The organism is Streptomyces sp. NPDC104307 (assembly GCF_055584045.1).
Genome location: NZ_JBVJMU010000001.1, coordinates 1,329,582 through 1,386,271, shown reverse-complemented (window position 1 = coordinate 1,386,271; position 56,690 = coordinate 1,329,582). Strand labels below are relative to the sequence as shown.

Annotated in this window: 47 protein-coding genes and 4 pseudogenes (2 of these 51 cut by a window edge); 33 read left to right on the top strand and 18 right to left on the bottom strand. The window is 71.5% G+C overall.

The window, feature by feature from the left end; all coding sequences use genetic code 11:
* Nucleotides 1-1,234, bottom strand: a pseudogene (locus ACZ601_RS05695) (IS701 family transposase); it reaches 99 nt to the left of the window's first position.
* A 115-nt stretch (nucleotides 1,235-1,349) separates the two neighbouring features.
* Complete coding sequence (locus tag ACZ601_RS05690; protein WP_469533325.1) at nucleotides 1,350-2,138, bottom strand: class I SAM-dependent methyltransferase; 789 nt, start codon at nucleotides 2,136-2,138, stop codon at nucleotides 1,350-1,352.
* A gap of 220 nt (nucleotides 2,139-2,358) precedes the next feature.
* On the opposite strand from ACZ601_RS05690, the gene ACZ601_RS05685 reads away from it, so the two are divergent.
* Complete coding sequence (locus tag ACZ601_RS05685) at nucleotides 2,359-3,465, top strand: hypothetical protein (protein ID WP_469533322.1); 1,107 nt, start codon at nucleotides 2,359-2,361, stop codon at nucleotides 3,463-3,465.
* A gap of 38 nt (nucleotides 3,466-3,503) precedes the next feature.
* Here ACZ601_RS05685 and ACZ601_RS05680 read toward each other — a convergent pair.
* A pseudogene (locus tag ACZ601_RS05680) lies at nucleotides 3,504-3,731 on the bottom strand (IS5/IS1182 family transposase); the annotation flags it as partial.
* A 37-nt stretch (nucleotides 3,732-3,768) separates the two neighbouring features.
* Here ACZ601_RS05680 and ACZ601_RS05675 point away from each other — a divergent pair.
* Nucleotides 3,769-4,353, top strand: coding sequence for a S1 RNA-binding domain-containing protein (locus tag ACZ601_RS05675; protein WP_469533319.1), 585 nt, complete (start codon nucleotides 3,769-3,771; stop codon nucleotides 4,351-4,353).
* On the opposite strand, the pseudogene ACZ601_RS05670 reads toward ACZ601_RS05675, so the two are convergent.
* A pseudogene (locus ACZ601_RS05670) lies at nucleotides 4,353-4,633 on the bottom strand (IS1380 family transposase); the annotation flags it as partial. The gene ACZ601_RS05675 and the pseudogene ACZ601_RS05670 sit on opposite strands and share 1 nt — an antisense overlap.
* A gap of 252 nt (nucleotides 4,634-4,885) precedes the next feature.
* On the opposite strand from ACZ601_RS05670, the gene ACZ601_RS05665 reads away from it, so the two are divergent.
* Both ACZ601_RS05665 and ACZ601_RS05660 read left to right on the top strand, forming a co-directional pair.
* Nucleotides 4,886-5,557 (top strand): GntR family transcriptional regulator, encoded by a 672-nt coding sequence (locus tag ACZ601_RS05665; RefSeq protein WP_469533316.1) that lies wholly within the window; start codon nucleotides 4,886-4,888, stop codon nucleotides 5,555-5,557.
* Between the two features lie 317 nt (nucleotides 5,558-5,874).
* Nucleotides 5,875-8,274 (top strand): M9 family metallopeptidase, encoded by a 2,400-nt coding sequence (locus tag ACZ601_RS05660; RefSeq protein WP_469533315.1) that lies wholly within the window; start codon nucleotides 5,875-5,877, stop codon nucleotides 8,272-8,274.
* Nucleotides 8,275-8,379: 105 nt separating this feature from the next.
* Here the strand turns inward: ACZ601_RS05660 and ACZ601_RS05655 are convergent, their stop codons facing one another.
* Nucleotides 8,380-8,772: a guanyl-specific ribonuclease gene (locus ACZ601_RS05655; protein WP_469533312.1), complete on the bottom strand. Its 393-nt coding sequence runs from the start codon at nucleotides 8,770-8,772 to the stop codon at nucleotides 8,380-8,382.
* 248 nt (nucleotides 8,773-9,020) lie between these two features.
* Between ACZ601_RS05655 and ACZ601_RS05650 the strand changes: the two genes are divergently transcribed.
* Nucleotides 9,021-9,404, top strand: coding sequence for an ATP-binding protein (locus tag ACZ601_RS05650; protein ID WP_469533887.1), 384 nt, complete (start codon nucleotides 9,021-9,023; stop codon nucleotides 9,402-9,404).
* Nucleotides 9,405-9,542: 138 nt separating this feature from the next.
* Here the strand turns inward: ACZ601_RS05650 and ACZ601_RS05645 are convergent, their stop codons facing one another.
* Nucleotides 9,543-10,631 (bottom strand): DUF2637 domain-containing protein, encoded by a 1,089-nt coding sequence (locus ACZ601_RS05645; RefSeq protein WP_469533310.1) that lies wholly within the window; start codon nucleotides 10,629-10,631, stop codon nucleotides 9,543-9,545.
* Between the two features lie 191 nt (nucleotides 10,632-10,822).
* Entirely contained in the window at nucleotides 10,823-11,683 is an 861-nt protein-coding gene (locus tag ACZ601_RS05640) for a (2Fe-2S)-binding protein (protein ID WP_469533308.1), read from the bottom strand.
* A 144-nt stretch (nucleotides 11,684-11,827) separates the two neighbouring features.
* Between ACZ601_RS05640 and ACZ601_RS05635 the strand changes: the two genes are divergently transcribed.
* Nucleotides 11,828-12,589: a GntR family transcriptional regulator gene (locus ACZ601_RS05635; RefSeq protein ID WP_469533306.1), complete on the top strand. Its 762-nt coding sequence runs from the start codon at nucleotides 11,828-11,830 to the stop codon at nucleotides 12,587-12,589.
* A gap of 36 nt (nucleotides 12,590-12,625) precedes the next feature.
* Here the strand turns inward: ACZ601_RS05635 and ACZ601_RS05630 are convergent, their stop codons facing one another.
* Together ACZ601_RS05630 and ACZ601_RS05625 are read right to left on the bottom strand one after the other, a co-directional pair.
* A complete protein-coding gene (locus ACZ601_RS05630; protein WP_440573683.1) occupies nucleotides 12,626-13,411 on the bottom strand; it encodes a hypothetical protein in 786 nt (261 codons plus the stop codon).
* A 221-nt stretch (nucleotides 13,412-13,632) separates the two neighbouring features.
* Nucleotides 13,633-15,366, bottom strand: coding sequence for a PucR family transcriptional regulator (locus ACZ601_RS05625; protein WP_469533303.1), 1,734 nt, complete (start codon nucleotides 15,364-15,366; stop codon nucleotides 13,633-13,635).
* A 254-nt stretch (nucleotides 15,367-15,620) separates the two neighbouring features.
* Between ACZ601_RS05625 and ACZ601_RS05620 the strand changes: the two genes are divergently transcribed.
* The 12 genes and pseudogenes from ACZ601_RS05620 to ACZ601_RS05565 form a co-directional block, all read left to right on the top strand.
* Nucleotides 15,621-16,511, top strand: coding sequence for an FAD binding domain-containing protein (locus ACZ601_RS05620; protein WP_469533300.1), 891 nt, complete (start codon nucleotides 15,621-15,623; stop codon nucleotides 16,509-16,511).
* Nucleotides 16,512-16,513: 2 nt separating this feature from the next.
* A complete protein-coding gene (locus tag ACZ601_RS05615) occupies nucleotides 16,514-17,107 on the top strand; it encodes a (2Fe-2S)-binding protein (RefSeq protein ID WP_326656953.1) in 594 nt (197 codons plus the stop codon).
* A 2-nt stretch (nucleotides 17,108-17,109) separates the two neighbouring features.
* Nucleotides 17,110-19,494, top strand: coding sequence for a xanthine dehydrogenase family protein molybdopterin-binding subunit (locus ACZ601_RS05610; RefSeq protein ID WP_469533296.1), 2,385 nt, complete (start codon nucleotides 17,110-17,112; stop codon nucleotides 19,492-19,494).
* A 267-nt stretch (nucleotides 19,495-19,761) separates the two neighbouring features.
* Complete coding sequence (locus ACZ601_RS05605) at nucleotides 19,762-21,219, top strand: NCS2 family permease (RefSeq protein ID WP_469533294.1); 1,458 nt, start codon at nucleotides 19,762-19,764, stop codon at nucleotides 21,217-21,219.
* Between the two features lie 35 nt (nucleotides 21,220-21,254).
* Nucleotides 21,255-22,433, top strand: a complete 1,179-nt coding sequence (locus tag ACZ601_RS05600) for an XdhC family protein (protein ID WP_469533292.1) — start codon at nucleotides 21,255-21,257, stop codon at nucleotides 22,431-22,433.
* 107 nt (nucleotides 22,434-22,540) lie between these two features.
* Complete coding sequence (locus ACZ601_RS05595) at nucleotides 22,541-26,278, top strand: S8 family serine peptidase (protein ID WP_469533289.1); 3,738 nt, start codon at nucleotides 22,541-22,543, stop codon at nucleotides 26,276-26,278.
* Between the two features lie 265 nt (nucleotides 26,279-26,543).
* A complete protein-coding gene (locus tag ACZ601_RS05590) occupies nucleotides 26,544-26,846 on the top strand; it encodes an urease subunit gamma (RefSeq protein ID WP_440573689.1) in 303 nt (100 codons plus the stop codon).
* On the top strand, nucleotides 26,843-27,181 hold the full coding sequence (locus ACZ601_RS05585) for an urease subunit beta (RefSeq protein ID WP_469533286.1): 339 nt from the start codon (nucleotides 26,843-26,845) through the stop codon (nucleotides 27,179-27,181). The genes ACZ601_RS05590 and ACZ601_RS05585 overlap by 4 nt, the downstream gene beginning before the upstream one ends.
* A gap of 1 nt (nucleotide 27,182) precedes the next feature.
* Nucleotides 27,183-28,886, top strand: a complete 1,704-nt coding sequence (locus ACZ601_RS05580) for an urease subunit alpha (RefSeq protein WP_469533283.1) — start codon at nucleotides 27,183-27,185, stop codon at nucleotides 28,884-28,886.
* 10 nt (nucleotides 28,887-28,896) lie between these two features.
* Entirely contained in the window at nucleotides 28,897-29,562 is a 666-nt protein-coding gene (locus ACZ601_RS05575) for an urease accessory protein UreF (protein ID WP_469533281.1), read from the top strand.
* Between the two features lie 49 nt (nucleotides 29,563-29,611).
* Nucleotides 29,612-30,280 (top strand): urease accessory protein UreG, encoded by a 669-nt coding sequence (gene ureG / locus ACZ601_RS05570; protein WP_469533884.1) that lies wholly within the window; start codon nucleotides 29,612-29,614, stop codon nucleotides 30,278-30,280.
* An 8-nt stretch (nucleotides 30,281-30,288) separates the two neighbouring features.
* Nucleotides 30,289-30,993, top strand: a pseudogene (locus ACZ601_RS05565) (urease accessory protein UreD); the annotation flags it as partial.
* A 3-nt stretch (nucleotides 30,994-30,996) separates the two neighbouring features.
* Here the strand turns inward: ACZ601_RS05565 and ACZ601_RS05560 are convergent.
* A complete protein-coding gene (locus ACZ601_RS05560) occupies nucleotides 30,997-32,244 on the bottom strand; it encodes an MFS transporter (protein ID WP_469533279.1) in 1,248 nt (415 codons plus the stop codon).
* Nucleotides 32,245-32,378: 134 nt separating this feature from the next.
* Nucleotides 32,379-33,455, bottom strand: coding sequence for a hypothetical protein (locus ACZ601_RS05555; RefSeq protein ID WP_469533882.1), 1,077 nt, complete (start codon nucleotides 33,453-33,455; stop codon nucleotides 32,379-32,381).
* A gap of 371 nt (nucleotides 33,456-33,826) precedes the next feature.
* Here ACZ601_RS05555 and ACZ601_RS05550 point away from each other — a divergent pair, with 371 nt between their 5' ends.
* The gene (locus ACZ601_RS05550; RefSeq protein ID WP_469533276.1) at nucleotides 33,827-34,405 is read left to right on the top strand and encodes a dihydrofolate reductase family protein; all 579 of its coding nucleotides are present in this window, start codon (nucleotides 33,827-33,829) and stop codon (nucleotides 34,403-34,405) included.
* 73 nt (nucleotides 34,406-34,478) lie between these two features.
* On the opposite strand, the gene ACZ601_RS05545 is transcribed toward ACZ601_RS05550, so the two are convergent.
* Nucleotides 34,479-35,087 (bottom strand): TetR/AcrR family transcriptional regulator, encoded by a 609-nt coding sequence (locus tag ACZ601_RS05545; protein ID WP_469533274.1) that lies wholly within the window; start codon nucleotides 35,085-35,087, stop codon nucleotides 34,479-34,481.
* 96 nt (nucleotides 35,088-35,183) lie between these two features.
* On the opposite strand from ACZ601_RS05545, the gene ACZ601_RS05540 reads away from it, so the two are divergent.
* Both ACZ601_RS05540 and ACZ601_RS05535 read left to right on the top strand, forming a co-directional pair.
* Entirely contained in the window at nucleotides 35,184-36,005 is an 822-nt protein-coding gene (locus ACZ601_RS05540; protein ID WP_469533271.1) for an SDR family oxidoreductase, read from the top strand.
* Nucleotides 36,006-36,036: 31 nt separating this feature from the next.
* Nucleotides 36,037-36,900, top strand: a complete 864-nt coding sequence (locus ACZ601_RS05535; protein ID WP_469533268.1) for a haloalkane dehalogenase — start codon at nucleotides 36,037-36,039, stop codon at nucleotides 36,898-36,900.
* A 92-nt stretch (nucleotides 36,901-36,992) separates the two neighbouring features.
* Here ACZ601_RS05535 and ACZ601_RS05530 read toward each other — a convergent pair whose 3' ends face one another.
* Nucleotides 36,993-38,546 (bottom strand): peptidoglycan-binding protein, encoded by a 1,554-nt coding sequence (locus ACZ601_RS05530; protein ID WP_469533265.1) that lies wholly within the window; start codon nucleotides 38,544-38,546, stop codon nucleotides 36,993-36,995.
* Between the two features lie 380 nt (nucleotides 38,547-38,926).
* Between ACZ601_RS05530 and ACZ601_RS05525 the strand changes: the two genes are divergently transcribed.
* Genes ACZ601_RS05525 through ACZ601_RS05515 form a run of 3 tightly spaced genes read left to right on the top strand, consistent with a single transcriptional unit; the run spans nucleotide 38,927 to nucleotide 41,356 of the window.
* The gene (locus tag ACZ601_RS05525; RefSeq protein WP_073735036.1) at nucleotides 38,927-39,160 is read left to right on the top strand and encodes an acyl carrier protein; all 234 of its coding nucleotides are present in this window, start codon (nucleotides 38,927-38,929) and stop codon (nucleotides 39,158-39,160) included.
* Nucleotides 39,157-40,404: a beta-ketoacyl-[acyl-carrier-protein] synthase family protein gene (locus tag ACZ601_RS05520; protein ID WP_469533262.1), complete on the top strand. Its 1,248-nt coding sequence runs from the start codon at nucleotides 39,157-39,159 to the stop codon at nucleotides 40,402-40,404. The genes ACZ601_RS05525 and ACZ601_RS05520 overlap by 4 nt, the downstream gene beginning before the upstream one ends.
* Before the next feature lie 28 nt (nucleotides 40,405-40,432).
* Nucleotides 40,433-41,356 carry an alpha/beta fold hydrolase gene (locus ACZ601_RS05515; RefSeq protein WP_469533260.1) on the top strand — a complete coding sequence of 308 codons (924 nt, stop codon included), beginning with the start codon at nucleotides 40,433-40,435 and terminating at the stop codon, nucleotides 41,354-41,356.
* Nucleotides 41,357-41,394: 38 nt separating this feature from the next.
* Here the strand turns inward: ACZ601_RS05515 and ACZ601_RS05510 are convergent, their stop codons facing one another.
* Nucleotides 41,395-43,845: an endonuclease/exonuclease/phosphatase family protein gene (locus ACZ601_RS05510; RefSeq protein ID WP_469533258.1), complete on the bottom strand. Its 2,451-nt coding sequence runs from the start codon at nucleotides 43,843-43,845 to the stop codon at nucleotides 41,395-41,397.
* A 549-nt stretch (nucleotides 43,846-44,394) separates the two neighbouring features.
* Here ACZ601_RS05510 and ACZ601_RS05505 point away from each other — a divergent pair.
* The 6 genes from ACZ601_RS05505 to ACZ601_RS05480 all read left to right on the top strand — a co-directional run bounded on the left by ACZ601_RS05505 (nucleotide 44,395) and on the right by ACZ601_RS05480 (nucleotide 51,130).
* Nucleotides 44,395-45,669, top strand: a complete 1,275-nt coding sequence (locus tag ACZ601_RS05505; protein ID WP_469533255.1) for an ROK family protein — start codon at nucleotides 44,395-44,397, stop codon at nucleotides 45,667-45,669.
* Nucleotides 45,670-46,140: 471 nt separating this feature from the next.
* On the top strand, nucleotides 46,141-46,707 hold the full coding sequence (locus ACZ601_RS05500; protein WP_469533251.1) for a flavin reductase family protein: 567 nt from the start codon (nucleotides 46,141-46,143) through the stop codon (nucleotides 46,705-46,707).
* A gap of 13 nt (nucleotides 46,708-46,720) precedes the next feature.
* Nucleotides 46,721-47,788: an ABC transporter substrate-binding protein gene (locus ACZ601_RS05495; protein ID WP_469533249.1), complete on the top strand. Its 1,068-nt coding sequence runs from the start codon at nucleotides 46,721-46,723 to the stop codon at nucleotides 47,786-47,788.
* Nucleotides 47,785-48,741 carry an ABC transporter permease gene (locus ACZ601_RS05490; protein WP_469533246.1) on the top strand — a complete coding sequence of 319 codons (957 nt, stop codon included), beginning with the start codon at nucleotides 47,785-47,787 and terminating at the stop codon, nucleotides 48,739-48,741. Before ACZ601_RS05495 ends, ACZ601_RS05490 begins: the two co-directional genes overlap by 4 nt.
* Complete coding sequence (locus tag ACZ601_RS05485; protein ID WP_469533243.1) at nucleotides 48,717-49,478, top strand: ABC transporter ATP-binding protein; 762 nt, start codon at nucleotides 48,717-48,719, stop codon at nucleotides 49,476-49,478. The genes ACZ601_RS05490 and ACZ601_RS05485 overlap by 25 nt, the downstream gene beginning before the upstream one ends.
* A 266-nt stretch (nucleotides 49,479-49,744) precedes the next feature.
* Nucleotides 49,745-51,130, top strand: coding sequence for an LLM class flavin-dependent oxidoreductase (locus ACZ601_RS05480; RefSeq protein ID WP_469533241.1), 1,386 nt, complete (start codon nucleotides 49,745-49,747; stop codon nucleotides 51,128-51,130).
* Between the two features lie 42 nt (nucleotides 51,131-51,172).
* On the opposite strand, the gene ACZ601_RS05475 is transcribed toward ACZ601_RS05480, so the two are convergent.
* Nucleotides 51,173-51,538, bottom strand: a complete 366-nt coding sequence (locus ACZ601_RS05475) for a nuclear transport factor 2 family protein (RefSeq protein WP_469533239.1) — start codon at nucleotides 51,536-51,538, stop codon at nucleotides 51,173-51,175.
* Between the two features lie 139 nt (nucleotides 51,539-51,677).
* Complete coding sequence (locus ACZ601_RS05470) at nucleotides 51,678-52,130, bottom strand: DUF5709 domain-containing protein (protein WP_469533881.1); 453 nt, start codon at nucleotides 52,128-52,130, stop codon at nucleotides 51,678-51,680.
* Between the two features lie 272 nt (nucleotides 52,131-52,402).
* Here ACZ601_RS05470 and ACZ601_RS05465 point away from each other — a divergent pair, with 272 nt between their 5' ends.
* Together ACZ601_RS05465 and ACZ601_RS05460 are read left to right on the top strand one after the other, a co-directional pair.
* Nucleotides 52,403-52,633, top strand: a complete 231-nt coding sequence (locus ACZ601_RS05465; RefSeq protein WP_440575494.1) for a DUF6296 family protein — start codon at nucleotides 52,403-52,405, stop codon at nucleotides 52,631-52,633.
* Between the two features lie 220 nt (nucleotides 52,634-52,853).
* The gene (locus ACZ601_RS05460) at nucleotides 52,854-53,438 is read left to right on the top strand and encodes a TerD family protein (protein ID WP_371775396.1); all 585 of its coding nucleotides are present in this window, start codon (nucleotides 52,854-52,856) and stop codon (nucleotides 53,436-53,438) included.
* 141 nt (nucleotides 53,439-53,579) lie between these two features.
* Here the strand turns inward: ACZ601_RS05460 and ACZ601_RS05455 are convergent, their stop codons facing one another.
* The gene (locus tag ACZ601_RS05455; protein WP_469533233.1) at nucleotides 53,580-54,461 is read right to left on the bottom strand and encodes a DMT family transporter; all 882 of its coding nucleotides are present in this window, start codon (nucleotides 54,459-54,461) and stop codon (nucleotides 53,580-53,582) included.
* Nucleotides 54,462-54,593: 132 nt separating this feature from the next.
* Between ACZ601_RS05455 and ACZ601_RS05450 the strand changes: the two genes are divergently transcribed.
* On the top strand, nucleotides 54,594-55,748 hold the full coding sequence (locus ACZ601_RS05450) for a winged helix DNA-binding domain-containing protein (RefSeq protein ID WP_469533878.1): 1,155 nt from the start codon (nucleotides 54,594-54,596) through the stop codon (nucleotides 55,746-55,748).
* Nucleotides 55,749-55,848: 100 nt separating this feature from the next.
* Here ACZ601_RS05450 and ACZ601_RS05445 read toward each other — a convergent pair whose 3' ends face one another.
* Nucleotides 55,849-56,690, bottom strand: partial view of a helix-turn-helix transcriptional regulator gene (locus ACZ601_RS05445; protein WP_469533231.1) — the 3' portion only. Its footprint extends 1 nt past the window's final position; the window shows 842 of its 843 coding nt (coding positions 2-843); only part of the start codon is in view: it crosses the right edge, with 2 bases visible at nucleotides 56,689-56,690; it ends in the stop codon at nucleotides 55,849-55,851.

Below are 56,690 nucleotides of genomic sequence, written 5' to 3'. Positions count from 1 at the left end.
CAGATGGACCAGTGCAGCAGCCTGGCTGCGGTCGCGGCTGGCGGGGCGAAGACCGCGGTGAGCAGATGGCGGATCTCGGGGACGGTCAGGGAGATCGGGTCGCTGTCCTGAGTCGGGAAGTTCCGGCCGGCGGGTCGGCCGGGGGCCACGTCGGCGGCGACGGCGGTCAGGAAGGCCAGGGCGAGCATGGCGAGCATGATGTGCCGGTGCCACGATGTCCAGTGCCTGACCTGATAGTGGTCGAGGTCTGGAAAAACTCTTCGATGCTCCAGCGGACTCCGGCGACGCGGACGAGTTCGGCCAGTGTCGCGGTGGTGGGTGACCAGCACAGGTAGAAGGCGAGTTCGCCGGTGGTCCGGTTGCGGCGGATCAGCAGGTGGCGGTGGCTTCCGGTGCCGATGTGGATCCAGGCCCAGTCGTAGTGGCGGTACCCTTTCGCGCCTCTTCCGGCGCTGTGTCGTTGCCAGCCGTGGCGGGCAGGCACCCGGCGACGGTGTCCGCGCGGACTGTGGTGCGGCCATGGTTGATCCTCACCCGGGCCGAACAGGCGACGGCCAGCACGTAGCCGGTGCCGCGTGCTTCCAGAACGGTCCGCAGGTGGGGGGGCCTGGCCGTAGGCTTCGTCGCCGGTCACCCATGAGGCGGCGATCCCGGCTTCCAGCGCGGCGGTGATCATCTCCCCGGCCAGGCGGGGCTTGGTCGTGAACTCCACCGTCTCGGGTATTCCTGCCTCACGGCGGCGCTTGGGATCGGTGCTCCAGGAATGCTCGGGCAGGTAGAGCGTGCGGTCGATCAGGGCCCGGCCCCGGGTGGTGGCCAGGGAGAGGAACACGCCGACCTGGGCGTTCTCGATGCGTCCGGCAGTGCCCGTGTACTGCCTCTGCACTCCCGCCGAGGACCGGCCCTTCTTCAGGAAACCGGTCTCGTCGACGACGAGAACAGCATCGTCGGTGCCGAGGTGTTCGGCGGCGTAGGAACGCAGATCGTCGCGGACCGCATCAGCGTCCCATCGGGCATACCTCAGCAGACGCTGCAGGGGCCCGGGCCGCTTATGCCCCGCTCGTTCGGCCAGCTGCCAGCAGTTCCTCCGCTCGACGCCCGTCAGTAGCCCGAGCAGGTAAGAACGGGCCACCCCCCGGGGCTCAACGCGCCCGAACCTGCCCGCGATCCGGGCCGTGACCTGGTCGAACATTGCCCGCCATCGGTCAGGGTCTACGCCATGGCCTGCGGCCACCGCACGATCTTCGGGAGTCCACACAACCCTGATCATCTTGCGGCGGCCGCCCGCGTCAGGCGCTGCCGTACTGACCGTCGTCGCCTGGGCCATGGCGAGACTGCACACCGGAGTACTAATCCGCTTGCAGTACGAAGAACAGGAAGCACAGGAAGCGCGGCTCGGCCGCGATGGCCTCGGGGAACAGCTCGCGGGCGGCGGGATCAGGCTCCGGCTCGCTGATGACCGTAATCCGGAAACCGGCCCCGGTGAAAGCCTCGATCATCGTGTGCAGCGGCCTGTTCCAGCGACTCACCAGGGTGGTCTGGCCGCCCACGGTCCACTCTACGGTCCACTTGGTGGTGTCGAAGTAGTCGCACTCGGCCTCGCGACCGGCCTCACGGTGGATGAGGTTGACGGCAAAGGGATGGTCGACAGACGCGATCAGCCGACCGCCGGGCCTGAGTACGCGTCGCAGCTCGGCCAGCGCCGGCCCCCAGTCCTCCAGGTAGTGCAGCACCAGCGACGCCACTACATCGTCGAACGTGTCATCAGGGTAGGGAAGCGGGCTGCCCAGATCCGCCACCTGCAGATCCGCACCGTCGCCGAGCCGCTGCCGAGCCAGCCCCAGCATCCCGGCACTCGAGTCGAAGCCACTCACAATGGCGCCGCGGTCACGCAGCGCGGCAAACAAGGCCCCCGAGCCACAGCCCGCGTCGAGGATCCGCCGGCCAGCCACGTCTCCAGCGAGGGCCAGCATCGCGGGACGCTCGTAGTAGGCATTGACCAGGTTGGTTTCGTTCGCAGCCGTGTACGCCTCGGCGAAGCTGTTGTAGTCGTTGGTCTTCGACGGATCCACACTCACCGAGGACGGTGAAACCAGCCTGGTGGAAAACGTGTGCTCTTGGTGCTCGCCTGAGGTCATGGTGCGGGAGACGTGTGCTGCAGTAGATCGGTTCCTGGCCCGACCATCAATATGCGTGCCCACAGAGCCCGCCTGCAACTGCGCCTCGACGCAACGAATATCGGGCAGGCCCGGGCGCAGTCGACCCGCACGTGATTACGAACCCACACTGGAGTACTAGGGCGTGTATCGAGTCGTGATCAATCTATCCTGTCCGCCCCCCCCTGGATAGGATGACCACATGAAGCAAACGCTGCCGCCCTTGATCACCGAGGCGGCGGCACTGTCTGTCGCCGGAGCCGGGCGCCATCGGTACGAGATGGGCCCGGCACTGATCGGGGCAGGGGCGGATGCAACCGTCGTCATCGTCGAATCCGGGGACCGCCCAGGGGTGAGCGGCGTCCAGGACTCCACCAAGGTGCTCCTTCATGGGGACATGGTTCCTGCGCTGCACCCACGGTTCGACTTCCGGGCCGCCGTGCCCATTCACCTCTTCGCCCGACTGGACCGGGGGTGCCTTCCCCTCGGTACGGCGCTCTGCAGGGGGCGGTCGTCGGCACCTGCCGACTTCAACCACGCCGCATTGGAGCTCGACCAGCCGCTGAGCCGCGAGATTCTGAACGCGGCCCGACCGGTCCCAGCACCCGGGCCGGTGCCAGGGGTGGAGTGGGTCAATCACGTGGAAACGGATCCGATCCGGGCCCTGGAGTCGTTCGTCCTCGGCTGGTTTCCCGCTGAGGAGACGGAGTCGGCCGGGGACGAGAGCGCGGCGGGCGAACTGGGCGACCTGCCGGAGGCGTTGGCCGCCTTCCGCCGCTTGGCTCGCCTCCGCCCGGCAATCCATAGATTCCACGACCCGGTGCTGAGGCAGCCCACACGTGCTGGCGGACCGCTCGGCGATCGGTTGATCTTCGCGGTGTGGAATGGGGCCGGCATGGACTGGTCCATCCCATGGCCACCACAGGGGCCGGGCGATGCCGATCCCTCTGTGTGGCTCACCGAAGACCCTTGTGCGGAGGCTCCGGAGACGATCCTCGAAAAAGAACCCCTGAGCCGCTTCCTCCTGCAGTTCACCCTGTACGAAGGCATGAATGCCGCCCCCTACCACGCACGGACCTCTTGCATGGAAACCCAGCGCCTTGAGCCGTTGTGGAGCATGCTGCGCCCTGTACCTCTGAGTCCGTTCCTGCCCACCTATGAGGCCGACAAGTTCTTTGTGGCCCCGGGATTGCTTGCGACGGTCAGCAGCGACGAGAACGAGGCGGTCGTGACCTTTGCCGCGCTCCACCGGGGGACCCTGACGCCGCTGCTCGAACACGGGTTCCACTGGTTTTGCTTCGATGGGTGAGACACGAGGTCCGGGCGAGGGCGCATATCCGGTCGCGATCAAGGACTGCTCCGGTTGAGGTCATTGATCCAGATCATCGAGGCGCGAAGGTAGAGGCCGGCGAGGTAGCTGTCTGGTGTCTTGTCCTAGCATGTGGCGATGACTCGCCAGGCCTTGAGCTTGTTGATCAGGCGTTCGACGGTGTTCCGCTCCTTGTAGAGGTCGGAGTCGAGGCAGAGGGGTCGGCCGCCCCTGCTGCACTTCTCCTCCTCGGTGGCGGCCTCCTCCAAGGCGCGGAGGACGCCGTATGCCAGGGTTGCGGACATGGATTGGCAGACTGAGAGCCCGGAACTCTGGTCGTTCCTGGAGTCCTTGCGTCGCGGCGACATCCTGTCCGGCACCGTCGCGGCGATCGAACGGTTCGGGGTCTTCGTGGCCCTGGACGACGGGCCTGAGCACCCCACCCTGCCCGGTGTCGGTTTCCTGGGTATCCCCGAACTGTCCTGGCGGCGCTTCGATGATCCCACCGATGTTGTTCAGGTGGGGCAGCATGTCTCGTGCGAGTTCATTGGGCACGATACCCACAACGCTGAGGCCAGACTGTCTTTGAAGGTACTGGAGCCCGACCCCCTGCAGGTTTTCGCCGACCGGACAGTGGTGGGCCAGGAATTCCGTGGGACGGTTGACAGGGCGGTTCCTATCGGCGTCTTTGTCGACCTCGGGGATGGGATTTTCGGGCTGGTTCCCTTCAGAGAGATCGACGGCCGTCCTGCGGCGAGTCCGGCAGAAGTCTTCGAGGCCGGAGAGGAGATTGTCGTAGTCGTCACGGAAATCGAGGTGTCGACGCGCCGGGTGTTCCTCTCCAGGCCAGACAGTGGTCAGTACGCGGGTGTCGTGCTGCCCACGTGACGCCGGTACTTCTTCGGGATCTGGGCCAGAGCGAGTTGGGTGATGGTGACGTGGTCGGCGGCGGTGTTGCTTCCCGCGTTTCTGGACCGTAGTAGACCTGCGACCGGTTCGCCGTTGCCGGTGTCGCTGCTTTTGTGATCGTCGAAGGTCATCTGGATCGCGGTGGCGTTCTGCTTCCCGGAGTGGGCCAGCACGAGCACCCCGTCCAGGTCCGCGGTCACCTGCCCTGCGACGTCTGGGGCCGCGTCCTGGCCAGCTTCCAGTCTCGTTCGCGGGCTTCGGCCCACAACCGCCCGACCGCCGCCCTCGATGCGGACGCGTGGAGAGGAACCGATACGCATCTTCACCTGAGAAGTGCCTCCGACGGTGGCAGGAAGAAGGACCTCGGCAATCCTCATTCTTGCTGCTCAGAGGCGTTTCCGCTTACCGGACCAGCCCTCGGGCAACCCGCTTCATGAAAGCGCGAGGCTAGGCGGTGCCATGACAACGTCACATTGTATTCTGGGTCTCCGCACGGTGCTGGAGGACAGACATGGCCCGCCTCACGTCGCTCAACGCGATCTCGGCGCAGGAACATCTGCGCGACCAGGTGGCGCACGCGCTGCGGGCGGCCCTGATCGCCGGTGAGTTGAGGCCGGGCACGATCTACTCGGCTCCGGCGCTCGCCTCCGAGTTCGGCGTCTCCGCCACGCCCGTCCGTGAGGCGATGCTCGATCTGGCCCGGGAGGGGCTCGTCGAGGCCGTCCGCAACAAGGGCTTCCGGATCACCGAACTGACCGATCAGGATCTCGACGACTTCACCGAACTCCGGGCCATGATCGAGGTCCCCACCGTCGGCAGGATCGCGCGGATGGGGCTGACGGTGGAGCTGGAGGCGCTGCGCCCCGTCGCGAAGGAGATCGTCGAGGCCGCGCGACGGCACGACATCCTGGGCTACCTGGAGGCGGACCGCCGCTTCCACCTCGCCCTGCTCGGGCTGGCCGGGAACCGCCGGCTGGTCGAGGAGGTCGGTGAACTGCGCAAGCGCTCCCGCCTGTACGGGCTCAACAGGCTTTCCGAGTCAGGTCAGTTGACCGCCTCCGCAGAGGAGCACGTGCAGCTGCTGGATCTGGTCATCGCCGGGGACGCCCCTGGCGCCGAGGCCTGCATGCTCGCCCATATGTCGCACGTCCGGTCCCTGTGGGCCGACGGCACGAAGGCCTGACACCGCCGAACCCCCACCGCTCCCCGGCGAGCGCCTGACCCGGACGCGACGCGTCGTCCGGGTCCGTCGCCATGTCCGGCTCCGTATGCGTGATCCGCCGCAAGTCTCGCTCCAATAGCCGGAGTTGGCGTGCAGACGAATTCGGGCCCAACCGCTTCCTAAGGACATGTGACATGTGCCATTGTACAGGCGGTCGCGATTGAGGTCGTGTTCATGCCAGACGTTCATCCCTGCCCGGTCTCCCCCGACCTCGACCGCGCACCATCCCCCACGGCCGCGCAACGTCGCGCGGCCACCACTCCGCTGGGAGGCGGCACGTGAAGAACCGATCGGTTCGTCAGAGATTCACCGGACTGTCCACCGTGGCCCTGGCGGCCTGCCTTGGCGTCGGCATGCTCGCGGCACCGAGCCGGGCGGCGGAGGTCCGCCCCTCCGTCGCCGCGACCGCGAGCGTGCGGGCCGCCGCACACAAGGCCGCAGACCAGGCCCCGGACCCGGCCACGTCGGCAACGGGCGGCCCCGCCGCACAGGCCCTCACCGCGCCCGTCCAGGACGCCGGCCACATAGCCGACAAGGCGCTCAAGCCTGCGGACAGACCGCCCACGACCGCTTCCAAGGACGCGCTGCGGCGCGACTACGACGCCCCGGACACCGCCGCGCCGAGCCACCCCGCCCCCTCGATGAAGGCGAAGGCCCGCGCCGCCGCCAGGTCGGCCGGCACCGGCGCGGCAGCCGCCTGCTCCGTCGCGGACTTCACCAGCCGGACCGGCAGCGCGCTGGTGCAGCAGATCAAGTCATCGACGACCGACTGCGTCAACACCCTGTTCAACGTCAAGGGTAACGACGGCTACCTCGCCTTCCGCGAGGTCCAGATGGTCAGCGTCGCGAACGCGATGCGCGACGGATCGGCCGCCTACCCCGGGGACAGCAGCACGGGCATGCCGCAGCTGGTCCTCTTCCTGCGGGCCGGCTACTACGTCCAGTACTACGACCCCGGCACCGTCGGCAGCTACGGCGCCCCGCTGCGCACCGCGATCCAGGGCGCGCTGGACGGCTTCTTCGCCTCCGGGCACGCGGGTGATGTCACGGACGCCAACGGCGAGACCCTGGCGGAGGCCGTCACCCTCATAGACAGCGCCGAGCAGAACGCCCGCTACCTGTATGTCGTCAAGCGCCTGCTCGCCGACTACAACTCCTCCTACGACAGCTCCTGGTACATGCTCAACGCGGTCAACAACGTCTACACCGTGACCTTCCGCGGCCACCAGGTGCCCGAGTTCGTCAGCGCCGTGGAGGCGGACCCGAGCCTGCTCGACTCGCTCGCCGGATTCGCCCGTGACCATCTGAACCTGCTCGGCACGGACAAGTCGTACCTGACCTCCAACGCCGGTCGCGAGCTGGCGCGCTTCCTCCAGGAGGAGTCGCTGCGGCCCAAGGCCCGCCCGCTCGTCACCGACCTGCTCGGCCGCACCTCGATGACCGGCACCACCGCGCCGCTCTGGGTCGGGCTGGCGGAGATGACCGACTACTACGACGCGGCCAACTGTTCCGCCTACGGCACCTGCGACCTCTCGGCACGCCTCAAGAGCGCCGTCCTCCCGGTCAACTACACGTGCAGCGACAGCATTCGCATCCTGGCCCAGCAGATGTCCTCCGGCGATCTCGCGACCGCCTGCACCAGCCTGCGCAACCAGGACGCCTACTTCCACGAGGTGGTGCGCGACAAGGGACCCGTCGCCAACGACCGGAACAGCACCATCGAGGTGGTCGTCTTCGATTCGAGCGCCGACTACCAGACGTACGCCGGGGCCATCTACGGCATCGACACCAACAACGGCGGCATGTACCTCGAAGGCGACCCGGCCGCGGCCGGCAACCAGCCGAGGTTCATCGCCTACGAGGCCGAGTGGGTCCGGCCCGAGTTCCAGATCTGGAACCTCAACCACGAGTACACGCACTACCTCGACGGCCGGTTCGACATGGCCGGTGACTTCGAGGCGGGCATCACGACACCGACCATCTGGTGGGTCGAGGGCTTCGCGGAGTACATCTCCTACAGCTACCGCGACGTCACCTACGACGACGCCCTCACCCAGGCCGCCGCGCACACCTACACCCTGCGCACCCTGTTCGACACGACGTACGAGAACGCCGACCAGACCCGCGTCTACAACTGGGGCTACCTGGCCGTCCGGTACATGCTCCAGTCGCACCGCGCCGACGTGGACAAGCTGCTGGGCCTCTACCGGACCGGTGACTGGAACGGCGCCCGCACTCTCCTCACCTCCACCATCGGCAGCCGCTACGACGCCGACTGGAACAGCTGGCTGACGTCCTGCGCGGCGGGCAGCTGCGGCACCACCACCAACCCGCCCACGGAGCCGGGCACCGAGTGCGCCGCCGCCGACAGCCGTGAACTCGGCCAGAACTGCGCTCGCAGCGGGCAGCAGGCCACCAAGGGCAACTACTCCTACCTCTACCTCTACGTGCCCGCCGGTACCGCCCGGCTGACGATCACCACGAGCGGTGGCACGGGGGACGCCGACCTCTACTACAACGCCGCAGGCTGGGCCACCAAGGACGCCTACACCACCCGGGCGACCGGCAGCGGGAACGCCCACACCCTGACCGTCGAGCATCCGGCCGAGGGCGCCCACTACATCAGCCTGTACGCCGTGCGGGACTTCGGCGGAGTGAAGGTCTCCGCACAGTACTGACCGGTCTCCGCACGGTACTGACCGGTCCGCGCGCGGTACTGAGCCGGACGAAGTGATCCGCGCCGCAGGTGGGGGACTGCGGCGCGGATCCGACCGGGAGGTGGTTCAGCAGCCGAAGTCGACCAGGTCGAACGTCTCGTAGTGGTCGGAGGTGTAGTAGTCCTCCTGGGTCTCCTCGCCGGTCACGATCCGGCGTGCTCCACGGGTGGGGGCGCCAGGGGTGATGACGGTGTACTCGTGGTAGTACCCGGTGCTCTGTCCGGGCAGGACGCCTTCGCGGTTCTGGAAGACGACACCGTCCTGGTCGTAGGGGAACGGGCCACCCTCGTCGATGAGATCGAGGGTGTCGTGCGCCTGGGAGGGAAGGGCGGAGTAACAGATGTCACCGACCGAGGCGGGGGCCGCGGTGGCGGTCGCGGCGACAGGGCCGCCGACGAAGAGGACGGACAGGAGGGCGGCGACGCCGCCGAGCGTGGTGATCCGTGGGGGGATTCGCATACCCACCATGATGACGCGCGTAGATGCTGTCCCGTCAACGCCAACTGCTGTGAATTTTTCGCAAGTTAACCTGAACGGCGGAAGATCCACCCCGCGCCACCGGTTCCTCCCGGACTCCGTGGTTCCGCACTCATTGACGTCCGGGAAAGCGTGACGGCCCGTGGGCGGGGCATGCATTGCGTGAAACGCATTCGACGAGAAGGGGGCGATTCACTGTGCGGGCGGGGGAGACGATGGAGCGTCAGGAAATGGGCCGGCTGCATCGCAGACTGTGCGGAGCCGATCTGGCAGCGGTATCCGAAGTGCGGTGTGCCGTACGGGAATTACTGAGATACCGCTGGAAGGAGGAGCCCGCCCAGGTGGCCGAGCTGCTGCTCAGCGAACTGGTGACCAACGCACTGGTCCACACGGACGAGGGCGCGGTCGTCGCCGTCAGCGTCGCGCCGCAGAAGCTCCGGGTGGAGGTGAGGGACTTTGTACCGGGGATGCCCGTGTCGCACGTACCGAACGCCGACGACGGTACGCACGGCAGGGGGCTGATCCTGGTGGAGAGCCTCGCGGACGCCTGGGGGATCAGTCCGAAGGCACTCGGCAAGGTGGTCTGGTTCGAGCTGGACGGCGAACGGCCCTGACCATCGGTCGGATGGTCAGGGCCGTTCATCGCCAACTGTGCTGAGCCGCTGTGCTGAGCCGCTGTTCTGAGCCGTCGGCCGAAGCGGCGCCGGCCTCGCGGCCGTGACCGTGCCGGCCTGCCGGCCGACCCCCGGGGGTCAGCCGAACTGCTGCTCCAGGTCCTTCAGTTTCTGCTCCAGCGTATCGAGCCGGGGCAGGGCCTGGGTGTCGTCGTCCTCCACGCTGAGGTCGACCGCTCTCGGATCAGTCGTGCTCGGATCCGGGGCGTTCTTGGAGCTGGAGCCGGTGACGGCTTGCAGGGATGGCCGGGGTCGCAGGGGCAGCTGACCCGGCTCGGATATGGCGGGCTCCGCGACGGACTGTGCGGAGCCCGTCGAGGCGGTGAGGGCCTGGACGTCCACCTGGGCGCTGCCCCGGCCCACCCGGCCCCAGGCCCGGTTCTGCCGGTTCAGGGCCTTGATCTGGGCCCGGTCCAGTTTCTCCTGATCCTTTCTGCGGAGACGGTTCTGCTCGTGTTCCCTGCGGTCCTCGCGTACCTCGTCGACCGCCTCGTCCAGGGTGCGGACGCCCTCCAGGAGCATCAGCGACCAGGCGCCGAAGGTCTCCCGGGGCGCGCGCAGCCACCGCACGATCCGGATCTGCGGCAGCGGACGGGGCACCAGGCCCTGCTCGCGCAGCGCGGCGACCCGGGTCTGCTTCAGCGCCCGGTCGAAGAGCACGGCCGCCGAGAGCGACATCCCGGCGAAGAAGTGCGGGGCGCCCGCGTGGCTCAGGCCGCGCGGTGCGTGCACCCAGTTGAACCAGGCGGCGGCGCCCGCGAAGGTCCACACCAGCAGCCGGGAGCCGAGCGCCGCGTCGCCGTGGCTGGCCTCCCGTACGGCGAGCACGGAGCAGAACATCGCTGCCCCGTCGAGGCCGAAGGGGACCAGGTACTCCCAGCCCCCGGCGAGGCCGAGGTTCTGCCGGCCGAAGCCGACGAGCCCGTGGAAGGAGAGCGCGGCGGCGACCGCCGCGCAGCAGAACAGCAGAACGTACGAAGCCGTGGCGTACAGCGCTTCCTTGCGTCTGCGGCGGTCCTCGCTGCGTTCCCAGGTGTCGTCGGCCGCAGATGTCTCGGCGGCGCGCTTGCCGCGTGCGACCAGCGCCACCGCCACCGCCGCCATGACTCCCGCGAGCAGCACGGCGCCCGGAAGCAGCCAGTCGAGCGATATGTCGGTCAGTCTCATGCGCGGTCCCTTGCGTCACGTAGGGCGTTTCGGGCGCCATCGTGGCGGAGATTCGCTCAAGTCCTGGCCGTTTCGGGGCAAGTGAACGCCAATGGGGTGGCTGAGCCGGTGGATTTCCGCGATCTGGTCGAACGCCCCTCGGTGGCGGGGCAGTTGTGTTCGATTCACGTCACCCTTGCGGGAGGTGTGGATCAGGGAGCGGGTGTCAGCTTCTGGATGCGGTCGGCATCGCAGGTGCGCGGGCAGGTGACACAGGTGTCCTCCGGCCGCAGCGTGTAGAAGAGGCAGCAGCTCGCCCGGTCCCTGGTGGGCAGTGACTCGCCGTCCGGGCCGGTCAGTTCGCGGAAGCCCGCCGTGCCGACGTACGGCTTCGTGGTGCCGGGCAGGAGGGCCTCCAGCTCGGCCATGGCGCGCCGCTCCTCGCCCAGGAGGTGGGCGATGTACCAGAGGCCCTCGACGACCTCGTCGGTCGCCATCCCCCACAGGGCCCGCTTTCCGCGCCGCATCCTCGGCCCGAACCCGTCGAGCACCGGCCCGAGGTGTTCGGCCACGGAGGCGAGGACCTCAGCGCGCAGCGCGGACTCGTCCGCCACCACTCGGGCGCCCGGCAGCGCCGCCGCCGGATCGTCGGGCAGGCAGGCGAACTCCCTTACCCGGAGGGTGAGATGGCCCGATGCCCGCTGGAAGGCGACATCCTCGACCGGGATCCTCGGCACCCGCCGGTGCAGGAACCACGGCACGGTCACCAGCAGACAGGCGGGCCAGGCATAGCGGTGCAGTCCGAAGCTGGCGACCACGTCGGGCCGGGCCTGCTGTCCGTAGTCCCGCAGGACCTGCGCGTTGTCCCAGGCGAGGAAGGTGTCCAGCGCGGCGCCACCGGCAGCCAGCTCGTGCGCGCCGACCCAGCCGACGCCGTCCGGGGCGGACTCGCCGTCCGTGAGCACCTCTGCGCGGAGCCCCGGGAAGACCTCGGCCAGACGCGCGTACGCCCCGGTCACGGCCGAGGACGCCGCTGCGGGGAGCGGGGCGGGGAGCAGGGCGGGGAGGGGCATGCGCGGACCACCGTATCGCGATCGTTTAGAGGTAAGCCTTACCTTACCCGACCTGATCGATGTTTGAACTGCGGCCTCCTCCGCCTATCGTGCACAAAGGACACGGCGCGGGCGAGCTGTGCCCGCAGGTCAGAGGAGGCAGCCGTGGAGCAGGGCAGAGGGTGTGAGGAGGTGCGGCCGTCGTACGCGTCCGTCGCCTCCGTGACCGCCCACTCCTCCGTCCGGGTCCCCGAACAGGCCCGCGGCGAGCACACCCACGGCGAGCCGTCCCCGCCCCGGCCCGTGGTGCGGCGGCACTCCGTGCGCGGCCAGATCCTGGACGCCCTGCGCGCCGCCCTCGTCGACGGCGAGCTGATCCCCGGGCAGGTCTACTCCGCCCCCGCCCTCGGCGCCCGCTTCGGCGTCTCCGCGACCCCGGTCCGCGAGGCGATGCAGCAGCTGGCCGGCGAAGGGGCCGTAGAGGTGGTGCCGAACCGGGGCTTCCGGGTCTCCGAGCGCGGCCCGCACGAGCTGGCCGAGCTCGCGGAGGTACGGGCGCTGATCGAGGTCCCCGTCATGCTCCGGCTCGCCCGCAGCGTGGAGCCCGCGGGCTGGTGCGCCCTGCGCCCGCTGGCCGACGCCACCGTGGCGGCGGCGGCCGTCGGTGACCGCGCCAGTTACGCGGAGGCCGACCGGGCCTTCCACGGAGCGGTGCTCGCCCTCTCCGGCAACACCCAGCTCGTCGCGGTGGCCGACGAGCTGCACCGCCGCTCCCAGTGGCCCCTGGAGACCAATCCGCCCGCCCGCCGCGCAGACCTGCTGGCGGACGCCTCCGAGCACACCGCGCTCCTGGACGCGCTGATCGCCCAGGACGTGGTGGTCGTGCAGTCGCTGGTACGGGAGCACTTCGCCGGTTCCGGGGGCTGATTCCGGCAGCTGCGGCCGGGCCCCCCGGGCACGGCCTCAGTTCGCCTCCGCGGTCTCCGGTCCCGGCGGGTCGATGTGCGGGGCCAGCCAGGTCGGTACGCCGCCGAGCAGCCGGAAGAGCCTGCCCGCCTCGGCGCGCAGCCGGGTCGCCGCCTCCGGTTCGGGTTCGGCGTCCGCCATGGCGATGAGCGCCGGGGCCGTACCGACGAGATAGCCCAGCTCCTCCCTTATCCGCAGGGACTCCGCGAAGCCGTGCCTGGCCTCCGCCAGCTCGCCCTCGCGCAGCGCGATCAGGGCGAGATGGCGCCAGGTCGAGGAGAGGAGCAGTTCGTCGCCCTGTGCGGTGGCACCGGCATGCGCCCTGCGGTACGCGGCGCGCGCGGCCTGCGGCGAATCCGCGATGTTCTGCGCGATCAGGCCCCGCCGGAAGTCCAGCAGCGGACGGCCCGGTGCGGCCGGGGACAGCAGCGCCGCGGCCCGGCTCAGCGCCACCCGGGCCTCGTCGGCCCGGTCCCGCACGCCGAGCAGCGTCGAGGCGTACGCGAGGTGCCCGCGCTCGCAGGCGGCGGCCCCGCGCTCGGCGTCGTCGTGGGCCAGGGCCTCCGCGGTGCGCAGTGCGTCCTCGGCCTCGGTCCAGCCCTGTCCCGCGTACAGGCACCGCTCGGTCAGCAGGGCCGTCCGCTGGAGCGCCACGGCCGGATCGGTGGCGGCATCGTGTTCGAGCAGCGCGGCGGCATCCGTCCAACAGGCGCGGGACCGCAACCGCCATACGGCTGTCTGGAGCGGCGGATCGTCATCTGCTGTCGTTCCGGAACCAGACATGGCGGTATACGCCACATTGCCCTCCCCGAGCGCACCATTGAGCTGTGGAGAGTGTCCGTCCACCAGGCGGTGCACCCGCGACGGCCGGACGCTCTGAGTCTGGCCGCATCACAGCACGGAAAGGCACGCCGGGCCAAGAGGTCGAGGCAATGTCAGGTGAAACTTTTCACAATCGGCCGAAGCCCATGGAAGCAGCCGGGGAGCGCGGGAGCCCCCGGGAATCAGCTCATACGCAGGGCGAGGAAGAAATCGAGCTTGTCCTCCAGGCGCGAGAGATCACGCCCCGTCAACTGCTCGATTCGCCCGATCCGGTAGCGCAGCGTGTTGACGTGCAGATGCAGCCGGGCCGCGCAGCGGGTCCACGAACCGTCGCAGTCCAGGAAGGACTCCAGGGTCGGGATCAGCTCCGCGCGGTGCCGCCGGTCGTAGTCCCGCAAGGGGTCGAGCAGCCGTGCGGTGAACGCGCGGCGCACGTCGTCCGGGACGAACGGCAGCAGCAGCACGTGCGAAGCCAGCTCGTGGTGGCCGGCCGCGCAGACCCGCCCCGGACGGGCCGCCGCCACCCGGCGGGCGTGCCTGGCCTCCTCCAGCGCGCCGCGCAGCCCCTCGGGCGAGTGCACGGAGGCGCTGACGCCCAGGGTCAGCCGGCCGTCGTCGGCCAGCCCCGCGGCGAGCGGTGCGCCGACGGCGGCGAGCAGGACGTCGGCGTGGAGCGCGGGGTCCTCGCCGGAAGGCTCCTGGCCCTCCGGGTCCGCGGCGTCGTCCGCTTCCCCGTCCGGCAGCGCGACGGCGGGCAGCGGCACCAGCGCGACGGCCTCGTCGCCGGAGTGCGCGACCGCGATCCGGTCCGCGGAGTCGGGCCCGGTCACGGCCGGGTCGACGAGGATCTCCTCCAGCAGGGCCTGGGCGACCGGGCCGCCCGCCACTCCGGACCCGGGGGAGCCGGGCGCGTCCTGCTCGTCCCAGTCGACCCGGGCCACCACCACCTGCCAGTGCGGCGCGGAGCCGAGGCCGGGCAGCAGGACCGGAGCGGCCACCCGCAGCCTGGCCGCGATCTCGGCGGGCGGGGCACCGGCCTGGACCAGTTCGAGGACCTCCTGGGCGAGCCGGCGGCGTACCGTACGGGCCGCGTCCCGCCGGTCCCGCTCGACGGCGATCAGCTGGGTGACGCCCTGGAGCAGATCGAGCCGGGCGGCCGGCCAGTCGCTCGCGTCGGCCTCGACGGCGAGCAGCCAGTCGGAGAGCACCGTTTCGCGCACATCGCGGGAGGCCGGCCCGGCGCTCCTGCTGTTGTTCCGGATCGGGAAGAGCGAATACGCCACCCCGCCGATCGCCGCCCGGTAGGGGGCGCGGCGGCCGGTGCGGACCGAGGCCAGGTGCACACCGGCCAGCTCCGCGGCGGCCGGACCGGGCAGCGGCGCGCCCGCGCCCGCGATCTGCCGGCCGGTGGGCGAGAGCACCCAGGCCTGGAGATCGAGGTCGGAGCCGAGCAGGTCGAGGACCACCTCGGGGCCGCCGCCCGCCGGTCCCGAGGTCATCAGCCGGCGGTGCCGGTCGACGACCGCCGCCAGGTCCCCGGCGCGCTCGCCCGACACCTGGCGGACCACGTACTCGGTGATCGTTGCGAACGCGACGGTCTCGTTGACGGCGAAGAGCGGCAGCCGGTGCCGCGCGCACGCCTCGACCAGATCGTCCGGGATGTCGCCGAGCTCCGCCTCACCCGCCGCGAGCCCGGCGACCCCGGCGCCCGCCAGGATCCGCACGAACGGCTCCGAGTCCGCCGCGCCCCGGTGCCAGGCCAGGCCCGTCAGCACCAGCTCGCCACCGGTCAGATAGCGGCTGGGATCCCGCAGATCGGTGGTCATCACGCCCCGGACCGAACGGTCCAGCTCGTCGTCGCCGCCGAGCAGCCGCAGGCCCAGCGCGTCGGTGTCCAGCAGTGCGCGCAGCCGCATCTCGTCGCCGCCGATCTCATTCGTTGGTACGGGGGAAAACTGGGTGTTGCGGTGAGGTCACAGAGACCCGTCATTCGTTCGAATCTACAAGACGAGGACGAGGACCAGCCAACTCCTTCATGGTTTCGGTGACTGCACCAGGTGGAGCAGGGCTTGTGTACTGGGCCACACACCGCGTTAACAAGACATGAACAAGTCGAGGGCCGGCCGTCCCCAGCCCAGCGAACGACCGAATGAGAAGAAGAGAGCCACTCATGGACTTCCTTCGCCCCGCCAGCTGGGAGGAGGCGCTCGCCGCCAAGGCCGAGCACCCCACGGCTGTGCCCATCGCGGGCGGCACCGATGTGATGGTCGAGATCAACTTCGACCACCGGCGGCCCGAGTACCTCCTGGACCTGAACCGCATCGGTGAGCTGTCCGAGTGGGAGGTGGGCCAGGAGAACGTACGGCTCGGTGCCTCGGTCCCGTACAGCGCCATCATGGAGCACCTGCGGGCCGAGCTGCCGGGACTGGCGCTCGCCTCGCACACCGTCGCCTCGCCGCAGATCCGCAACCGGGGCGGCGTCGGCGGCAACCTGGGCACAGCCTCGCCCGCAGGGGACGCGCACCCGGCGCTGCTCGCCGCGGGCGCGGAGGTGGAGGCCGAGTCCGTACGCGGCACCCGGCTGATCCCCATCGACGCCTTCTACACGGGCGTCAAGCGCAACGCGCTCGAACCGGACGAGCTGATCCGGGCCGTGCACATCAAGAAGGCCGACGGGCCCCAGCAGTACTCCAAGGTCGGCACCCGCAACGCGATGGTCATCGCCGTCTGCGCCTTCGGACTGGCCCTGCACCCCGAGACCCGCACGGTCCGTACCGGCATCGGCTCCGCCGCCCCGACACCCGTACGGGCCAAGGAGGCCGAGGAATTCCTGAACGCCGCCCTGGAGGAGGGCGGGTTCTGGGAGAGCCGCACGATCATCACTCCGTCCGTCGCCAAGCAGTTCGCCACGCTCGCCGCGGCCGCCTGCAACCCGATCGACGACGTGCGCGGCACCGCGAGCTATCGCAGGCACGCGGTCGGGATCATGGCCCGCCGGACACTCGGCTGGACCTGGGAGTCGTACCGCGGCAACGGCCGCAGCACCGAAGGAGCCGCCTGATCATGCGCGTCAATTTCACGGTCAACGGCCGCCGTCACGAGGCCGACGACGTCTGGGAGGGCGAGTCCCTCCTCTACGTGCTGCGTGAGCGGATGGGCCTGCCCGGCTCCAAGAACGCCTGCGAGCAGGGCGAGTGCGGCTCCTGCACCGTCCGCCTCGACGGCGTCCCGGTCTGCTCCTGCCTGGTCGCCGCCGGCCAGGTCGAGGGCCGCGAGGTCGTCACCGTAGAGGGCCTCGCAGACTTCGCCGCCCACCGCTCCGAGGCCCACCCCGGCACCGGCTGCGCCTCGGGCGCCTGCGGCACCACGGTCGACCAGGCACAGCGCTGGAAGGCCAAGCCGACCGGCGAGGAGACCCGGGACACCGGTGAACTCTCCCCGATCCAGCAGGCGTTCATCGACGCCGGAGCCGTCCAGTGCGGCTTCTGCACCCCCGGTCTGCTGGTCGCCGCCGACGAACTGCTGGAGCGCACCCCGGAGCCCTCCGACGCGGACATCCGCGAGGCGCTCTCCGGCAACCTCTGCCGCTGCACCGGCTACGAGAAGATCCTCGACGCGGTCCGCCTCGCGGCCGCCCGCGCGGAAGAGACGGTCTAGCCATGGGCGTTACCGGTTCCCCCACCAACATCAACCAGGGCACCCGCACCAAGGGCGGCATCGGCGAGTCCACGCTGCGCCCCGACGGCATCCTGAAGGTCACCGGCGAGTTCGCGTACTCCTCCGACATGTGGCACGAGGACATGCTCTGGGGCCACACGCTGCGCTCCACCGTCGCGCACGCCGAGATCGTCTCGATCGACATCTCGGAGGCGCTCGCCACCTCCGGCGTCTACTCCGTGCTCACCTACGACGACCTGCCGACCGAGGTGAAGAACTACGGCCTGGAGATCCAGGACACCCCCGTCCTCGCCCACGGCCGGGTCCGCCACCACGGCGAGCCCGTCGCGCTCGTCGCCGCCGACCACCCGGAGACGGCCCGCCGCGCCGCCGCCAAGATCAAGATCGACTACCGCGAGCTGCCCGTCGTCACCGACGAGGCCTCCGCGACCGCCGAGGGCGCGCCGCTCCTCCACGAGGGCCGCGACGACCACCACATCGGGCACGTACCGCACCCCAACATCGTCCACCGCCAGCCGATCGTCCGGGGCGACGCGGAGGCGGCCAAGGCGCGGGCCGACGTGATCGTCACCGGTGACTACTACTTCGGCATGCAGGACCAGGCGTTCCTCGGCCCCGAGTCCGGTCTCGCCGTGCCGTCGGAGGACGGCGGCGTCGACCTGTACGTGGCCACCCAGTGGCTGCACTCCGACCTCCGCCAGATCGCGCCCGTGCTCGGACTGCCGGAGGACAAGGTCCGCATGACGCTCTCCGGCGTCGGCGGCGCCTTCGGCGGCCGCGAGGACCTGTCGATGCAGATCCACGCCTGCCTGCTGGCGCTGCGCACCGGCAAGCCCGTCAAGATCGTCTACAACCGCTTCGAGTCCTTCTTCGGGCACGTCCACCGCCACCCGGCCCGGCTCCACTACGAGCACGGCGCCACCCGTGACGGCAAGCTCACCCACATGAAGTGCCGCATCGTGCTGGACGGCGGCGCCTACGCCTCCGCCTCCCCGGCCGTCGTCGGCAACGCCTCCTCGCTGGCCGTCGGCCCGTACGTCATCGAGGACGTCGACATCGAGGCGGTCGCGCTCTACACCAACAACCCGCCCTGCGGTGCGATGCGCGGCTTCGGAGCCGTCCAGGCCTGCTTCGCCTACGAGGCGCAGATGGACAAGGTCGCCGCCGAACTGGGCATGGACCCCGTCGAGTTCAGGCAGCTCAACGCCATGGAACAGGGCACCCTGCTGCCGACCGGCCAGGTGGTCGACTCACCCGCCCCGGTCGCCGAGCTGCTGCGCCGGGTCAAGGCCAGGCCGCTGCCGCCGGAGCGCCAGTGGGAGAGCGCCGGCGAGCAGCCCGATGTCCGCGCACTGCCCGGCGGACTCTCCAACACCACCCACGGCGAGGGCGTCGTACGCGGTGTCGGCTACGCGGTCGGGCTGAAGAACGTCGGCTTCTCCGAGGGCTTCGACGACTACTCCACCGCCCGGGTCCGCATGGAGGTCATCGGCGGCGAACCCGTCGCGACCGTGCACACCGCCATGGCGGAGGTCGGTCAGGGCGGTGTCACCGTGCACGCCCAGATCGCCCGTACCGAACTCGGCGTCTCCCAGGTCACTATCCACCCGGCCGACACCCGCGTCGGCTCGGCGGGTTCGACCTCCGCGTCCCGGCAGACGTACGTCACCGGCGGCGCCGTGAAGAACTCCTGCGAGGCCGTCCGGGAACAGGTCCTGGAGATCGGCCGCCGCAAGTTCGGCACCTACCACCCCGCCTGGGCCACCGCCGAACTCCTCCTGGAGGGCGGCAAGGTCGTCACCGACGGCGGCGAGGTGCTGGCCGATCTGGCCGACGTACTGGAGGACGAGACGGTCGACGTCGAGCTGGAGTGGCGCCACCGCCCCACCGAGGCCTTCGACCTGCGTACCGGACAGGGCAACGGCCACGTCCAGTACTCCTTCGCCGCGCACCGCGCCGTCGTCGAGGTCGACACCGAACTCGGTCTGGTCAAGGTCATCGAACTGGCCTGCGCCCAGGACGTCGGCAAGGCGCTCAACCCGCTCTCCGTCCTCGGGCAGATCCAGGGCGGCACCCTCCAGGGCATGGGCATCGCCGTCATGGAGGAGATCATCGTCGACCCGAAGACCGCGAAGGTGCGCAACCCCTCCTTCACGGACTACCTCCTGCCCACCATCCTCGACACCCCGACCATCCCGGTCGATGTGCTCGAACTCGCCGACGACCACGCCCCGTACGGGCTCCGTGGCATCGGTGAGGCCCCCACCCTGTCGTCCACCCCGGCCGTCCTCGCGGCGATCCGGAACGCGACGGGACTGGAGCTCGACCGGACGCCGGTACGCCCCGAACACCTCACCGGCAGCTGACCCGGGCTCCTCCACAGCTCTCCGGGCGGTGCGCGCGTCAGGGAACGTCACACTTCCGCCGCCCGCACCGCCCGGAGAAACCGAGCTCCGCACCGCTCGCGGCTCTTGACCGGAACCACAGAAGGACCGCAGTACCCGTACATCCACTCTGCATGAACAGTTCGTCTCGGGCCGTCCCCCGGGTCGTGCCGCCCGCGCAGTCATCCCAAATCCCGCATCTTGAATCTCCATCGCGGGTGCCCCTGTGAACCTTGGGAGTCAGGCATCATGACCCAGCAGTCAGTGGAGCCCACGACCACCGCGGAGGAAGCGGGCCCCGGCTCGCGCGTCCCCGCCGGCAGATCATGGCTCGACCGGTACTTTCACATATCCGAGCGCGGATCGACCGTCGCACGCGAAGTGCGCGGCGGTGTCACGACCTTCATGGCCATGGCATACATCCTGCTGCTCAACCCGCTCATCCTCGGCGGCAAGGACGTCGACGGCAACATCCTCAGCCAGCCGGGACTGATCACCGCGACCGCGCTCGCGGCGGCGGCGACCACCCTGCTGATGGGGTTCGTCGGCAAGGTCCCCCTCGCGCTCGCCGCGGGGCTCAGCGTCTCCGGCGTCCTGTCCTCGCAGGTCGCCCCCGAAATGTCCTGGCCGCAGGCCATGGGCATGTGCGTGATGTACGGACTGGTGATCTGCCTCCTGGTGGTCACCGGTCTGCGTGAGCTGATCATGAACGCGATCCCACTCGCGCTGAAGCACGGCATCACCATGGGAATCGGCCTGTTCATCGCGCTCATCGGCCTCTACAAGGCCGGATTCGTGGGCAAGGGCACCGCCACCCCGGTGTCCCTCGGCCCGACCGGTGAACTCGCCGGCTGGCCCGTCCTCATCTTCGCGGTGACGCTGCTCCTCATCTTCATGCTCCAGGCCCGCAACATCCCCGGCGCGATCCTCATCGGCATCGTCGTCGGCACCGTGGTCGCCATCGTGATCAACAAGCTCGCCGACGTCGACCCGAAGATCTGGAGCAGCGGCCCGCCCGAGCTCAAGGGCTCCGCGGTCTCCAACCCGGACTTCTCGCTCTTCGGGGACGTCCAGTTCGGCGGCTGGGGCGACGTCGGCGCGATGACCGTCGGCTTCATCGTCTTCACCCTCGTACTGGCGGGCTTCTTCGACGCGATGGCCACCATCATCGGTGTCGGTACGGAGGCCAAGCTGGCCGACGACAAGGGCCGGATGCCGGGACTGTCCAAGGCGCTGTTCATCGACGGCGCGGGCGGTGCGATCGGCGGCGTCGCCGGCGGCTCCGGGCAGACGGTCTTCGTGGAGTCCGCGACCGGGGTCGGGGAAGGTGCCCGGACCGGGCTCGCCTCCGTCGTCACCGGCCTCTTCTTCGCGGCCTGTCTCTTCTTCACCCCGCTCACGGCGATCGTGCCGGCCGAGGTGGCCTCCGCCGCCCTGGTCGTCATCGGCGCCATGATGATGCAGAACGCCCGCCACGTGGACTGGAGCGACCGCGCCGTCGCCATCCCGGTCTTCCTGACCGTGGTCCTGATGCCGTTCACGTACACCATCACCACCGGTGTGGCGGCGGGTGTCATCTCCTGGGTCGCGATCAAGGTCGCCCAGGGCCGGGCCCGCGAGGTCGGGGCCTTCATGTGGGGGCTGACGGTGATCTTCGTCGTCTACTTCGCGCTCCACCCGCTCGAAAGCTGGCTGGGCGTCAGCTGACGCCCTCCCTTCACACATCCGTCAAGGAGACCGAGATGCTGGACATCGCCGAGGAGCTCGACCGATGGGCCGGGCAGGGCCGCGAATTCGCGGTGGCCACCGTCGTGGCCGTCGGGGGCAGCGCGCCGAGGCAGCCGGGCGCCGCACTGGCCGTCGACCGCGACGGCACGGTGATCGGCTCCGTCTCCGGCGGATGTGTGGAGGGCGCGGTGTACGAACTGTGCCAACAGGCCCTCGAAGACGGCAGCACCGTCCGGGAGCGGTTCGGCTACAGCGACGAGGACGCCTTCGCGGTCGGCCTGACCTGCGGCGGCGTCATCGACATCCTGGTGACACCGGTCCGGGCGGACGACCCGGCCCGGCCGGTGTACGCCGCCGCGCTCGCCGCGGCCGCCCGGGGGGAGGCGGCCGCGGTGGCCAGGGTCACGGAGGGGCCCGCCGAACTCCTCGGCCGGCCCCTGCTGGTCCGGCCGGACGGCGCCCACGAGGGCGGGCTCGGGGGGCCCGGTCACGAGGGCGGGCTCGGGGGACACCCCGAGCTCGACCGCACCGTCGCGGCCGAGGCCCGCGCGATGCTGGACGCGGGCCGCACCGGCTCCATCACCCTCGGCGCCGACGGCTCGCTCTGCGGGCAGCCGCTCACGCTGCTCGTCGAGTCCAGCGTCCCGCCGCCCCGGATGATCGTGTTCGGGGCCATCGACTTCGCCGCCGCGCTGGTGCGGGCCGGGAAGTTCCTCGGCTACCACGTCACGGTGTGCGACGCCCGCCCCGTCTTCGCCACGAAGGCCAGGTTCCCGGAGGCGGACGAGCTGGTCATCGAGTGGCCGCACCGCTATCTGGCCGCGACCGCCGTCGACGCCCGTACCGTCCTGTGCGTGCTCACCCACGACGCCAAGTTCGATATCCCGCTGCTCCAGGCCGCGTTGAAGACGCCCGTCGCCTATGTCGGCGCGATGGGCTCGCGCCGCACCCATCTGGAACGCAACGAACGGCTGCGTGAAGCCGGGGTCACCGAACTCGAACTGGCCCGGCTGCGCTCCCCGATCGGGCTCGACCTGGGCGCCCGGACGCCGGAGGAGACCGCCCTGTCGATCGCCGCGGAGATCATCGCGGACCGGCGCGGCGGCACCGGCGTCCCGCTGACCGGCGCCCATACCCCGATCCACCACAACGCAACCGCGCCGCCCGCCGGGCGGATGGCATCAGTGGCCTGAACCCGCCCCTCGCGGCCGTCCGCGCAGACCGGCGGGTTGCCGCCACGGCACATTCACGCCAGGGGTGAACCCCACCGCAGCCCGTGATTTACCTTTAGATCAGCTGCATGACATTCACCCCCTCCACTGCCTCCGGCAGGGCGAGACCCGCTCGTGCGGGGCGCAGAGCCCTCCTCATAGCGACCTCCGTCGCCCTGGTGAGCGGCGCGCTGCTCCCCGCCACCGGCACCGCCGCCGCGGCCACCGGACACCCGGCCACCCCGGTCAAGAGCCACGACATCACCTTGCTCACCGGGGACGTCGTGCACTACACCGACGGCGCCGGGAAGCAGGACACCGTCACCGTGGACCGCCCCGACGGCGCGGCGGGCGGCGTGCACGTCCAGCAGGCGGGCGACGACATCTACGTCCTGCCCGACGAGGCGGCCGCCCTGATCGCCGCCGGCAAGCTGGACCGCCGGCTCTTCAACGTCACCGTGCTGGCGAAGATGGGCTACGACGACGAGAAGTCCGGCGGTATCCCGCTCATCGCCACCTACCCGGCGAGCAAGGCCCGTTCGCTGCCCGCCGCACCCCGGGGCAGCAAGACGGTCCGCAAGCTGGAGAGCATCCACGGCGCGGCCCTGAAGGCGGCCAAGGCCACCACCCGCGCCTTCTGGGACGACATCGCCGCCACGCCGGAGGCCCGTTCGCTGGACAACGGCATCGCGAAGCTCTGGCTCGACGGCCGGGTCGAGGCCGCGCTGAAGGACTCCGTCCCGCAGGTCAACGCCCCGCAGGCGTGGGCCGCCGGCTACGACGGCAAGGGCTCCAAGGTCGCCGTCCTGGACACCGGAATCGACGCCGACCACCCGGACGTCAAGGACCGGGTCCTGGAGTCGAAGAGCTTCGTGCCCGGCGAGGAGGTCGACGACAAGAACGGCCACGGCACGCACGTCGCCTCCACCATCGCGGGCTCCGGTGCCGCCTCCGACGGCGTCAACAAGGGCGTCGCGCCCGGGGCGGACCTGATCGTCGGCAAGGTGCTGAGCAACGAGGGCTCCGGCGCGGACTCCGGGATCATCGAGGCGATGGAGTGGGCCAAGGCGGAGGGCGCCGACGTCGTCTCCATGAGCCTGGGCTCCGATGTGCCGGACGACGGCTCGGACCCGATGTCGCAGGCGGTGAACTCCCTCTCGGCCGACGGCGGTCCGCTCTTCGTGATCGCGGCGGGCAACGCCTACGGCGCGGGCACCATCGGCTCGCCGGGCTCTGCGGACAAGGCGCTCACCATCGCCGCCGTCGACAAGCAGGACAACCGCGCGGAGTTCTCCTCCATGGGCCCGCTGACCGGCAGCCACGGCCTGAAGCCGGACCTCTCCGCGCCGGGCGTCGACATCAACGCCGCCGCCTCGCAGTCGGTGCCGGGCATCGAGGGCATGTACCAGTCGATGTCCGGTACGTCGATGGCGACGCCCCATGTCGCGGGCGCGGCCGCCATCGTGAAGGAGCGTCACCCCGACTGGTCCGGTCAGCGCATCAAGGACGCGCTGATGACCTCCTCGAAGGAACTGCCGGACTACACCCCGTACGAGCAGGGCACCGGCCGGCTCGACGTGAAGGCGGCGATCGACACCACGATCGAGGCCACCGGTTCCGTCGCGGCCGCGTCCTACGACTGGCCGCACTCCGACTCGGACCCGGTCACCGAGCGCACCATCACCTACCGCAACACCGGGGACAAGGACGTCACGCTGGACCTGGCGACCGACACGGACGCCGACGCCTACACGCTGTCGGTGAAGCAGCTGACCGTCCCGGCCGGTTCGACCGCGCAGGCCGTCCTCTCGCTCGACCCGACGAAGGTCGCGAACAACACCACCTTCTCCGGGCAGGTCGTCGCGAAGGACGCCACGGGCGCCACCGTCGCGCACACCGGCTTCGCGCTCAACAAGGAGCAGGAGCTCTACGACCTGAAGATGGAACTGCGTGACCGCGCGGGCAAGCCGATGGACGGACAGATCGTCATCGCCGCCCTCGGAGACCCGCAGCTGTCCGTCGTTCCGGTGGCGGGTGACACGACGCTGCGGCTGCCCCCGGGCAACTACACCGCCTGGACCACCGCCGACATCAAGGGCGACACCGCCGACTCGCGGGCCCTCGCCTTCCTGGCGGCCCCCGAGATCATTCTCGACAAGTCGACGAAGGTCACCCTCGACGCCTCCAAGGCCCACAAGGTCGGCGTGAGGACGCCGAAGGAGACCGAGACCCGCCAGCTGCGCTACGACATGGCGCGCACCGCGCCGGACGGCACCCTCCAGCGGGACGCGTACCAGATCCCGCTGACGTACGACCAGCTGTGGGCGAGCCCGACCAAGAAGGTCACCGAGGGCAGCTTCTCCTTCCTGACCCGCTGGCGGCAGGGCGAGAAGCTCCTCGACCTGACGGCCGACGGCCATGACGTGCCGGTCGCCGTGCAGGGCGGATCGGCTCTGGCCGAGGACAGCAGGAAGAAGCTCGGCAGCGTCTTCGCGGGCAACGGCGCCGCCGCCGACTACCGGGGCCTCAAGGCCAAGGACAAGGCCGTCGTCGTCCGCCGCAGCGACACGGTGTCCCCCGCAGACCGGCTCGCCAACGCGGTCGCCGCCGGGGCGAAGGCGCTCTTCGTCGTCAACGACGGTGACGGCGTGCTGATGGAGTCCTACACCAGCGACGGCAGCACGGCGGCCATCCCCGTCGCCACCGCCCAGCGCCTGGCCGGTGAGCGACTCGTCAAGGCCGCGCAGCGCGGCAGGAAGCTGACCGTCCAGCAGCGGAAGTTCGCGCGCTACATGTACGACCTGGTCGACCGCCACAACGGCACGATCCCGGACCGCTCGCTGGCCTTCGCCCCGTCCGTCCGTCAGCTGGCGAAGGTGGAGAACACCTTCTACGGCAACCGCGACGTCGTCGGCGGCGGCTACCGCTACGACATCCCGGACTACGGCCCCGGCATCGGCTTCGCCGAGTACGAGAAGTTCCCCGGCACCCGCTCGGAGTGGGTCAATCCGCTGCCCGGCGACTCGTTCTGGTACGAGGACCACTCGGTCTTCAACGACGAGGGATCGGACACCGCGCTGGAGGAGCGCAGCGGCAACCTGGACTACCGGGCGGGCGGCAGCTACCGGGCCTCGTGGTTCGCGCCGGTCAGCCACCCGAGGCTGGGCACCGGCTACTGGGGCCCGTTCCGCTCCTCGTACAACGACATGCAGTTCAACATCACGCCGTGGACGGACTCCGGGGCGGGCCACTCCGGCTCGATGCCCGACAAGGAGTACGACAGCGGCACCATCGCCTTCTTCCAGGGCGACACCCAGCTCAGCAAGTCGGCCGGGCGCGCGGGCTACGTGGGGGACCTCTCGCCCGAGAAGCTCCCCTACCGGCTGGCGATCGACGCCTCGCGCTCCGCGGCGACCTGGAAGACCTCGATCCGTACGCACACCGAGTGGAACTTCCTCTCGGGCGCGCTCGACCCGTCCGGGCCGGAGCAGGCCGACATCCCGCTCCTCCAGCTGGACTACGACGTCAAGACCGACCTGGCCGGTGACGTGAAGGCCGGGAAGACGACCGAGATCGGTCTCTCGTCCACCACGCAGGAGTGGCTGGAGGGCGCTGTGAAGGCGTCGAAGGCTTCGCTGTCGGTCAGCTACGACGACGGGGAGACCTGGAGCGCGGTGCAGCTGAAGAAGGACTCGGCCGGTTCCTGGACCGCCCGGTTCAAGACCCCGAAGAAGGGTGCCATCGCGGTTTCGCTCAAGGCGCACGCCGAGGCCGGCAGCGGCTTCACCGTGGACCAGGAGATCATCCGGGCCTTCGGCCTGAAGTGACCGGGCCTTCGGCCTGAAGTGACCTGCTGAGCTCCTTTCTTGAGGCGGCCGCACACCCCCGGACCGGGGGTGTGCGGCCGCCTTTCGCATGGTCCGACGATGACCAAAATTTGTCTGCTTTGCCCGTATATATTCGGTCATGACGTAAGAAAGGGACTTTTTGCGGTGCGGTGCAAGTTGCCACGGCGCCATCCGGAGGCTTATAAGAGGGATGTGGCCAAGGCGATTCCGGGAATTCCGGGGACTGCCGCCATGGAGGTTTCCCATGTTTCTCACTCCGTCCGACACGGAGAAATTGCTGCTGAGCGTCGCCGGAATGGTTGCCCGCGACCGCCGGGAGCGCGGCGTACGTCTGAACTACCCCGAGGCCGTCGCCCTGCTCGCCTGCTGGGCGATGGAACGTGCCAGGGAAGGGGCCCGCGTCGTCGACCTCATGACCCTGGGCCGGTCCGTGCTCACCCGCGCTGACGTGCTCGAAGGCGTTCCCGAGATGCTGCACGACGTCCAGGTCGAAGCGACCTTCCCGGACGGGCGCAAGCTCGTCACGATCACCTCACCGATCCCATGATCCCCGGCGAGATCCGCACCGGACCCGGCGTGGTCCACCTGAATTCAAAACGCCGCGCATTGCATCTCACCGTAGTGAACGACGGGGACCGCCCCATTCAGATCGGATCGCATTTCCATTTCTTCGACGTGAATCCCGCACTTTCCTTCGACCGGCCGCAGACCGAGGGATTCCGCCTCGATATCCCGTCCGGCACCTCACTGCGCTTCGAGCCCGGCGTCGGCGCGGAGATCACCCTCGTCGAACTCGGCGGACGCGCCACGGTGCCCGGCATCGTCGTCCGCACCGCGCCCTGGTCCAGGGGCGCACCGAACACCGCAACGGAAGGCGTGTGACATGGCACAACTGACCCGCGCCGCCTACGCGGCGTTCTACGGCCCCACCACCGGCGACCGCATCCGGCTCGCCGACACCGACCTCTGGATCGAGGTCGAGGAGGACCGCTGCTTCGGCGGCGACGAGGCGGTCTTCGGCGGCGGCAAGTCCATCCGCGAATCGATGGGCCAGGCCACCACCCCACGCGCGGACGGCGCCCTCGACCTCGTCATCACCAACGTCGTGGTCCTGGACCACTGGGGCATCGTCAAGACGGACATCGGCATCAGGGCCGGCCGCATCGTCGCCCTCGGCCGCTCCGGCAACCCCGACACCGGCGACGGCGTCCACCCCGAGCTGGTGATCGGCCCCGGCACCGACGTCGTCTCCGGCGAGGGCCGCATCCTGACCGCCGGAGCCGTCGACACCCACGTCCACTTCCTGATGCCGGAGACCCTCCACGAGGCCCTGGCCACCGGCACCACCACGGTCATCGGCGGCGGCACCGGAGCCACCGAGGGGTCCAAGGCCACCACCGTCACCCCCGGCGCCTGGAACCTCGCGATGATGCACCGGTCCTTGGACCGCGTCCCGCTCAACATCATGCTGTTCGGGAAAGGTTCCACCGTCGGCGCGGACGCCCTGCGCGAGGCCGCGCTCGGCGGCGCGGGCGGCTACAAGGTCCACGAGGACTGGGGCGCCACCCCCGCCGCCATCGACGCCGCGCTGAAGGCCGCCGACGCCTACGGCCTCCAGGTCGCCCTGCACGGCGACAGCCTCAACGAGGCCGGATTCGTCGAAGGGACACTCGACGCCATCGCCGGACGCGGTATCCACGTCTTCCACGCCGAGGGCGCGGGCGGCGGCCACGCACCCGACATCATCACCGTCGCCTCGCACCCCAACATCCTCCCCGCGTCCACCAACCCGACGCTCCCGCACACCGTCAACACCGTCGACGAACACCTCGACATGCTGATGGTCTGCCACCACCTCAACCCGCGCGTCCCCGAGGACCTCGCCTTCGCGGAGTCCCGCATCCGGGCGAGCACCATCGCGGCCGAGGACATCCTGCACGACATGGGCGCCCTCTCCATCACCTCCTCCGACGCCCAGGCCATGGGCCGCATCGGTGAGGTCATCTGCCGCACCTGGCAGGTCGCCCACGTGATGAAACAGCGCTACGGCGACCGGGACAGCGCACTGCCCGCCGACAACGAACGGGCCCGCCGCTACGTCGCCAAGTACACGATCTGCCCGGCCGTCGCCCACGGCATCGACCACGTCATCGGCTCCGTCGAACCCGGCAAACTGGCCGACCTGGTGCTCTGGGACCCCGCGTTCTTCGGCATCCGCCCCGCCGCCGTGATCAAGGGCGGCATGGTGGTGTACGCCCCGCTGGGCGACGCGAACGCCGCGATCCCCACCACCCAGCCCGTACTGCTGCGCCCCACCGCCGCCGCCGGAGCCGCCCCGCACCTCTCGGTCAGCTTCGTCGCCCCGGCCGCCCTGGCCGACGGCCTCGCCGAACGCCTCGGCCTGGAGCGCGAACTGGTCGCCGTACGCCCCACCCGCCACCTCACCAAGGCGGACCTGCCGAACAACACCGCGCTCCCCGACATCCAGGTGGACCCGGAGACCTTCGCCATCCACATCGACGGCGAGCTCGTCGAACCGTCGCCCGCCACCGAACTGCCGCTGGCCCAGCTGTACTCCATGTTCTGATGGGGCTCTGATGGGCGCACTGGCATCCCTGCTGCTGGGCGACGGACGGCTCCCGGTCGGCGCGTACACCTACAGCGCAGGGCTCGAACCCGCCGTCGTCGCGGGCCTCACCCGAGACCGCGTCCCCGCACTGCTCAAGGCCCGGCTGCACACCACCGCCCGCACCGAGGCGGCCGCCGCCGTCCTCGCCCTGCGGGCCGCGCTGCGCGAGCCGGTCGACTACGGGCCCGTGCAACGGGCGCTGGCCGCACGGACCCCGGCCGCCCCGCAGCGCGAGACCTCGGTGACCCTCGGCCGGGGCGTGCACCGGCTCGCCCGGCGCCTCGCCCCCGGCCATCCGGCGGTCACCGCACTGGCGGCCATGCGCCCCCGCCCCCTGCGGCCGGTCGCGCTCGGCGCGCTCGGAGCCGTACTGAACGTCTCGGAGGAGGAGCTGGCGCACGCCGTCGTCTACGACGAGCTCCAGACCGTCGCGTCCGCCGCGCTGAAACTCCTGCCCGGCGACCCGCTCGACTCGGTCGCCTGGATCCTCGACGCGGAACCCGCCGCCGCTGCGGCGGCGGCCGAGGCCCTCGCCGTCCGGACCCCTGAACAACTGCCCGCCCGTACCGCCGCGCTCACCGAACAGTGGGCGCTCGAACACGCACGACGCGAACGGAGACTCTTCCTTGCCTGAGAACGAGACCACCACCGGACAGCAGCCCAACCCCCACTTCCACGAGCCGCTGAACCAGCCACGGGCCCTGCGCCTGGGCGTCGCGGGACCGGTCGGCACCGGAAAGAGCTCGATCCTGGCCACCCTGTGCCGGGAGCTCGCCGGCGAACTCTCCATGGCGGTGGTCACCAACGACATCTACACCGACGAGGACGCCCGCTTCCTGCGCTCGGCGGGCGTACTGCCCACAGAGCGCATCCGCGCCGTCGAGACCGGCGCCTGCCCGCACACCGCGATCCGCGACGACGTCAGCGCCAACCTCGACGCCGTCGAGGACCTGGAGGAGGCGTACGGCCCGCTGGACCTGGTGCTCATCGAGAGCGGCGGCGACAACCTCACGGCCACCTTCAGCCCCGCCCTGGCCGACGCCCAGCTCTTCTGCATCGACGTGGCGGGCGGCGGCGACGTCGCGCGCAAGGGCGGCCCCGGCATCACCGGCGCCGACCTCCTGATCGTCAACAAGACCGACCTGGCCTCCTACGTGGAGGTCGACGTCGCCGCCATGGTCGCGGACGCGGAGGAGGCCCGAGCCGGGCTTCCCGTCCTCGCCCTCTCCAAGAAGGACCCGGCCTCCGTCGCCGGACTCGCGGACTGGGTACGGTCCCTGCTGGCCCGTCACCGCTCGGGCACCCACGTCCCCACCGACCCCGGCCCGATGGCGCCGCACAGCCACTCGTGAGCGACGCGACGGCCGTCGCCGTGGAGCGCGACGGCGACGGCCGCCACCTCGCCCGCGAACTGCGCGACGGCGCCTTCCTCGCCCCCCGCCCGCTGCTGCCGCACCCCGGCCGGATCCGGATCGCCCTGGTCGGCATCCGGGCCGGACTCCTCGCCGGCGACGAACTGGCCCTGCACATCTCGGTCGGTCCGGGCGCGCACCTGGAACTGGTCGAGCCGGCCGGACTCGTCGCCTACGACCACCGGGGCGGCTCCGCCCGTTGGCGGGCCCGCGTCGACCTCGCGGAGGGCGCCGAACTCAGCTGGCACGGGCTGCCGTTCGTGGTGGCCGGCGGGGCGGACGTCGAACGCGCGATGGACGCCCGGCTGGCGTCCGGGGCCCGGATGCTGTGGCGCGACACCCTGGTCCTGGGCCGCTCCGGGGAGCGCGGCGGGCGGATCCGGGCCACCACCCGGGTGACGTCCGAGGACCAGGAGCTGCTGGTCGAGGACCTCGACCTCACAGACCCGGAGGTGCGCGAACTGCCGGGGCTCCTGGGTCCGAACCGCGTCATCGGCTCGGTCGCCGTGTTCGGCGCGACGCCGCCCGGACCCGCGCACCCCTACCGGATGGACCTGGCCGGACCCGGCGCGCAGGTGCGGCTGCTGGACACGGTGGCGCCGGCCGTCGAGGCGGAACTGAGCCAGGTCTGGGAGTCCTGGCTCAGCCCCTGACGGTCAGCGGCGGGAGCGGGCCCCACCGGCCCGTCGGCCCCACGGGCACACCGACGCCCCCGCACACAGCAGCGCCGGCGCCGCCGCCAGGGCGAAGCACAGCGCGAGCGGCAGCCGCCCGACGAGCGCCCCGACCGCCGCGGTGCCGGCCGAGGCCCCGGCGTTGAACGAGGTGTTGACCCAGGCACCCGCCTGGGTGCGCCGGGCGGGATCCACGGACTCGTCCGCGATCAGGTACCCGGTCGTGAGGACCGGTCCGACGAACAGCCCGGCGACCGCGACGGCGGCGGCCAGCAGGTACAGCCGGGGCGAGAGACCGGCGACCGCCAGCGCCGCCGCCATCCCCGCGGCAGCCGCCGCCAGCCGCGTACGGTTCGCGGACTTCCACCGGACCGCCCCGTACACCAGACCGCCGACGGCGCTCCCCGCCGAGAGGGCGGCCAGCACCCAGGACACCGCCGCGGCTTGGCCGCGCTGCTCGGTGAAGGCCACCACCAGCAGTTCGAGCGCCCCGAGGCAGATCCCCACAGAGGCCGTCACCAGCGCGGTGCGGCGCAGGGCGGGGCTGGTGCGCAGGACAGGCCGGGGAGCGGCGGGCGCCTCTGCCGGGGCCGTCTTCGCGTTCGCGTGTCCGCGGGGCACCACCGGTGACGACACCAGCGCGAGCGTCCCCACGACGACCAGCACGGCACCGGCCAGGACCGCGGCCGAGGGCCGGCCGGCCCGGACGATCAGGCCCACCAGCAACGGGCCGGTGACGTAGAGCAGTTCCTCCGCAACGCCGTCCAGGCTGTACGCGCGCCGCAGGAGTTCCCGGTCCGGGACGAGACCGCTCCACAGCGTCCGCATGACCGGGCCCAGCGGCGGAGTGCAGACACCGGCCGTCACGGCGAGCGCCCCCAGGGCGAGGGGCGGGGCGCCCGGCCGCCAGGTGGCGAGGGCGAGTGCGCAGAGCGCCGCCGCGTAGAGCCCGGCCATCGGCGGCAGGGCCCGGCGCGGCCCGTACCGGTCGATCAGCGCGGCACGGGCGGGGGAGAGGAACACGCTGGCGGCACCGAACAGCGCCATGGCGCCGCCCGCCGCGGAGTACGAACCGGTGGCGTCCTTGATCGCGAGCAGCATGGCGAGCGGGACGATCCCGTAGGAGAGCCGCCCGAGCAGGGCGGCGCCGAAGGTGCGTGCGGCATGGGGGGTACGCAGGACAGTGGCGTACGAAGGGGCGCGCGTGGGCGCGCAAGGAGAGGTGAGCACGATGACATTCCTCGTGAGGGCGGCGCCGGAACACGGCGCCGCGGGCATGCGGGGACACCGGAGTGCCGCACCCGGGGGCCGGGTGCGGTCAGTGCGGGGTCCTACGCACGAGGAGGCATCATGCGGGCAAATTATCAGACCGTGCGGCGCGGCGGCGGTGAATTTCCGGCCTCCCCGCTGATGCCCGGTTCGGCCGCCATCACGTCTTCCGCCGCCGCCCACAGCCGGGGCAGGAACCGGGTCACCTCCGCACGGCGGGCCAGGATGTCGGCGGTGCCGGTGATCCCGGTGAGACCCGCGACGGCCGCCTCGAACGCGGGCAGCCGCGCCGCGTGCAGTGCGGGGGCGTCCACGGCCAGCACCGCGTGGCAGCGGGCGAGGGTCGCGACGATCCAGAAGACCGCCTCGCGGTGGTCGCCCCGGTCCAGGAGTTCGAGGCTGCCGTCGACGGCGATGGGACGGGCCTGCGCGGTGAGGTCGCTGCTGAAGAAGAACGGCGTGCGCGCGACCGGGACCGTGGCGTCGAACGTCCGGACCAGCTCTCCCAGATGGTGCCGCACCCGCCGCTCGGGGACGTCCGCGCAGCCGAGCAGTCCCAGCAGCTCCGGGTAGAGCTCCGGCCGCCCGTGGTCGGTCAGGACGTCGCGCACCGCCGGGTAGCGCAGCCGGACGGTGGGGTTGCGCAGGGCGGCGACCAGCAGGACGTGCGTGGTGACCCCGGTGGGGAACATCCAGGCCGGCACCTGCTCGTGGAAGGGCGCGGCGTCGTCGAACGCGGCAAGGCGGCTCTCCACCCGGTGCCGGGCGTCCAGGCACCGGCGGCGCGCCCAGCTCCGCCCCGCGAACCTGGGCGAGACCTCCGCGTACAGGGCGCGCAGCCGGCCGGTGGGATCGTCGATGACCGTGTCGAGCCGGAAGCTGCCGGCCAGATGGTACGAGGAGAGCACCGCCGCCGGGTCGCGCAGCTCGGCCCACGGCACGTAGGAGATCTCCAGCAGGACGCCCTCGTAACGGAGTTTGCCGGGCTTGGCGGGCGGTTCGTCCTGCGCCGTGACGACCACGACATCGACGTCGGAGGAGGGCGCCAGCTCGGCTCCGTCCGGCCGGCCGACGGTCGACCCGCTGAAGTACGCCCCCCGGTACCCGGCTGTGGGGCGGGCGTGGGCGGCCACCCAGCGGACCGCGGCGGCGCGTGCCGTTCCGATTCTCACCATGGGACTCCTCTAGGGCGCGTGCGGCGGATCAGGGTCGGATAGGGCGCGGTGTCTGGTGCGGTGCATCGCAAGGCGCCGGAGCGTCTCGATAGCGGAGCTATTGGGGCGTTTCGGCAACGCGGCGAGGTGCCGTGCCAGACGCCGCGCCCCCGGCCATGATCCGCCGCACACGCCCTGGGCCGCTGTGGGCCGGGCGGACCGCGCGGCCCTTCGTGATCCGGCTCTTCCCGGAAGATCTACGCGGCGCGCCCGTGGCCCGTCAAGTGGTCGCCGTATCCTGCCGCCCCCGTCGACGGCTGCCCGGTAATGTCGGATTCGTTCCGCCGACCCGTCCCTGATTCCGACGCCTTCGACCGGTGAGGTTCGCGATGCGCAAGGTCATCTATTTCATGTCGATGTCCCTCGACGGCTATATCGAGAGTCCGGACAAGGACCTTGCCTGGCATCAGGTCGACGACGAGCTGCACCGCGCCTTCAACGAGCGGCTCGCCGCGATGGGCGGCTTCCTGCACGGCCGGGTCGTCCACGAACTGATGGCGGACTTCTGGCCCACCGCCGACCAGGACCCGGCCAACGCGGGGCCGATGGCCGAGTTCGCCGTCATCTGGCGGGACATGCCGAAGTGCGTCTACTCACGGACCCTCCAGCGGGCCGACTGGAACACCACCGTCGTCCACGACGTCGTCCCGGAAGAGGTCATGGCGCTCAAGGAGCAGCCCGGCGGCGACCTGGCACTCGGCGGCGCCGGTCTGGCCGCGTCCTTCGCGGCGCTCGACCTGATCGACGAGTACTGGGTCTACGTCCACCCGGTCCTCATCGGCCGGGGCAAGCCGATGTTCCCGTTGTCGGACACCATGACCCCGCTGCGGCTCGCGTCCACCGGGACCTTCGGCAACGGGGTCGTGGAACTGCGGTACGAGCGGGCGGAGAAGCCCTCGGCGCGCTGACCGCCGCGCGGGGCCGGCGCGCATCGCCCACCGCGCGCTCATCGCCAGGCGGCCCCCGCCCGGCGTTTCCTGATCACCCGTTCCGGTCCCGGTCCAGGCTGTCCAGCTCGCGCACGAGGCGGGCTCCCTCGCGCGTCATGATCTCCGGGTCCCGCAGGGCGTTGGAGAGCAGGGACATGCCCTGATAGGCGCCGACGAACGTCAGCGCGAGGCCCTCGGGGTCGGCCGCGCCGAGCTGGCGGTACTGCTGTCCGACCCAGTCCAGCAGCAGGCGGATGACCTGACCGGCCGCGAGGTCGAGGCCGTTGCCGGTCCGCTTGTCGAGCTCGACGGCCAGGGTGCCCGTGGGGCAGCCGTAGCGGGCCGTGGTCTCCCGCTGTCCGACCCACGCGTCGATGAGGCCTTTGAGGCGCTCGCGCGGGTCCGGAAGCCTGTCGAGGAGGCCGGTGAGCTCCTCCAGGTGGCCGGTGTGTTCGGCCAGGGCGGCCTCGACCAGCTCGTCCTTCGTCTTGAAGTAGTAGTACACGTTGCCTGCCGGAACATCTGCGGCGCGGGCGATGTCGGCGATGGTCGTGCGCTCCACGCCCTGCTCGTGCAGGACCTGGGCGGTGGCGGCCGTCAGCCGCTGCCGCTTGCCCGCCGACTTGGCGCGGGGGTGCGGAGAATCCACTGAGTCAGTCACCCGACTCACTATAGACATCCGGCTGCCGGACTGTGCTAACTTCTCGTCCCAGAAGTTAGTCAGCTGACTAACTCATTTCTGAGCGGGGAGATCGGCATGATCGTGGTGACAGGTGCGACCGGGAACGTCGGACGGGATCTGGTGTGGACGCTGTGCGAGGCGCGGGTGCCGGTGACCGCCGTGGCCCGGCACATCACCGACGCCGATGTGCCGTCCGGAGTGCGGGCGGTGGCCGCCGACCTCGCCGAACCGGCCGGTCTGAAAGACGCTTTCGACGGTGCGGACGCGCTCTTCCTGCTGGTGGCCGGTGAGGATCCGGACGGCATCCTGGAGCAGGCGGTGGCCGCCGGGATCCGCCGGGTGGTGCTGCTGTCCTCGCAGGGCGTTCAGACGCGCCCCGAGGCCTATGGGCACCCGGACAGGTTCGAGACGGCGGTGCGCGGGTCCGGACTCGACCGGACGATCCTGCGCTCGGGCGGGATGGCCACCAACGCGTTCGCCTGGGCCGAGTCGATCCGCACCCGGCGGGAGGCGGAGGCGCCCTTCGGTGATGTGGCGCTCCCCTTCGTCGACCCCCACGATGTCGCGGAGGTCGCGGCGGCCGTGCTGCGCGGGGGTCCGCACACCGGGGCCACGTACACGCTGACCGGTCCCGCGGCCACGACGCCGCGCGAGCGGGCGGCCGCCATCGGCGCCGCGCTGGGCGAACCGGTGCGCTTCACCGAGCAGACGCGCGCGCAGGCCCACGCGCAGATGGCGCGGTTCATGCCGCTGCCCGTGGTCGAGGGCACCCTGGCCATCCTGGGGGAGCCGACCGAGGCCGAACAGCGGGTGAGCCCCGATGTCGAACGCGTCCTGGGCCGGGCGCCGGGCACCTTCGGCCAGTGGGCCGAACGCAACGCCGCCGCCTTCCGGTGAGCGCGCCGAACTCCGACGAAGGACTGGAACAGTGCCTGTTCAGCGCATCCTCGACTCGACCATGCACCACCGTGAGTCCGGCTCCGGAACGCCGGTCGTCTTCCTGCACGGCAACCCGACCTCGTCGTACCTGTGGCGCGACGTCATGCCCGCCGTGGGGCCCGGACGGCTGCTGGCCCCCGATCTCATCGGCATGGGGGAGTCGGGCAAACCCGGCATCGACTACACCTTCGCCGACCACTCCCGGTACCTGGACGCCTGGTTCGACACGCTCGGCCTCCAGGACGTCATCCTGGTCGGGCACGACTGGGGCGGCGCCCTCGCCTTCGACTGGGCCGCACGCCACCCGCACCGGGTGCGCGGGATCGCGTTCACCGAGACCATCGTCAAGCCGATGTCCTGGGAGGAGTTCCCCGAAGGCGGCCGGGAGCTGTTCCGGGCGATCAAGGCGGAAGGCGTCGGCGAGGCCATGATTCTCGACGACAACGCCTTCATCGAACAGGCGCTCCCCGGCACGGTCGCCACCGGTCTCACCCAGGGCGACCTGGACGTCTACCGCAAGCCGTACCCGACGCGCGAGAGCCGGCTGCCGCTCCTGCGGTGGCCGCGCTCGATGCCGCTGGGCGGTGAGCCCGCCGACGTCGTGGCCAGGGTCGAGGCGTACGGCCGTTGGCTGACGACCAGTACGGACGTGCCCAAGCTCCTGCTCACCTTCCGGCCCGGCCCGGGAGCGATGATGCACGAGGGGATCATTCAGTGGTGCGAGGCGAACATCGCCGGACTGGAGACCGTGCGTTCGCAGGCCGTCGCGGGGCATCACACGCCCGAGGACCGGCCTGAGCTGATCGGCGCGGCGGTAGCGGACTGGGCCGACCGGCTCGGTCTCCGTTCCTGACACCGGAACACGACGCGGGGGCGGGGCGCCGGGCCCCGCCCCCGGCCGGGTCTGGGGCGCCGGGCCAGGCCCCCCGGCCGTGGCCGGGACCGTCAGCGGCCCGCTTGCAGCGCCGCCCAGGTGTCCGGTCCCACCACGCCGTCCGCCGTCAGGCCGTGGCTCGTCTGGTAGCCGCGCACCGCCGTCGTCGTCGCGGGGCCGAAGCTCCCGTCGATGGCGGCGGACGAGCCGAGCGTCGCGGTCAGCGCGCGCTGGAGCCGCTTCACGGCGTCGCCGGAGGCGCCCTCGCGGAGCGTCGTCGTCGGGCCGGCCGACAGCAGCGCGGTCCAGGTCCTGGCACCCACGACGCCGTCCGGGTCCAGCCCGTGCGCCGCCTGATAGGCCGTCACCGCCCCCTCGGTGGCCGGGCCGAAGCTGCCGTCGGCCGCTCCCGCCGCCTGGCCCTGTTCGTTCAGCAGCTGCTGGACCGCCTTGACCTGCGCACCCGTCGAGCCGCTGCGCTGGACGGCGTACGCGGCGAAGCTCAGCCCGTCGGGGGTGGTGCCGCCCCCGGTGTTCCCGGCCACCAGCTGCATGTAGCGCGTCCAGTCCCAGTTCGGGCCGGGGTCGGTGTGGTCGTTGCCCGGCGTCTCGCTGTGGCCGATGATGTGCGCCCGGTCCTTCGGGATTCCGTACCGGTCGCACAGGTACGCGGTCAGGGCGGCGGAGGAGCGGTACATCGAGTCGGTGAACCAGGACGGGTCGTCGATGAACCCCTCGTGCTCGATGCCGAGCGCGGAGGAGTTGGCGCTGCGCGCGTGGTACGCGGTGTCGCTGTCGCGGACCATCTGGGTGATCTGGCCGTCGGAAGAGCGCACCACGTAGTGCGAGCTCACCTGGGAGGCGGGGTTCTGGAACCAGCTGATCGAGCCCGCGTACGAGCCCTGCGTGACGTGGATGATCACCTTGTCGATCGCCGCCGAGCGGCCGGTGGCGAAGTTGGCCGGATCGGCCGGGACCCAGAGCGCGGCCGGGTAGTCGGCGCTGCGGACGCCCGGCTCCGAGGCGGCGAGCGAGCCTTTGTGCGGGGAGACCGGCCGGCCGGTCACCGAGATCCGTTCGCCGTCCGGGGTGAGGGCGTCGAGCCCGTCCGCCAGGAAGGTGTAGACGGTGTCGGCATAGAGGGCGGCGGCCGGGCCCCCGGTGCCGCTGTAGCGGGCGACGGCCGGGTACCAGGCGTCGATGTCGGCCCGGTCCCGGGCGTCCAGGCCCAGCTTGTCCGCGTAGCCGCGCAGCACCGCGGCGCCGCCCAGGACGTTGGCGGCGGTGTCGGTGCGGAGGTCGGCCAGGGGTTCGCCGGTGAGGGCGGCGGCCCGCTCCAGGGTTCGGTTCGAGGGGTTGCTGACGAGGTGCATCACGCCGTAGCCGTTCGCCTGGCTGGGGAGTCCGGCGTGGCCGTCGAGGTGGCTCTCGCCGTATCCGACGGCGGCGAGCAGATCGCGCGGTACGCCGAACCGGTCCGCCGCCCGCTCGAAGGCCCGGCTGAGCGGGTGGCCGGGGTCCGGCGCGGCGAGGGCGGGGGCGCCGGTGACGGTCAGGACGGTGGCGGTGAGGGCCGCCAGCACGGATGCGCGGGCCTTGGTGTGGGCTGCCGGGCGGCTGGGCATACCTGCTCCTGCTCTGTGGGGGAGGAGAGCGGCCCCCGGGCCCGGGGTGGGGTGGGCCGGGGCCGCGAAGCCCGCTCAGATTATCTACCTGTCTAGGGCATGACAATCAGCGTTCGGCGTGTCGAACTCGCTTTCACTCCAATGGAGTTGATGTCCTGATGCCGGCGCGCGCGCCCGGTGTCCGCCGACGGCCGGTCCCGGTCCGTGAGCCGGGGGATTCGTACACCTGCGCCGCACCCCCACCGCACGGGGGAACGCGGAGCGGAGCCGCCTCCCGCAGGGCGTATAAAGGGTCCCTCCGGACCGGCCGGCGTCCCCCGACGGCAGTGTGACCTCTCACGCGGCAAGGCGTCACCGCGTACGACAGCGGAGGAGTGCCCATGAGCACGGCAGACGAGATCAGCACCTTGCTGGTGGCGAACTTCGGAACCGATCCCGTGGCGATCCGCCCCGAAGTGTCGCTCCGTCAGCTCAGGCTGGATTCCCTGGCCCTGGAGGAACTGCGGCTCCTCATCGAGGACCGGATGGGCGTCGACCTGGACGACGTCCAGCTCACCTCGCGCGACACCGTCGGCCAACTGGTCGACGCGGTACGCGCCAAGGCCGCCGCGTGACCGGCCGGTACCGCCCCGAGCCGTTCGCCGCCGCCGTCACCGGCATCGGCCTCGTCACCGCCGCGGGCGTCGGCGCCGACGCCACCTGGCGCGGGGTCTCGGAGGCCGCCACCGCGCCCTCGGTCCCGCACCTGCCCGAACTCCACGACTTGCCCTGCGACTTCATGTACACCGTCACCGGCCTCGACACCAGGGCGATCCTCGGCGTGGCGACCCAACGGCTCATGGACCGCTTCTCGCAGCTCGCCGTGATTGCCGCCCGCGAGGCCGTCGCCGACGCCGGACTCGACCCCTCGGTCTGGGACAGCTCCCGCGTCGCCGTCGTCATCGGCTCCGCCCACGGCGGACTGCCCTTCTACGACCAGCAGCACGCCGCCCTCACCGAGCGCGGCGCCCGCCGGGTCTCGCCCAAACTCGCCCCGCTCACCGTCGTCAACGGCGCCGCCAGCAGCGTCGCGACCGATCTCGGCGCACACGGACCCAGCCAGGCCGTCTCCACCGCCTGCTCCTCCGGCACCGTCGCCATCGGCACCGCACACCAGATGCTGCGCACCGGAGCCTGCGACATCGTCGTCGCGGGCGGCGCCGAATCCGTCTGCTCCCGGCTGCTGATCGCCAGCGCCTGCCAGTTGAAGGCCGTCTCTACCCGCCGGGACGACCCCGAGTCCGCCTGCCGCCCCTTCGACACCCACCGCGACGGCTTCGTCGTCGGTGAGGGCGCCGGGCTCCTCGTGATGGAGCGCCCCGAGCACGCCCGCGCACGGGGCGCCACCGTCCGTGCGCACGTCGCCGGCTACGGCGCGTCCAGCGACGCGTACTCCGCCGTCGCCCCCGACCCGGAGGGCCTCGGCATCGAACGGGCCCTGCGCGCCGCCCTCGCGGACGCCGGTATCGGCGCGGCGGACATCGGCCACGTCAACGCGCACGGCACCTCGACCGTCGCGAACGACCTGATCGAGACGGTGATGCTGCGCCGGGTGCTCGGCACGCACCCGCTCGTCACGTCCACGAAGGCGATGACCGGGCACACCCTCGGCGCCGCGGGCGGCATCGAGACCGCGCTGACCGTGCTGGCCCTCCAGCACCAACTCGTGCCGCCCACCGTCAACCTGGACGCCCCTGACCCGGAGATCCCGCTCGAAGTGGTGAGCAAGGAGGCCCGGCCCGGCGTGTTCGACGCGGCCGTCAAGACCTCGCTCGGCTTCGGCGGCCACAACGCCGCACTCGTCCTCACCAGGGCCTGACCGTGCGGCTTCGCTAAGGATGGCCACCATGCCCGACGAGATCATCCGGCACCTGTCGGTGCACGGGCTGCGCTACAGCTACCGGACCCTGCCCCAGCCCTCGCCCCGCACCGAACCGGTCATCGTCCTCGGCGGCGCGCTCCAGGGCATGTACGGCTGGCCGCAGATGGACGAGCACCTGGGGCCGAGGGCCCACGTCGTCACCGCCGACCTGCCCGGCATGGGCGGCGCCGACCCGCTGCCGCCCGGCACCGGCGACGACATCCTGTACGAGGCCGTCACCGGCATCATCGACGACCTGGGCGTACCCCGGGTCAACCTCTTCGGCTTCTCCTACGGCACCTCGATCGCGTTCGGCTGCGCCCGGCAGAACCCCCGCCGCATCGCCCGGCTGGTGCTCGGCGGCGTCCCGGTCCACATCAGCGACGCCCAGCGGACGCAGTGGGGCCGGGCGGTCGACCGGCTGGGCTCCAGTGACATGGAGGGGCTCGCCACCCTGACCGCCGAGGCCCTGATGTGCCTGGACCCGGACCGCAACGTGCACCGCAGGGAGCTCGCCCGGCGCTACGTCCGGCGCTCCTTCCTGCACGCGCTCACCCACTCCCCGCACGCCGCGCGGTCGCTGCGCCGGGCGCTGGGCCACCGGCCGGACTTCTCCGGCGGGCTGAGCGGGGTGCCGGCGCTCGTCTTCGCGGGCGAGCACGACACGGTGACCTCGCCCGAACGGCAGCGGGCCTTCGCGGCGACCATCGAGGGCAGCCGCTTCCTGACCATCGGGGAGTCGGACCACTGGGTCGTGCTGGAACGCCCCGACGACGTGGCGGACCTGGTCGCCCGCTTCTTCAGCGACCTTCCCCTGGAACCGGCGCCCGCGCTGTGGCCCCTTTCCGCCGCGCTGCCGCGCCCGCGTGCGCGCGCGGCGGGGGCGGCACTGCCCCGGACGGGCGGCTGAGCGTCCGCCGGAACGCCCCGCCGCCCGCCCGCGCGGGATCAGTGGTGGCCGTGGTGCCCGCCGTGATGCCCGTGGTCCCCGTGACCGGACGCGTCGGCCCGCACCCGGACGATCTGCGGGTCGTGGTCGCTCGCCTGGTCCGCGAACTCCGCGTTGATGTGCACCACGTCGTAGTCGAGGCGCCGGATACCCGGGCTCGTCAGGATGTGGTCCAGCGTCTGCGAGTTGCCCTCGTAGACGTAGCTGTACCGCTCGTTCGCCGGCAGCGTGTTGATCAGCGGCTTGAGCGCCTTCCCGGCGGTGAGCGCGGACATCGTCGGTGAGAACGCGAAGTCGTTCAGGTCGCCGAGGGTGATGACCCGGGCCGACTTGTCGGCCGCCAGCAGGGACTTGACGAAGGTGTTGACCTCCGCCGCCTGCTTGACCCGCTTGGTCTCCGAGCTGCGCACGGGCGGCTGGTAGCGGCCGTGCAGCGGCTGGTCGCCGCCCTTGGAGGTGAAGTGGTTGCCGATGACGAACACCGGCTCGCCGCGGAAGCGGAACTCACCGACCAGTGGCTTGCGGCTGTCGGCCCACGACTCGTCCAGCGGGCTGATCCGGGCGGGCGAAGCCGACAGAGCGACACCGTGCCTGGTCTTCACGGCCTTCACCGCGGTGGTCGCGTCGCCGCCGGCACGGTCCACGAAGGAGACCCGGGCGGGGTTGAAGAGGAAGACGTTACGGATGTTGCCGCCGGGCTCGCCGCCGTCCTTGCCGTCCTGCGGAGCGACATAGCGCCAGGAGTAGCGCGGTCCGCCCGCCGCGACGATCGCGTCGGTGAACCGCTTCAGCGTCGCCTCCGAGCCGACCGTGCCGTCGTTGACCGCACCGTTGTCGTCCTGGATCTCCTCCAGCGACACGATGTCCGGGGAGGCCAGGTTGACCGCGACGCCCTTGGCGAGGGTGTCGAACTTGCCCTGCTCGTCGAGCGCGTCGAGGTTCTCCACGTTGTAGGTGGAGACGGCGAGTTCGTCGCGCTTCTGCTTCCTGGTGACCTCGCGCTTGAGGTGCCGGTCGGTGAGGGTGCCGAGCCGGGTGGCCTGGAGGCTGTAGCCGCCGAAGGAGTCGTAGTCCAGCACGCCGCTGGTGGTGCCGGACAGCACGTCGCCCACGTTCGCCACCGGGACGGTCCGGTCGGCGTCGAGTGACATCACCTTGATCCGGCCGGTGTTCTGGTCGGTGTACGAGGAGTACAGGGTGCCGCCGCGCCGGGTCGGGTTCTGCTTCGGCTCGACGGTCACCCAGACCTCGCCGTACGAGCTCGTGGCGCCGGTGACCCGGGTGTCGGCGGTCTCGACCCGGGTGCCCTCAAGGGACTCGTAGAGATCGAGCGCGTACTTCGCCGGTTCGAGGGGCAGCGCGTCGATCGAGCCACCGTCCGCAGCGGGGGCGTAACCGCCGGGTACCGCCTTCGCGTTGAGCACCACCGGCGCGGGCAGCGCGTTGCCGGAGGAGAGGACCGTGGTCCTGGGTGCGGTGATCTCGGTGACGGACTGGGTGGTGGCCGAGGGGTAGTACTCGTCGACCGTGCCGCTGACCAGGACGGAGTCGCCCACCGAGACCGCCGGGGTGGCGGAGCCGGTGTAGACGAGGACGCCCTCGGAGGTGCGGGGGTCCGCGTCCGGCGAGGGGTCCTGGATCCAGAATCCGCGCGAGCCCGTGGTGCGGACCGCCGTGACGATGCCGGGGACCCCGGTCACCGCCTTGCCGTCCAGCGGGGAGACCCGGGTGGTGCCCTGGATGTCGTGCACGCGCACGGTGCCGGGCTCGGTGGGGTTGCCCGGGTCGCCGGGGTCCTCGCCGCCGCCGGAGGTCTCACCGGCCGCGTTCACCGGGGTGGGCGCGCCGGCGGAGAGGTCGGCGGCGTTGTCGTCGGTGTCCGCGAGGGAGGCCGCGCGCGCCACGGAGGCGGTGGCGGAGGCGCCGGTCGCCGGTCCACTGCCCTCCCGGACGACCGCGGAGCCGTAGCCCACCAGGTCCACGACCCGGGTGTCCGAGGCGCAGTCGGCCGCCGTCTTGCAGGTCAGCGCCGTGGTGCCGGAGACCAGCGCGACCGTGCCGCTCGCGGCGGACATCGCGACGGTGCCGGTGGCATCCGGGGCGGGCAGGGCGACGGTACCCCCGGTGCCCGCGGCCTCTGCGACCAGATAGCGGCCGCCGGGCGCGACGGCGCCGGTGAGCGGGGACACCTGCCACTGCGAGCCGGCGGACGGGGCGCCCGGCAGGTACTGGACGCTGAACCCGGACAGGTCGTACGCGGCGGAGCCGGCGTTGGCCAGCTCGACGAAGTCGCGGGTGAGCGTCGCGCCCGAGTTCCCGCCGCCCCCGTACACCTCGGAGATCACGGCGGACGCGGACGGGGCCGCGAAGGCGGCGGGCAGCGCGGTGGCCGAGAGGGTCACGGCGACCGCGCCGGCCAGCAGGACGGAGCGTGGTCTGGATATGCGCACGGAAACTGCCCCTCAGAGTGTGATGAGGCAGCACAAGCTATGCGCGTAGAACCGGCGATGACAAGGCATCAGAGGTTAATTCCGGGAATCGTTCCGCCATCCGGCCCACACCGGCCGCAGAGCGGGCTCCGGACCCGCCGTGCCACCGGCCCGCGCACCACTGTTCACACCCCGCTCGTACACCCGTCACACCGCCGCAACGCGGGGCAACACCCGGCAGGGGAACGGGTGTCCAGGATGCGGCAATGGTTTGACCGGGTTGCGCCGGTCCGGTTACGTTGCGCGGCATGCAGCGATCCGCACACCTGACGACGCGAGGTCATATCGACCTGAAGCGTGTGTGCTCCGCCGTGTGTCCTCGGGTCTGAGAGCACCACGCCCGCGCGAACCGTCCGCAGGGGCCCTCCAGCCGCCCCGCCCGGCCCCGCAGGGTGTCTCTCCACCGCAGCGCAGCGCCTCCCGCCCTTTCCCCGGGCCGGTGGCGGACTGCCGGAGCTCCGTACCGGAGCACACACCGCGCCACCCGCTGACATCGAGGACCTGGACACTGTGAAGAGTCTGTCCGCACCCGGCCGTCGCCCCCGTCCGCCGCGCCGCTCCGACATACCCGCCGCACCGCCCGCCCGCAGGCTCGCGGGCACCGGCGCGGTGTTCGGGGCGATCCTCGACCACGGGCCGGTGGCCCGCTCCACCGTCGCCCGGCTCACCGGCCTCTCGCCCGCCTCTGTCACCGGCCATGTCGCCCAGCTGCTGGCCCGCGGGCTGGTCCGGGAGAGCGCGGAGACCACGGGTCCCCGGGGGCTCGGCCGCCCGCACATCCCCGTCGAGATCGACACCGGCCGCTACCTGGTGGCCGGGGCGCACATCGCCGTCGCCCACTCCACCGTCTCCCTGATGGACCTGCGCGGCCGGATCGTGGCCGAGGACCGGCAGCCGCACCGCACCACGGACCCGCGCCGGACGCTCGGTGAACTCGCGGCCCGGCTGACCCGGCTGGCGGCCGCGCACGCGGGCGGCCGCACCGTGCTCGCCCTGGGCCTCGCCACCGGGCACCGGGTCGATCCCGTCGCCGGGGTGATCGTGGAGCATCCGCAGCTCGGCTGGCGCGACGTCCCGGCACGCGACATCCTCGCCGCCGCGACCGGGCTCCCGGTCCACGTGGACAGCCACTCCCGCGCACTGGCGCGGGCGGAGCAGCTGTTCGGCGAGGAGTCGACCCGGACGAGCACGGTCCTGCTCTTCGTCGGCGCGGTCGTGGACGCCGCCTTCGCGACGGAGGGCGCCTTGCACCGGGGCCCGCGCTCGGGGGCGGGCAGCGTGGCGCATCTGCCGCTCGGCACCGCGGAGTCGGGCGGCGACGCCGACGGGGCGGGCGGTGCGGGGCGCTGTTCGTGCGGGCGGACCGACTGCCTCCAGTCGGAGGTGTCGGAGCGCGCCATGGTGCGGCGCGCGGCCGGTCAGGGGCTGGCCGTGGACTCGTTCCTGGAACTGCTGGACCTGGCGCTTGCCGGTGAGCCGCGGGCCGTGGCGCTCTTCCGCCGCCGGGCGCGCCTGGTCGGCCGGGCCGCGGCGCTCCTGCTGGACATGTTCGATCCCGAGGTGCTCGTCGTGGTCGAGCCGGGGGTGGGCCGGCTGCCCGGGTGTCTGGCCGAACTGCGGGCCGAGGTGGCGAAGCGTTCCTGGGTCTGCGAGGACCCGGAGCGGGCCGTGGTGCCGACCAGCTTCACCGGCACGGTGCTGGCCACGGCCGGCGGCGCGGTGGCGCTCGGCGCGCTGTACACGGATCCGCTGGGCCCCTGGCCCGCGCTGCCCGCGGTCTCCTGACGGCCCGCCAATTCCGGCGGCTGTTTCCCCGGCCGACTTAATTCAGGCAGTTGCATTGTTGACCGGGCACGAATGCGGAAGGGATGATGGATTCATGACCAGCCGGCAGCGGAATTCAGGGAACGCGTCCTTCGTGATGCGCGTCTTCCGCCTGCCCATGACGGCGTTCGCGGCCGTCCGGCTCCTGTGTTGTCGCCCCTGTCCGGGCCTCCGGTAAATCCTGCCGCGTCCGCCGCACCGCGCTCGCTGTAGCGCCCCTGCTGTAGTGCCTGCGCGGTATTGCCTCAGCCGTACTACCTGAGCCGTACTGCCTGAGCCGCATTCCCTGAGCCGTATTCCCGCTGCTGGGATCTCGGTTCGAAATCCTCGTCACGTCCGCCGTGCCGGCGTCGCATTCCCGCTGTCCGCGTACTCACGTATGCCCGTGAGCTTTCCTCGCCCCCTTGCCGACCCACCAACTCGGGAGAAACGTTGACCGTCACCGTGTCCTCATATTCCGCGCCGGCCGCAACGGCCGAAGCGGCCGCACCGACCACCCCCGGAATCGACCCGCGCCGATTCCGGCAGGCATTCCGCCGCTACCCCGCCGGAGTCGTCGTCATCACCGCGGACGCGGGCCACGGCCCCATAGGTTTCACCGCGACCTCGCTCAGCTCGCTCTCGCTGGACCCGCCGCTGGTGTCGTTCGGCATCGGCACCACCACCTCCTCCTGGCCGCACATCGAGCGGGCCCGCACGGCGGTCGTGAACTTCCTCGGCGCCGAACAGCAGGGACTGGCCACCACGTTCACCACCAGCGGCATCGACCGCTTCGCCGCCCCCACCCGCTGGCAGCGGCTGCCGGAGGGGGAGCCGGTGCTCGACGATGTGGCCGGGTGGCTGCGGCTGGAGATCGAACAGCTCGTCCCGGCCGGTGACCACCGCGTCGTCATCGCCCGGGTGGTGGACGCCCGGCTCGACGAGGGGCGCGGCCCGCTCCTCTTCCACGACGGCGCCTACCTCACCCTCCGGGCGCCCGCGCCCCCCACTGGCCACTGATCAGGGATTCACCGTGCCACTCGACGACACATACCGGACCGTCGGCCGCAGAACCTTTCTCGCACTCACCGGTGCGACGGCCATCGGCGCTCTCGCCGCCTGCTCCCCGCAGGCCGAAACGGTGGCGAGCGCCGAGCCCACCGGAAGACTCCCCTCGGGAGCGCCGCCACCCGGCACGAAACTCTCCATAGCCGTCCGCACGACCCAGCTCCAGCTGGGCCCGGCCGGACTGAAGGAGGAACTGCCGTTCACCGTTTCCGACTGGCCCAACCTGAACGCCGGCCCCGACATCATCCAGGGATTCCGCGCCCATTCCATCGACCTCGCGGTCAATGCCGGAATTCCGCCGATCCAGGCCCAGGCCATCGGCGTCGGCGCGAAGATCGTCGCGGTGCAGGTACGCGACAGCCCGAATTACGTCTTCGCGACCGCGCCCGGCTCGGACATCAGGAGCGCGGCCGACTTCCGGGGCCGGAAGATCGGTTTCTCGCAGGGCCAGGCACAGGGCGTCGTCGTACTGCGCGCGCTGAAGCGGGCCGGCCTCGCCAACAAGGACGTCGAGCTGGTCGCCCTGCCCAGCACCCAGTTCCTCACCGCCCTCCAGTCCGGGCAGGTCGACGTGGCACCGCTGGGCGAGCCGACCCTCACCAAATACCTGACCCAGTACGGCAAGGACGGGGCGCGCGGGATCAAGACCGACGTGGTGGACCTTCTCACGGTCCTCTGGGCGCCCGACGAGGTGCTGAGGGACAAGGCCAAGGTCGCCGCCGTCCGCTCCTTCGTCCCGCTGTGGGCCCGCGGAGTGGCGTGGGCCTGGGAGAACACCGACACCTGGATCGACACGTACTACGTCAAGGACCAGGGCGTCACCCGGGAGGACGGCAAGCGCATCGTCGCCTCCCTGCGGCAGCCCCGGTTCCCGGTGAGCTGGGACAAGGCCATCGCGTGGGAGCAGGAGACCGCCGACCTGATGGCCGAGGGCGGGTTCGTGCCGGAGCAGGACGTCACCGGCCTGTTCGACCGCCGCTTCGAAGGGCTGGCGGCCAGAGCCGTACCGGCCCGCTACCGGGAGACGTCATGACCGAACTGCTGACGAACGCCCGCACGGCAGGCCGGGTGAACCCGGCCGCCGCGCCCGGGGAGGCCGCCGCGCCCGGGGAGACCGCCGCGCCCGGGGAGACCGCCGCGCCCGGGGAAACCGCGAAGCCGGTGGTCGCCGGACCGTCCGCGCCCCGGACCACGGCCCCCCGCGCCACCCGCAGGCGGCTGGGGCCCGGCCGGGCCGTTCCCTTCGGGCGGCTCATCGGACCGGTGCTGGTCGTTGCACTGTGGTGGTCCGCCTCCGCCATCGGCTACCTCGACCCCCGGATCCTGTCCGGGCCCGGCACGGTGCTCTCCACCGCGTCGGATCTCATCTCCAGCGGCCGGCTCCAGGACAACGTCCTCATCTCGCTGCAACGCGCCGGGCTCGGGCTGCTCTTCGGGGTGGCCGCGGGGGTCGTGCTCGCCGTCGCGGCCGGACTGAGCCGCACCGGCGAATACCTGCTGGACGGTCCGCTCCAGATCAAGCGCGCCATCCCGTCGCTCGCCATGCTCCCGCTGCTGATCCTCTGGCTCGGCATCGGTGAACAGATGAAGGTCACCGTGATCGCTCTCGGCGTCGCGGTGAGCATGTACATCAACACGTACGCCTCACTGACCGGCATCGACAGCCGGTACGTCGAGCTGGCGGAGGGGCTCGACCTGAGCCGCGCGCAGTTCGTCCGCAAGGTCGTCGTGCCCGGCTCGCTGCCCGGCTTCTTCGTCGGACTGCGCCTCGGCGTCACCGCGTCCTGGCTCGGCCTGATCGTCGTCGAGCAGATCAACGCCACCAGCGGCATCGGCTACATGATGTTCCAGGCCCAGCAGTACGCCCAGTCCGACGTGATCATCGTGGGCCTGGTGGCCTACGGGATCTTCGGCTTCGCGTCGGACGCGGCGGTACGCGCCGTCGAGAGGAGGGTCCTGTCGTGGCGACGCACCCTGGCGGGCTGACCGCCGCGCGCACCGCGGCCGGTGCGGCCGTGGAGTCTCCCGCGATACGCACCCGCGGCCTGGTCCGCAGGTTCGGTGACCGGGACGTCCTCAAGGAGCTCGATCTCACCGTCGCGGCGGGGGAGTTCACCGCGCTGCTCGGCCGCAGCGGCTCGGGCAAGTCCACCCTGCTGCGGGCCGTCGCCCGGCTCGACCACACCGTTGAGGGCTCCGGTGAACTCACCGTCCCCGACCGGGTCTCGCTCTCCTTCCAGGACTCCCGGCTGCTGCCCTGGCTCCGGGTGATCGACAACGTCGTCCTCGGACTGCGCGGGCCCGGCGCCCGTGAACGCGGCCTCACCGCGCTGGCGGAGGTCGGTCTGGAGGGCCGCGGCCGGTCCTGGCCGCACGAGCTCTCCGGCGGCGAGCAGCAGCGCGCCGCGCTGGCCCGCGCCCTGGTCCGCGAGCCCGAACTGCTCCTAGCGGACGAGCCGTTCGGCGCCCTGGACGCCCTCACCCGGATCAGGATGCACGGCCTGCTGCGCGAGCTGTACGAGCGCCACCGGCCCGCGGTGCTCCTGGTCACCCATGACGTGGACGAGGCCGTCGAGCTGGCCGACCGGGTACTCGTCCTGGAGGACGGCCGGATCGCCGTGGACCTCACCGTCGACCTGCCCACCCCGCGCTCCCGGCGCGACGCCCGGTTCCAGGAGTACCGCGACACCCTGCTCACCGCCCTCGGCGTCGCGCAGCCCTAGGGCCTGTCGTCAAACTGCCGTCGTTGCCCGAAGGGCGGCCGGGCGGCGTCAGGTGCTTCCCCAAGCTCTCGGCTTCGCTCGACCAGGGGAGACCCCATTTCTCGGCGTGCCGGCCCCAGTCCCCTGTACTGGACGTACTGGGGTCTGGGGCCGGTGCGGCGAGAGTGCGTGCATGGCGTCGCCCGGCAGACGGCAGTTTGACGACAGGCCCGAGGGCTCCTTGTCGCACGACAGGCCCCCGCCCCGTACCGATGTGAAGGAACCCCATGCCCCGCACGCCTGACCGCAAGCAGCTGCACCTCAACGCCTTCCTCATGTCCACCGGCCACCACGAGGCGTCCTGGCGGCTGCCGGAGAGCCCGGCCGAGGCCAACGCCGACGTCGAGCACTACAAGAACCTGGCCCGGATCGCCGAACGCGGCAGACTGGACTCGCTGTTCCTCGCCGACAGCCCCGTCCTGATGGGCGATCCCGGACGGCGGCCGTCCGCCAAACTGGAGCCCACCGTCCTGCTGACCGCGCTGGCCGGCGCCACCCGGCACATCGGCCTCATCGCCACCGCGTCGACCAGCTACAACGAGCCGTACAACCTGGCCCGCCGGTTCGCCTCGCTCGACCACGTCTCGGGCGGCCGGGCCGGCTGGAACATCGTCACGACCGCGGGCGCCGACGCGGCCCGCAACTTCGGCCTCGACGACACCCCGCTGCACCACGACCGCTACCGGCGCGCCGGTGAGTTCGTCGAGGTGTCCACCAAGCTGTGGGACAGCTGGTCCGACGACGCCGTCATCGCGGACAAGGAGCGCGGTGTCCACGCCCTGGCGGAACGGGTGCGGAGGATCGGGCACAGCGGCGAGTTCTTCCGGGTCGACGGCCCACTGAACGTACAACGCCCGCCGCAGGGCTATCCCTTGCTCGTGCAGGCCGGGTCCAGCGAGGACGGCAAGGACTTCGCCGCCCGGTACGCGGAGGCAGTGTTCACCGCCCAGCAGACGCTGGAGGAGGGCATCGCGTTCTACAAGGACGTGAAGCAGCGCGCCGAGGCGGCCGGCCGTAACCCGGACGGCATCAAGATCCTCCCCGGTATCGTGCCGGTCATCGGTGACACCGAGGCCGAGGCCCTGGCGCTGGACGCCGAGCTGGAGGAGCTCATCGTCCCGGACTACGCCAGGCGACAGCTCGCCCAGCGGCTGAGGATCGCCCCCGACGAACTGGACCTGGACGCGGAACTCCCCGAGGACATCCCCACCGAGGACGAGATCGAGGGTGCCAAGAGCCGCTACACGCTCATCGTGGAGCTGGCCAGGCGCGAGCACTTGACCGTACGTCAGCTGATCGGCCGGCTCGGCGGCGGACGCGGCCACCGCACCTTCGCCGGCACGGCCGAACAGGTCGCGGACACCATCGAGCACTGGTACGACAGCGGGGCCGCCGACGGCTTCAACATCATGCCCGCCGTCCTCCCCTCCGGCCTGGAGGTCTTCGTCGACCGGGTGGTGCCGATCCTCCAGGAGCGGGGCCTGTTCCGTACCGAGTACACCGCGAGCACCCTGCGCGGACACTACGGGCTGCCCCGGCCCGCCAACCGGCTCTTCGAGACCGTCGACAGCGCCGAGGGCCACTTCGGCATCGCGCTGGCGCAGACCCGGTGACGGACCGGCCGGGCCGGAGCGGCAGCCGACCCGCGACCGGAGTCAGACGGCCGGTACCCGGTCCAGGAATCCGCTCACCGCGCGGATCCGCCCGTCGGCCGCGAGAACGGCCACGTCCGAACCGGCGACCGGGGCGGAGCCGTCCGCCGCGACCAGCTCCCAGCTGAAACGTACGAGGGAGTGGTGGCCGTCCGCGGCCCCGGTCTGCCGGAAGGCGAAGCCCGGGAACTGCTGCTGGGCGCCGCTGATCGCGGCCGCCAGCTCGTCGTGCCCCCGCACGTCGGCCAACGGGTCGGTGTAGCCCGCGTCCTCGGTGAACGCCGCCGTGACGGCCTTCGCCAACTCCTCGGGGGTGGCGGCGTTCCAGGCGGCGAAGTAGCGCTCGACGGCGTTGTCGTAGGCGGTCATCGTGGGTCCTCTCGTCGGTCCCGGCGGGTGGGCCGGGTGCGTTGCGCTGGTGAGGAACACGATGTCCGACTGCGGGGAACGGGTCGATTACCTCCGGGGTAAGGGGCTGGGACGGACGCGGAACGCGGCGGCTCCGCGCCTACGCCCGGCCGTCCGGGACGACGTGCATGGCGGCTTCCTCCGCGGATGCCGCCGCGCCGTCGATCCCGACGTCCTCGCCCGCCATGGTGTCCGGGTCGTCGCGGTCCAGCTCCCGGGTGAGGCGCCCGGCGCGGACGTCACCGACCTCGTCGTCCCAGGGCTCCCCGTCCCCGTCCGGCTTGTCGCCCACCCCGTCACCGGGTCCGTCGGCGACCTCGGGCAGCTCCCGGGCGAGCCGGCCCTCCAGCGCTTCGCCGCTGCGCTGCTCGGAGGCGGTGGTGCCCCGGTCCTCCACGGCCCACGGCTTCTCGGGCGGGGAGTACCCCTCGTCGAGCACGTCAGTGAGGTCGCGGTCGTCCAGGGTGTCTTCCACGTCGAGCAGATCGGCGGGGTCGGAGGCCTCCGGCTGCTGGGGCTGGTAGACCTCGTCGCCCAGGTCGGCATCCTTCATGATGAGTCCCTTCCCGATGTCGGGGATCCCGGTCATGCCCACCGTACGACGCGGGAGAAGGGGGAACCGCGGCCCGCTCGCCTTCGAATGTCCCGTACCTCCTCAGGATAGGGGGACCGGCGCCTGACCCGCAGCGCGCGGCCTCGGGCGGGCGGCGACGGCGTGGGTGAGAGACGATGGAAGGTGTGGGCCACAGCGCCCCGAAGGGCGGGAACGGCACCGAGAGCCGCGTGGAGAGGCCGTCCGCAGACGCAGCCGACGGAGAGGCCGACATGGATTACCCCGAGAGCTACCAACTGGTGTTTCAGTCGTCCGCGGTGGAGGACGACGCGGTGATCGTCCGGCGCACCGCGCAGTCCGGGGCCGGTGGATACCCGGTCTACGAGGACGAGACCGGGATCGTCCGGGCGGAGATCAGCGAGCGAGGCGAGGTGCGCATGCTCGCCAGCGGCGGGCACCAGGTCCTCGGGACGCCGCTGGTGGTGCGCGAAACCGCCCCGTAGGGCAGGCGAAGGGGGGCAGGCCGGCCGTCGTGGCGGCCGGAAAAGGAACAGAGTTCGCGGACCCCTATCACGTGCTCATGTCCGGTGACATCCTGCCGACGCAGGACAATCCGTCTTCAGGCGTCAAACACTTGGTCGAAATTTTGCCCCTGGTGGGCTGCGCGGGGGAGACACCAGGCACACTCGACCTGTAGGAATCTCGCCACGAAGAGGATCACGCATGATCACGTTGAACAAGGAAGACGGCCCGGCGGATCTGGACGGGGTGACCCACCTGTCCATCGGGGTGTCCTGGGACCCCACTGTCGGCAGCAGTGGCGGGCTGATGGGGAAGCTTCGCCAGAAGAAGGGCACCGACCTCGACCTCATCGCCATCGCGATGCAGGGCGCGGACCCGGTCCGGCTGGCCGGTCTGGACTCCCTGGACCCGCTGGGCAACGGCTCGCTGGTGCACAGTGGTGACAACCAGACCGGAAAGGGCGACGGCGACGACGAGACGGTGACCGTCGACTTCGCCCGGGTGCCGACGAACATCACGTCCATCGTCTTCATCGCCGCCGCGTACAAGAAGGGCAGCTCCTTCCAGAACGCGCGCAACATCAGCTTCAAGGTGTACGACGCGACGGGCGGCAGCAGCCAGCAGGTCGCGGACATCTGGCCGAGCCTGCTCAGCAACGACAACGGCTGCGCCGTGGCCAAGGCGATGCGCGTCGGTGGGAGCTGGAAGCTTGAGGTGATCAACGAGACGGGGAAGATCAAGCAGGGCACCGAGCAGGCCCTGATGCGTTTCGCCGTGAGCAAGTAGCCGGCTGGCCGTGCGTTTCGCCGTAAGCAAGTAACCGGCCTGGCCGTGCTTTTCGCCGTGAGCGAGTAAAGCGAGTAAGCGGCCGGCCGCCGGGGCGTGTTCCTGGAGGACGGCGTCCCTGTCCCGCATGTGCGGTGGTGTTCAGTCCACCCGGCGCGCGCGGGGCGGGGGCGTCGGGTTTCCGGCCGCCAGCGGTGACCGGGCCAGTTCGACGCAGCCCGCGGTGATCAGGACCAGGGCCAGCAGCTCCGGGAGCAGCCACCAGCCGGCGCGCAGCTCCTCACCGAACAGGGTCACCCCGTACAGGACGCTGATCAGGGCGTCGCCCAGCGTCAGGCACGGCTGCACCGCGACCAGCGTGCCCGCCTGGAGCGCGTTCTGGAGCAGGAACAGGGCGCCGACGCCCGCCGCGGCCGTGGCGTAGAGCTGCCAGGACTCGAAGAGCACCACCACCCCGTCGCCGTCACTGAGCCGCGCCATGGCGTCCTTCATCAGGGCGGCGGTGAGCGCGTACCCGCAGGCGGCGGCCAGGCCGAGCAGCGCGGCCCGGGAGTTGCCCCGGGTGGCCCGCGCCCCGGCGATCAGCGCCGCCTCGAAGAGGCCGGTGAGGATCAGCGCCGGAACCCACGCCGCTCCGTGCACCGTCTCGCTCCCGCCCCCCGGAGCGGCCGACGCCATGCCGAGCGCGAGCCCCGCCGTGACGGCGGCCGCCCCCAGCCAGACGGTCCGGGGCACCCGCACCCGCATCACGAAACCCGCGAGCAGCAGGGTCGCCGGCAGCTCGATCACGAAGATCGGCTGGACCACCGCGATCGGCCCGGTCGCCAGCGCGACGGCCTGGCAGACGGCCGCGACGATCACCAGCGCGATCCCCGCGAGCCACACCTTCTGGCGCAACAGATGACCGATCAGCGACAACCGCATCGACTCCCGGTCGGGGACATCGAGGGCGGCGCGGCGCTGGAGGACGGAGGCGGACCCGTTGCTGAGCGCGGTCAGGATGGCGAAGAGGACACTGATCACCGGTCCATGATGCGGGCGGACGGCGTCGGTGCCCGGGACCCGCGCCCGGCGGCCCGGCGGACGCGTGAAGGGCCACGCCAGGGCGCGGCCATCAGGACGGAGCCCGTCCTGATGGCCGCGTACCGTGCCGCCATGGCCGAGAAGAAGAAGACCTCCGCCCCGGCCCCCGCGGTGCTCTCGCCGCGGGCGCTGGGGCGCGCGACGCTGGAACGCCAACTGCTCCTCAGCCGCGCCGATATGACGGCCGAGGAGGCGATCCGGCACCTCGTCGGCCTCCAGGCGCAGAACCCCGGGCCGCCCTACTTCCAGCTGCTGGCCCGGCTGAAGGGCTTCGACCCGGCCGAACTCGCCGCGCTGATGGAGTCGCGCGAAGCCGTCCGCATCGTCACCCTGCGCTCCACCATCCACACCCACACCGCGGATGACGCCCTCACCCTGCGCCCTCTGGTCCAGGAGGCCCGTGACCGGGAGCTGAGGATCTTCCGGAAGCGGCTCGTGGGCGTGGACCTGGACCGGCTCCGGGACATCAGCCGGGAGTTCGTCGAGGGGGCGCCCCGCACTCCGAAGGAGATCCGCGAGCGACTGCTCACCGAATGGCCGGACGCGGATCCGCAGGCCCTGAGTACGGCGGCCCGCTGCGTGCTGCCGCTGGTCCAGGTGACCCCGCGCGGGGTGTGGGGCCGGAGCGGCCGGGTGGCGCTGACCACCGTCGAGCACTGGCTCGCCCGCCCTTCGGAACCGGTCCCCGCGCCCGACTCCACCGTGCTCCGCTACCTCGGCGCGTTCGGCCCGGCGTCGGTGCGGGACATGCAGTCCTGGGCCGGGCTGACCCGGCTGGCGGAGGTCTTTGACCGGCTCCGTCCGCGACTGCTCACCTTCCGGGACGAGAACGGCGTCGAGTTGTTCGACCTGCCCGACGCCCCGCGCCCCGCAGCGGACACCCCCGCCCCGCCGCGCTTCCTGCCCGAGTTCGACAACGTGCTGCTCGGCCACGCGGACCGTACCCGGATCGTCCCGCCCCGGTTCAAGGGGCGCAACGGGGTGGGGAACCAGAGCTACGGGAGCGTGCTGTTCGACGGCTTCCTCGCCGCCCTGTGGCGGCTGGACCCCGGCCGGGACGGCGCACCGGCCGGCGTCACCGTACAGGAGCTGCGCCCGCTCGGCGCGGCGGGGCGCGACGCCGTTACGGAGGAGGCGGTCGCGCTGCTCTCCGTGATGACGGAGGCGACCACGGACGGCAGCGGCTACGACATCAGGTTCGCCTCGTTCATCGACTTCGGCGAGTGAGGTGCGTCAGGCGCGTCAGGCGCGTGAGTTGAGTGAGTTGCGTCAGGTGCGTGAGGTGGGTGAGTTGCGTCAGGTGTGCGGGCGCGCAGGCGTGCTCGGGTTACGGCAGCAGCCCCGCGCGCCGGGCCGCGACGACCGCCTCCAGCCGGGTGTGCGCACCGAGCTTGCGCATCGCGGAGCGCAGATACCCCTTCACCGTCTCCGGGCGCAGCCCGAGCCGGCCCGCCGCCACCGCGTTCGTCGCCCCCGCCGCGACGCAGGCCAGGACGTCGAGCTCACGTGGCGCGAGCTGCACCTCCGGGGCCGCCGGCACCCGCGCACCGGCCGCGGAGGCGAGCCGCCCGCACACCGCGAGCAGCTCGTCGCGCAGCGCGGGGTCGAGCACCTTCGGGACCAGGGCGCGCAGTTCCCGGTGTGCCGACCTGACGTCCTCCCAGGCCTCCGGGGCGGCCCGCGGATCGGTCACCTGCTCGCGGGTCACCGCGAGCAGCTGCTGCACCTCGTCCCGGACGGCCAGCGCCTGCTCCACGTCGCGGGCCGCCGCCACCGCCGCGTCGAACGTGCGGTCCCCGAGGGTGAGGGGCTCGCGCAGCGCCCCGTACAGCACGCCGCGCACCTTGCGCCGTACGACGACGGGTACCGCGACGACCGAGCGCAGGCCCTCCGCCGCCACGGCCATGTCGTACTCGTGGCTGATGTGGCGCGAGGAGTGGTAGTCGGTCACCGCGCACGGCCGGGACAGGGCGATCGCCTTGCCGCCCAGGCCGCTGCCGGCCGAGATCACCAGCCCGCGCAGCGCCGCGGTGTGCGCCCCGTTCAGCTCGGCGATCCTGGCATGGCGGGTGTCGGAGAGCAGTCCGCCGAACGCCACGGGGAGCCCGCTCGTCCGGCGCAGCCGCAACAGCGCGGCCTGCATCTCCACCGCATCGACGGATTCCGGCA

What these genes read in the sequence shown, in the direction of transcription:
- ACZ601_RS05690 (WP_469533325.1), bottom strand. Translation starts at nt 2,138, where the DNA reads ATGACCTCAGGCGAGCACCAAGAGCACACGTTTTCCACCAGGCTGGTT.
- ACZ601_RS05685 (WP_469533322.1), top strand. Translation starts at nt 2,359, where the DNA reads ATGAAGCAAACGCTGCCGCCCTTGATCACCGAGGCGGCGGCACTGTCT.
- ACZ601_RS05675 (WP_469533319.1), top strand. Translation starts at nt 3,769, where the DNA reads ATGGATTGGCAGACTGAGAGCCCGGAACTCTGGTCGTTCCTGGAGTCC.
- ACZ601_RS05665 (WP_469533316.1), top strand. Translation starts at nt 4,886, where the DNA reads ATGGCCCGCCTCACGTCGCTCAACGCGATCTCGGCGCAGGAACATCTG.
- ACZ601_RS05655 (WP_469533312.1), bottom strand. Translation starts at nt 8,772, where the DNA reads ATGCGAATCCCCCCACGGATCACCACGCTCGGCGGCGTCGCCGCCCTC.
- ACZ601_RS05650 (WP_469533887.1), top strand. Translation starts at nt 9,021, where the DNA reads ATGGGCCGGCTGCATCGCAGACTGTGCGGAGCCGATCTGGCAGCGGTA.
- ACZ601_RS05645 (WP_469533310.1), bottom strand. Translation starts at nt 10,631, where the DNA reads ATGAGACTGACCGACATATCGCTCGACTGGCTGCTTCCGGGCGCCGTG.
- ACZ601_RS05640 (WP_469533308.1), bottom strand. Translation starts at nt 11,683, where the DNA reads ATGCCCCTCCCCGCCCTGCTCCCCGCCCCGCTCCCCGCAGCGGCGTCC.
- ACZ601_RS05630 (WP_440573683.1), bottom strand. Translation starts at nt 13,411, where the DNA reads ATGTCTGGTTCCGGAACGACAGCAGATGACGATCCGCCGCTCCAGACA.
- ACZ601_RS05625 (WP_469533303.1), bottom strand. Translation starts at nt 15,366, where the DNA reads ATGCGGCTGCGCGCACTGCTGGACACCGACGCGCTGGGCCTGCGGCTG.
- ACZ601_RS05620 (WP_469533300.1), top strand. Translation starts at nt 15,621, where the DNA reads ATGGACTTCCTTCGCCCCGCCAGCTGGGAGGAGGCGCTCGCCGCCAAG.
- ACZ601_RS05615 (WP_326656953.1), top strand. Translation starts at nt 16,514, where the DNA reads ATGCGCGTCAATTTCACGGTCAACGGCCGCCGTCACGAGGCCGACGAC.
- ACZ601_RS05610 (WP_469533296.1), top strand. Translation starts at nt 17,110, where the DNA reads ATGGGCGTTACCGGTTCCCCCACCAACATCAACCAGGGCACCCGCACC.
- ACZ601_RS05605 (WP_469533294.1), top strand. Translation starts at nt 19,762, where the DNA reads ATGACCCAGCAGTCAGTGGAGCCCACGACCACCGCGGAGGAAGCGGGC.
- ACZ601_RS05600 (WP_469533292.1), top strand. Translation starts at nt 21,255, where the DNA reads ATGCTGGACATCGCCGAGGAGCTCGACCGATGGGCCGGGCAGGGCCGC.
- ACZ601_RS05595 (WP_469533289.1), top strand. Translation starts at nt 22,541, where the DNA reads ATGACATTCACCCCCTCCACTGCCTCCGGCAGGGCGAGACCCGCTCGT.
- ACZ601_RS05590 (WP_440573689.1), top strand. Translation starts at nt 26,544, where the DNA reads ATGTTTCTCACTCCGTCCGACACGGAGAAATTGCTGCTGAGCGTCGCC.
- ACZ601_RS05585 (WP_469533286.1), top strand. Translation starts at nt 26,843, where the DNA reads ATGATCCCCGGCGAGATCCGCACCGGACCCGGCGTGGTCCACCTGAAT.
- ACZ601_RS05580 (WP_469533283.1), top strand. Translation starts at nt 27,183, where the DNA reads ATGGCACAACTGACCCGCGCCGCCTACGCGGCGTTCTACGGCCCCACC.
- ACZ601_RS05575 (WP_469533281.1), top strand. Translation starts at nt 28,897, where the DNA reads ATGGGCGCACTGGCATCCCTGCTGCTGGGCGACGGACGGCTCCCGGTC.
- ACZ601_RS05550 (WP_469533276.1), top strand. Translation starts at nt 33,827, where the DNA reads ATGCGCAAGGTCATCTATTTCATGTCGATGTCCCTCGACGGCTATATC.
- ACZ601_RS05540 (WP_469533271.1), top strand. Translation starts at nt 35,184, where the DNA reads ATGATCGTGGTGACAGGTGCGACCGGGAACGTCGGACGGGATCTGGTG.
- ACZ601_RS05530 (WP_469533265.1), bottom strand. Translation starts at nt 38,546, where the DNA reads ATGCCCAGCCGCCCGGCAGCCCACACCAAGGCCCGCGCATCCGTGCTG.
- ACZ601_RS05525 (WP_073735036.1), top strand. Translation starts at nt 38,927, where the DNA reads ATGAGCACGGCAGACGAGATCAGCACCTTGCTGGTGGCGAACTTCGGA.
- ACZ601_RS05515 (WP_469533260.1), top strand. Translation starts at nt 40,433, where the DNA reads ATGCCCGACGAGATCATCCGGCACCTGTCGGTGCACGGGCTGCGCTAC.
- ACZ601_RS05490 (WP_469533246.1), top strand. Translation starts at nt 47,785, where the DNA reads ATGACCGAACTGCTGACGAACGCCCGCACGGCAGGCCGGGTGAACCCG.
- ACZ601_RS05480 (WP_469533241.1), top strand. Translation starts at nt 49,745, where the DNA reads ATGCCCCGCACGCCTGACCGCAAGCAGCTGCACCTCAACGCCTTCCTC.
- ACZ601_RS05475 (WP_469533239.1), bottom strand. Translation starts at nt 51,538, where the DNA reads ATGACCGCCTACGACAACGCCGTCGAGCGCTACTTCGCCGCCTGGAAC.
- ACZ601_RS05470 (WP_469533881.1), bottom strand. Translation starts at nt 52,130, where the DNA reads ATGAAGGATGCCGACCTGGGCGACGAGGTCTACCAGCCCCAGCAGCCG.
- ACZ601_RS05465 (WP_440575494.1), top strand. Translation starts at nt 52,403, where the DNA reads ATGGATTACCCCGAGAGCTACCAACTGGTGTTTCAGTCGTCCGCGGTG.
- ACZ601_RS05460 (WP_371775396.1), top strand. Translation starts at nt 52,854, where the DNA reads ATGATCACGTTGAACAAGGAAGACGGCCCGGCGGATCTGGACGGGGTG.
- ACZ601_RS05450 (WP_469533878.1), top strand. Translation starts at nt 54,594, where the DNA reads ATGGCCGAGAAGAAGAAGACCTCCGCCCCGGCCCCCGCGGTGCTCTCG.